Annotated in this window: 55 protein-coding genes and 1 rRNA gene (1 of these 56 running past the window's edge); 30 read left to right on the plus strand and 26 right to left on the minus strand. The window is 68.1% G+C overall.

Annotated elements, in window-relative coordinates; translation table 11 throughout:
* Together rrf and sugE are read left to right on the plus strand one after the other, a co-directional pair.
* Positions 1–94, plus strand: a 5S ribosomal RNA gene (gene rrf, locus QLQ85_RS04645); the annotation flags it as partial.
* Between the two features lie 133 nt (positions 95–227).
* The gene (gene sugE / locus QLQ85_RS04650) at positions 228–560 is read left to right on the plus strand and encodes a quaternary ammonium compound efflux SMR transporter SugE (RefSeq protein WP_456070151.1); all 333 of its coding nucleotides are present in this window, start codon (positions 228–230) and stop codon (positions 558–560) included.
* 121 nt (positions 561–681) lie between these two features.
* On the opposite strand, the gene gdhA is transcribed toward sugE, so the two are convergent.
* The gene (gdhA, locus tag QLQ85_RS04655; protein ID WP_282737928.1) at positions 682–2,034 is read right to left on the minus strand and encodes an NADP-specific glutamate dehydrogenase; all 1,353 of its coding nucleotides are present in this window, start codon (positions 2,032–2,034) and stop codon (positions 682–684) included.
* Between the two features lie 307 nt (positions 2,035–2,341).
* Between gdhA and rlmM the strand changes: the two genes are divergently transcribed.
* The gene (rlmM, locus tag QLQ85_RS04660) at positions 2,342–3,409 is read left to right on the plus strand and encodes a 23S rRNA (cytidine(2498)-2'-O)-methyltransferase RlmM (RefSeq protein WP_407650340.1); all 1,068 of its coding nucleotides are present in this window, start codon (positions 2,342–2,344) and stop codon (positions 3,407–3,409) included.
* Between the two features lie 28 nt (positions 3,410–3,437).
* On the opposite strand, the gene QLQ85_RS04665 is transcribed toward rlmM, so the two are convergent.
* The gene (locus tag QLQ85_RS04665; protein ID WP_102626448.1) at positions 3,438–3,725 is read right to left on the minus strand and encodes an antibiotic biosynthesis monooxygenase family protein; all 288 of its coding nucleotides are present in this window, start codon (positions 3,723–3,725) and stop codon (positions 3,438–3,440) included.
* Positions 3,726–3,767: 42 nt separating this feature from the next.
* On the opposite strand from QLQ85_RS04665, the gene tusA reads away from it, so the two are divergent.
* On the plus strand, positions 3,768–4,019 hold the full coding sequence (gene tusA / locus QLQ85_RS04670) for a sulfurtransferase TusA (RefSeq protein ID WP_282737930.1): 252 nt from the start codon (positions 3,768–3,770) through the stop codon (positions 4,017–4,019).
* A gap of 13 nt (positions 4,020–4,032) precedes the next feature.
* On the opposite strand, the gene QLQ85_RS04675 is transcribed toward tusA, so the two are convergent.
* The 3 genes from QLQ85_RS04675 to QLQ85_RS04685 all read right to left on the minus strand — a co-directional run bounded on the left by QLQ85_RS04675 (position 4,033) and on the right by QLQ85_RS04685 (position 7,346).
* Positions 4,033–4,749: a hypothetical protein gene (locus QLQ85_RS04675; protein WP_102626446.1), complete on the minus strand. Its 717-nt coding sequence runs from the start codon at positions 4,747–4,749 to the stop codon at positions 4,033–4,035.
* Between the two features lie 118 nt (positions 4,750–4,867).
* A complete protein-coding gene (locus QLQ85_RS04680) occupies positions 4,868–5,926 on the minus strand; it encodes a DUF3080 family protein (protein ID WP_282737931.1) in 1,059 nt (352 codons plus the stop codon).
* A complete protein-coding gene (locus QLQ85_RS04685; RefSeq protein WP_282737932.1) occupies positions 5,898–7,346 on the minus strand; it encodes an MATE family efflux transporter in 1,449 nt (482 codons plus the stop codon). The genes QLQ85_RS04680 and QLQ85_RS04685 overlap by 29 nt, the downstream gene beginning before the upstream one ends.
* Positions 7,347–7,501: 155 nt before the next feature.
* On the opposite strand from QLQ85_RS04685, the gene QLQ85_RS04690 reads away from it, so the two are divergent.
* Positions 7,502–8,080, plus strand: coding sequence for an elongation factor P hydroxylase (locus QLQ85_RS04690; RefSeq protein ID WP_282737933.1), 579 nt, complete (start codon positions 7,502–7,504; stop codon positions 8,078–8,080).
* Here the strand turns inward: QLQ85_RS04690 and QLQ85_RS04695 are convergent.
* The gene (locus QLQ85_RS04695; RefSeq protein ID WP_282737934.1) at positions 8,035–8,898 is read right to left on the minus strand and encodes a LysR family transcriptional regulator; all 864 of its coding nucleotides are present in this window, start codon (positions 8,896–8,898) and stop codon (positions 8,035–8,037) included. The genes QLQ85_RS04690 and QLQ85_RS04695 overlap by 46 nt on opposite strands.
* 101 nt (positions 8,899–8,999) lie before the next feature.
* Between QLQ85_RS04695 and QLQ85_RS04700 the strand changes: the two genes are divergently transcribed.
* Entirely contained in the window at positions 9,000–11,258 is a 2,259-nt protein-coding gene (locus tag QLQ85_RS04700) for a thiamine pyrophosphate-dependent enzyme (RefSeq protein WP_282737935.1), read from the plus strand.
* Positions 11,255–12,295, plus strand: a complete 1,041-nt coding sequence (locus QLQ85_RS04705) for an ACP S-malonyltransferase (RefSeq protein ID WP_282737936.1) — start codon at positions 11,255–11,257, stop codon at positions 12,293–12,295. The genes QLQ85_RS04700 and QLQ85_RS04705 overlap by 4 nt, the downstream gene beginning before the upstream one ends.
* Before the next feature lie 4 nt (positions 12,296–12,299).
* Here QLQ85_RS04705 and QLQ85_RS04710 read toward each other — a convergent pair whose 3' ends face one another.
* A complete protein-coding gene (locus tag QLQ85_RS04710) occupies positions 12,300–12,779 on the minus strand; it encodes a hypothetical protein (protein ID WP_102626439.1) in 480 nt (159 codons plus the stop codon).
* Position 12,780: 1 nt separating this feature from the next.
* Positions 12,781–13,668, minus strand: a complete 888-nt coding sequence (locus QLQ85_RS04715) for a TatD family hydrolase (protein ID WP_282737937.1) — start codon at positions 13,666–13,668, stop codon at positions 12,781–12,783.
* A gap of 127 nt (positions 13,669–13,795) precedes the next feature.
* Between QLQ85_RS04715 and QLQ85_RS04720 the strand changes: the two genes are divergently transcribed.
* Positions 13,796–15,727 carry an ATP-binding cassette domain-containing protein gene (locus tag QLQ85_RS04720; RefSeq protein ID WP_282737938.1) on the plus strand — a complete coding sequence of 644 codons (1,932 nt, stop codon included), beginning with the start codon at positions 13,796–13,798 and terminating at the stop codon, positions 15,725–15,727.
* A gap of 214 nt (positions 15,728–15,941) precedes the next feature.
* On the opposite strand, the gene QLQ85_RS04725 is transcribed toward QLQ85_RS04720, so the two are convergent.
* Complete coding sequence (locus tag QLQ85_RS04725) at positions 15,942–16,397, minus strand: universal stress protein (protein ID WP_102626436.1); 456 nt, start codon at positions 16,395–16,397, stop codon at positions 15,942–15,944.
* A 119-nt stretch (positions 16,398–16,516) separates the two neighbouring features.
* Between QLQ85_RS04725 and QLQ85_RS04730 the strand changes: the two genes are divergently transcribed.
* On the plus strand, positions 16,517–17,056 hold the full coding sequence (locus QLQ85_RS04730) for a preprotein translocase subunit YajC (protein ID WP_282737939.1): 540 nt from the start codon (positions 16,517–16,519) through the stop codon (positions 17,054–17,056).
* A gap of 6 nt (positions 17,057–17,062) precedes the next feature.
* On the opposite strand, the gene slyA is transcribed toward QLQ85_RS04730, so the two are convergent.
* Positions 17,063–17,506, minus strand: coding sequence for a transcriptional regulator SlyA (gene slyA, locus QLQ85_RS04735; RefSeq protein ID WP_282723391.1), 444 nt, complete (start codon positions 17,504–17,506; stop codon positions 17,063–17,065).
* Between the two features lie 65 nt (positions 17,507–17,571).
* Positions 17,572–18,909: a DUF5924 family protein gene (locus tag QLQ85_RS04740; RefSeq protein ID WP_282737940.1), complete on the minus strand. Its 1,338-nt coding sequence runs from the start codon at positions 18,907–18,909 to the stop codon at positions 17,572–17,574.
* Positions 18,910–19,088: 179 nt separating this feature from the next.
* On the opposite strand from QLQ85_RS04740, the gene fadB reads away from it, so the two are divergent.
* Positions 19,089–21,266 (plus strand): fatty acid oxidation complex subunit alpha FadB, encoded by a 2,178-nt coding sequence (gene fadB / locus QLQ85_RS04745; RefSeq protein ID WP_282737941.1) that lies wholly within the window; start codon positions 19,089–19,091, stop codon positions 21,264–21,266.
* A gap of 27 nt (positions 21,267–21,293) precedes the next feature.
* The gene (fadA, locus tag QLQ85_RS04750) at positions 21,294–22,472 is read left to right on the plus strand and encodes an acetyl-CoA C-acyltransferase FadA (RefSeq protein WP_282737942.1); all 1,179 of its coding nucleotides are present in this window, start codon (positions 21,294–21,296) and stop codon (positions 22,470–22,472) included.
* Positions 22,473–22,559: 87 nt separating this feature from the next.
* Here the strand turns inward: fadA and QLQ85_RS04755 are convergent, their stop codons facing one another.
* The gene (locus QLQ85_RS04755) at positions 22,560–23,654 is read right to left on the minus strand and encodes a TAXI family TRAP transporter solute-binding subunit (protein WP_282737943.1); all 1,095 of its coding nucleotides are present in this window, start codon (positions 23,652–23,654) and stop codon (positions 22,560–22,562) included.
* 162 nt (positions 23,655–23,816) lie between these two features.
* Positions 23,817–24,278, minus strand: a complete 462-nt coding sequence (locus QLQ85_RS04760) for a flavodoxin family protein (protein WP_282737944.1) — start codon at positions 24,276–24,278, stop codon at positions 23,817–23,819.
* A 91-nt stretch (positions 24,279–24,369) separates the two neighbouring features.
* Here QLQ85_RS04760 and QLQ85_RS04765 point away from each other — a divergent pair, with 91 nt between their 5' ends.
* Positions 24,370–24,846 (plus strand): YbhB/YbcL family Raf kinase inhibitor-like protein, encoded by a 477-nt coding sequence (locus QLQ85_RS04765; RefSeq protein ID WP_282737945.1) that lies wholly within the window; start codon positions 24,370–24,372, stop codon positions 24,844–24,846.
* 43 nt (positions 24,847–24,889) lie between these two features.
* On the opposite strand, the gene QLQ85_RS04770 is transcribed toward QLQ85_RS04765, so the two are convergent.
* Positions 24,890–25,822, minus strand: coding sequence for a 2-dehydropantoate 2-reductase (locus QLQ85_RS04770; RefSeq protein WP_282737946.1), 933 nt, complete (start codon positions 25,820–25,822; stop codon positions 24,890–24,892).
* A 146-nt stretch (positions 25,823–25,968) separates the two neighbouring features.
* Between QLQ85_RS04770 and QLQ85_RS04775 the strand changes: the two genes are divergently transcribed.
* From QLQ85_RS04775 to QLQ85_RS04785, 3 genes are all read left to right on the plus strand, one after another.
* Positions 25,969–26,310: a zinc ribbon domain-containing protein YjdM gene (locus QLQ85_RS04775; protein WP_282737947.1), complete on the plus strand. Its 342-nt coding sequence runs from the start codon at positions 25,969–25,971 to the stop codon at positions 26,308–26,310.
* A gap of 219 nt (positions 26,311–26,529) precedes the next feature.
* Positions 26,530–28,110: a thymidine phosphorylase family protein gene (locus QLQ85_RS04780; protein ID WP_282737948.1), complete on the plus strand. Its 1,581-nt coding sequence runs from the start codon at positions 26,530–26,532 to the stop codon at positions 28,108–28,110.
* The gene (locus tag QLQ85_RS04785; protein WP_282737949.1) at positions 28,110–29,015 is read left to right on the plus strand and encodes a ribose-phosphate diphosphokinase; all 906 of its coding nucleotides are present in this window, start codon (positions 28,110–28,112) and stop codon (positions 29,013–29,015) included. Before QLQ85_RS04780 ends, QLQ85_RS04785 begins: the two co-directional genes overlap by 1 nt.
* Before the next feature lie 146 nt (positions 29,016–29,161).
* Here the strand turns inward: QLQ85_RS04785 and QLQ85_RS04790 are convergent, their stop codons facing one another.
* Complete coding sequence (locus QLQ85_RS04790; protein ID WP_282737950.1) at positions 29,162–30,118, minus strand: zinc metalloprotease HtpX; 957 nt, start codon at positions 30,116–30,118, stop codon at positions 29,162–29,164.
* 170 nt (positions 30,119–30,288) lie between these two features.
* Here QLQ85_RS04790 and QLQ85_RS04795 point away from each other — a divergent pair, with 170 nt between their 5' ends.
* The 3 genes from QLQ85_RS04795 to QLQ85_RS04805 all read left to right on the plus strand — a co-directional run bounded on the left by QLQ85_RS04795 (position 30,289) and on the right by QLQ85_RS04805 (position 32,463).
* Positions 30,289–31,230, plus strand: a complete 942-nt coding sequence (locus QLQ85_RS04795; RefSeq protein WP_282737951.1) for a pirin family protein — start codon at positions 30,289–30,291, stop codon at positions 31,228–31,230.
* Positions 31,231–31,377: 147 nt separating this feature from the next.
* Complete coding sequence (locus tag QLQ85_RS04800) at positions 31,378–32,043, plus strand: cell division protein ZipA C-terminal FtsZ-binding domain-containing protein (RefSeq protein ID WP_282737952.1); 666 nt, start codon at positions 31,378–31,380, stop codon at positions 32,041–32,043.
* Between the two features lie 48 nt (positions 32,044–32,091).
* Complete coding sequence (locus QLQ85_RS04805; protein WP_282737953.1) at positions 32,092–32,463, plus strand: thiol-disulfide oxidoreductase DCC family protein; 372 nt, start codon at positions 32,092–32,094, stop codon at positions 32,461–32,463.
* A gap of 36 nt (positions 32,464–32,499) precedes the next feature.
* Here the strand turns inward: QLQ85_RS04805 and fabF are convergent, their stop codons facing one another.
* Positions 32,500–33,765: a beta-ketoacyl-ACP synthase II gene (gene fabF, locus QLQ85_RS04810; RefSeq protein WP_282737954.1), complete on the minus strand. Its 1,266-nt coding sequence runs from the start codon at positions 33,763–33,765 to the stop codon at positions 32,500–32,502.
* Positions 33,766–33,856: 91 nt separating this feature from the next.
* Here fabF and QLQ85_RS04815 point away from each other — a divergent pair, with 91 nt between their 5' ends.
* A complete protein-coding gene (locus QLQ85_RS04815; RefSeq protein ID WP_282737955.1) occupies positions 33,857–34,510 on the plus strand; it encodes a TetR/AcrR family transcriptional regulator in 654 nt (217 codons plus the stop codon).
* A gap of 113 nt (positions 34,511–34,623) precedes the next feature.
* On the opposite strand, the gene QLQ85_RS04820 is transcribed toward QLQ85_RS04815, so the two are convergent.
* The 3 genes from QLQ85_RS04820 to QLQ85_RS04830 are packed head-to-tail and all read right to left on the minus strand — an operon-like array spanning position 34,624 to position 37,529.
* Positions 34,624–35,073, minus strand: coding sequence for a GNAT family N-acetyltransferase (locus QLQ85_RS04820; RefSeq protein WP_282737956.1), 450 nt, complete (start codon positions 35,071–35,073; stop codon positions 34,624–34,626).
* Positions 35,074–35,131: 58 nt separating this feature from the next.
* Positions 35,132–36,877 (minus strand): M14 family metallopeptidase, encoded by a 1,746-nt coding sequence (locus QLQ85_RS04825; protein ID WP_282737957.1) that lies wholly within the window; start codon positions 36,875–36,877, stop codon positions 35,132–35,134.
* A 46-nt stretch (positions 36,878–36,923) separates the two neighbouring features.
* Positions 36,924–37,529 (minus strand): NADPH-dependent FMN reductase, encoded by a 606-nt coding sequence (locus tag QLQ85_RS04830; RefSeq protein ID WP_282737958.1) that lies wholly within the window; start codon positions 37,527–37,529, stop codon positions 36,924–36,926.
* 345 nt (positions 37,530–37,874) lie between these two features.
* On the opposite strand from QLQ85_RS04830, the gene QLQ85_RS04835 reads away from it, so the two are divergent.
* From QLQ85_RS04835 to gloA, 3 genes are all read left to right on the plus strand, one after another.
* Positions 37,875–38,813: a hypothetical protein gene (locus tag QLQ85_RS04835; RefSeq protein ID WP_282737959.1), complete on the plus strand. Its 939-nt coding sequence runs from the start codon at positions 37,875–37,877 to the stop codon at positions 38,811–38,813.
* Between the two features lie 15 nt (positions 38,814–38,828).
* On the plus strand, positions 38,829–39,953 hold the full coding sequence (locus QLQ85_RS04840; protein WP_282737960.1) for a CapA family protein: 1,125 nt from the start codon (positions 38,829–38,831) through the stop codon (positions 39,951–39,953).
* A gap of 207 nt (positions 39,954–40,160) precedes the next feature.
* Positions 40,161–40,694, plus strand: a complete 534-nt coding sequence (gene gloA / locus QLQ85_RS04845) for a lactoylglutathione lyase (protein WP_282737961.1) — start codon at positions 40,161–40,163, stop codon at positions 40,692–40,694.
* 91 nt (positions 40,695–40,785) lie between these two features.
* On the opposite strand, the gene QLQ85_RS04850 is transcribed toward gloA, so the two are convergent.
* The 3 genes from QLQ85_RS04850 to QLQ85_RS04860 form a co-directional block, all read right to left on the minus strand.
* Positions 40,786–41,892: a histone deacetylase family protein gene (locus QLQ85_RS04850; RefSeq protein WP_282737962.1), complete on the minus strand. Its 1,107-nt coding sequence runs from the start codon at positions 41,890–41,892 to the stop codon at positions 40,786–40,788.
* Positions 41,893–41,992: 100 nt separating this feature from the next.
* Complete coding sequence (locus tag QLQ85_RS04855; protein ID WP_282737963.1) at positions 41,993–42,895, minus strand: complex I NDUFA9 subunit family protein; 903 nt, start codon at positions 42,893–42,895, stop codon at positions 41,993–41,995.
* 16 nt (positions 42,896–42,911) lie between these two features.
* A complete protein-coding gene (locus QLQ85_RS04860; RefSeq protein WP_282737964.1) occupies positions 42,912–43,679 on the minus strand; it encodes a class I SAM-dependent methyltransferase in 768 nt (255 codons plus the stop codon).
* 274 nt (positions 43,680–43,953) lie between these two features.
* Here QLQ85_RS04860 and QLQ85_RS04865 point away from each other — a divergent pair, with 274 nt between their 5' ends.
* From QLQ85_RS04865 to QLQ85_RS04895, 7 genes are all read left to right on the plus strand, one after another.
* Complete coding sequence (locus tag QLQ85_RS04865) at positions 43,954–44,418, plus strand: SUF system Fe-S cluster assembly regulator (RefSeq protein WP_282737965.1); 465 nt, start codon at positions 43,954–43,956, stop codon at positions 44,416–44,418.
* A 72-nt stretch (positions 44,419–44,490) separates the two neighbouring features.
* On the plus strand, positions 44,491–45,933 hold the full coding sequence (sufB, locus tag QLQ85_RS04870) for a Fe-S cluster assembly protein SufB (protein WP_282723419.1): 1,443 nt from the start codon (positions 44,491–44,493) through the stop codon (positions 45,931–45,933).
* 68 nt (positions 45,934–46,001) lie between these two features.
* Complete coding sequence (gene sufC / locus QLQ85_RS04875) at positions 46,002–46,754, plus strand: Fe-S cluster assembly ATPase SufC (protein ID WP_282723420.1); 753 nt, start codon at positions 46,002–46,004, stop codon at positions 46,752–46,754.
* Positions 46,751–48,109, plus strand: coding sequence for a Fe-S cluster assembly protein SufD (gene sufD / locus QLQ85_RS04880; protein ID WP_282737966.1), 1,359 nt, complete (start codon positions 46,751–46,753; stop codon positions 48,107–48,109). The genes sufC and sufD overlap by 4 nt, the downstream gene beginning before the upstream one ends.
* A 15-nt stretch (positions 48,110–48,124) precedes the next feature.
* Positions 48,125–49,384, plus strand: a complete 1,260-nt coding sequence (locus QLQ85_RS04885) for a cysteine desulfurase (RefSeq protein WP_282737967.1) — start codon at positions 48,125–48,127, stop codon at positions 49,382–49,384.
* An 8-nt stretch (positions 49,385–49,392) separates the two neighbouring features.
* The gene (gene sufT, locus QLQ85_RS04890; protein ID WP_282737968.1) at positions 49,393–49,965 is read left to right on the plus strand and encodes a putative Fe-S cluster assembly protein SufT; all 573 of its coding nucleotides are present in this window, start codon (positions 49,393–49,395) and stop codon (positions 49,963–49,965) included.
* 32 nt (positions 49,966–49,997) lie between these two features.
* Positions 49,998–50,714 carry a SanA/YdcF family protein gene (locus QLQ85_RS04895; protein WP_282737969.1) on the plus strand — a complete coding sequence of 239 codons (717 nt, stop codon included), beginning with the start codon at positions 49,998–50,000 and terminating at the stop codon, positions 50,712–50,714.
* Positions 50,715–50,727: 13 nt separating this feature from the next.
* On the opposite strand, the gene QLQ85_RS04900 is transcribed toward QLQ85_RS04895, so the two are convergent.
* The 4 genes from QLQ85_RS04900 to QLQ85_RS04915 all read right to left on the minus strand — a co-directional run bounded on the left by QLQ85_RS04900 (position 50,728) and on the right by QLQ85_RS04915 (position 53,705).
* Positions 50,728–51,174 carry a hypothetical protein gene (locus QLQ85_RS04900; RefSeq protein WP_282737970.1) on the minus strand — a complete coding sequence of 149 codons (447 nt, stop codon included), beginning with the start codon at positions 51,172–51,174 and terminating at the stop codon, positions 50,728–50,730.
* 110 nt (positions 51,175–51,284) lie between these two features.
* Positions 51,285–52,193 carry a 30S ribosomal protein S6--L-glutamate ligase gene (rimK, locus tag QLQ85_RS04905; RefSeq protein ID WP_102626403.1) on the minus strand — a complete coding sequence of 303 codons (909 nt, stop codon included), beginning with the start codon at positions 52,191–52,193 and terminating at the stop codon, positions 51,285–51,287.
* A gap of 24 nt (positions 52,194–52,217) precedes the next feature.
* Positions 52,218–52,655 (minus strand): ATP-dependent zinc protease family protein, encoded by a 438-nt coding sequence (locus QLQ85_RS04910; protein ID WP_282737971.1) that lies wholly within the window; start codon positions 52,653–52,655, stop codon positions 52,218–52,220.
* A 24-nt stretch (positions 52,656–52,679) separates the two neighbouring features.
* Positions 52,680–53,705, minus strand: coding sequence for a DUF3549 family protein (locus tag QLQ85_RS04915; RefSeq protein ID WP_282737972.1), 1,026 nt, complete (start codon positions 53,703–53,705; stop codon positions 52,680–52,682).
* A gap of 327 nt (positions 53,706–54,032) precedes the next feature.
* On the opposite strand from QLQ85_RS04915, the gene QLQ85_RS04920 reads away from it, so the two are divergent.
* Positions 54,033–54,101, plus strand: partial view of an amino acid ABC transporter substrate-binding protein gene (locus QLQ85_RS04920; RefSeq protein ID WP_282723428.1) — the beginning only. 690 nt of this gene lie beyond the right edge of the window; only the first 69 of its 759 coding nucleotides appear in the window; its start codon is at positions 54,033–54,035; its stop codon lies off the right edge, out of view.

Below are 54,101 nucleotides of genomic sequence, written 5' to 3' on the forward strand. Positions count from 1 at the left end.
CACCACCTGATCCCATGCCGAACTCAGTAGTGAAACCGCTCAGCGCCGATGGTAGTGTGGGGTCTCCCCATGCGAGAGTAGGTCATCGTCAGGCACCTCTTCAGAAAACCCCGAGTTCGAAAGAGCTCGGGGTTTTTGCCGTTTAATTCATGTGCTTTCTTACTGAGAGCCAACCGTGACCGGGACGACCCGCTACACGTTCTTTCATCCGGGGACGACCTCGGCCAATGATGGAAGAAGTTCTCATGGCATGGTTCTTGTTAATCGTTGCTGGCCTTCTCGAGATTGCCTGGGCCTTGGGTCTGAAGGCGTCTGAAGGTTTCTCACGACCGCTTCCCAGCCTGTTCACGATCGTGGCCATGGTGGGCAGCTTTTACCTGCTGGCTCAGGCCATGAAGGTGCTGCCGGTAGGCACGGCCTATGCCATCTGGGTAGGGATTGGGGCAGTCGGTACCGTGCTGCTGGGCATTCTGATTCATGGCGATAGCGCATCATCGCTGCGCTTGATAAGCCTCGTGCTGATTCTCGCTGGGCTGGTGGGCCTGAAACTGGCCGCGTAGCAGGATTCAGTTGGCTTGGGGCAGGCCATATGCATTGCCAGCAAGAGCCCCAGCTCATGAGAGCTGGGGCTCTTGCATTCATGGTCGCTCATGGCGGCAGTGACGAGCCGACGAACGTTGGCTATACAACGCCCTGATCGATCATGGCATCGGCCACCTTGCGGAAGCCGGCGATGTTGGCGCCCAGCACCAGGTTGGTGGGGGCATCGAATTCAGCAGCGGTGCTGGCACATTGGTGGTGGATATCCGCCATGATGGCCTGCAGCTTGGTATCGACCTTGTCCAAGGTCCACTGCTGCATGCTGCTATTCTGTGCCATCTCGAGCTGGCTGGTGGCAACGCCGCCGGCATTGGCAGCCTTTCCGGGGCCGTATGCAATCCCTGCCTCAAGAAAGCGGTCAACGGCCTCGGCGGTGGAGGACATGTTCGAGCCCTCGCTGATGCAGTGGACGCCATTCTGAAGCAGCGCGATGGCGTCCGCCTCGGTCACTTCGTTCTGGGTGGCGCTGGGGAAGGCCACGTCACCCTTGATGCGCCACACGGCATGTCCATCGGCGGGGTAGTCCGCGGCATCGATGTAGTGAGCCTCCGGGTGGTGCTCGATGTACTCGCGCAACGAGGTGCGCTTGACCTCCTTGAGCCCCTTGAGCGTGTCGAGATCGATCCCTTCGGGGTGGTGGATCGTGCCGCGGGAGTCCGAGCAGGTCACGGGTAGGGCGCCCAGGTGATAGAGCTTCTCGACGGTATAGATCGCCACGTTACCGGCACCCGACACGAGGCAGGTCTTGCCCTCGATGGCCTCGCCGCGTGCCTCGAGCATGTTCTGGGCAAAATAGACGGCGCCGTAGCCGGTGGCTTCCTTGCGGCCGATGGAGCCACCCCAGCTGAGGCCCTTGCCGGTAAGGACGCCTTCATAGCGGGTTGTCAGGCGCTTGTGCTGGCCATAGAGGTAGCCGATCTCGCGAGCCCCCACGCCGATATCGCCGGCCGGCACGTCGATCGTCGGGCCGATATGGCGGTACAGTTCGCTCATGAACGACTGGCAGAAGCGCATGATCTCGCCGTCGGACTTGCCCTTGGGATCGAAGTCGGAGCCGCCCTTGCCGCCGCCGATGGGCAGGCCGGTCAGGGCATTCTTGAAGATCTGCTCGAAGCCCAGGAACTTGATGATGCCCGAGTTCACGCTGGGGTGAAAACGCAGGCCGCCCTTGTAGGGTCCTAGCGCGGAGTTGAACTGGACCCGATACCCCTTGTTGACCTGGACCCTGCCGGTGTCATCGGTCCAGCAGACGCGAAACATGATCTGGCGTTCCGGCTCGACGATCCGCTCGATGATGCTGTGCCCGTGATAGCGGGGGGTGCGATCGAGCAGGGGGCGCAGGCACTCCAGCACCTCTTCGGCGGCCTGATAGAACTCGAACTGAGCAGGGCTACTCTTCCTGAGGCGTTCCAGGGTGTCATGAACGTAGGGCATGGCGGCATCCTGTGAGGGTGGATATGTGAGGCCGAGGCGCTCTGAAGAGGCGCTGCCTGAAAATCGCTTCCAGCATCGAAACAATATAAAGCAATGCACCATTATGCAGCAAGAGCATGAGTCATGCCGAGATATGGCGTAGATATGCGCCGAAAATGCTTGTAAATACGAAGAACATCTGCACCAATAATAAGCATTAGAAAAAAATAAAAGATGATGGTTCAACGATGGGGATTGGCAAGACGAGTCGCTCGTCTCCGGGTGGGCTGTTATGATGCGCGCTCTGTTTCCCTCTAGGAGCCTGTTCGTGACCCCGCCGTGTGACCTGCTGCTCTACTGTCGTCCCGGGTTCGAGCCCGACCTCGCCGCCGAGATCGAGGACAAGGCCGCTGTGGCGGGCTGGCATGGCGAGAGCCGCTTCACCGCGAACTCGGGGTTCGTGCGCTTCACGGTGGCAGGGGAAGAGCCGGCGAATGCCCTTCACCGCGCGCTGCCACTGGCCTCGCTGGTATTCGCGCGGCAGAGTCTGGTGGCACTGCCGCCGCTGTCACTCGCCCGCGAGGACCGTCTGACCCCCATCGTCGAACAGGTCGTGGCCAGTGGCTGGAGCTTCGAGTCGCTGTGGCAGGAGACCCCCGATACCAATGACGGCAAGGCGCTTTCTGGCCTGATCAAGGCGCTGAGTCGCCCGCTGGAATCGGTGCTGAAGAAGCGCAAGGCGTTGCGTCGCAAGGCCGGTGGGCGGCGCCTGCACCTGTTGTGGAGCGCAGGTGATCGGGTACAGCTGGGCATGAGCTTTCCCGGGAATCGTAGTGAGGTGCCCGGCGGGATCCGCCGGCTGCGTTTCCCCCACGGTGCCCCGAGTCGCTCGACCCTGAAGCTCGAGGAGGCCTGGCATGAGTTCGTGCCCCGCGAGCAGTGGGACGCGCGGTTGGCCGAAGGCATGCAGGCCGCCGATCTGGGCGCCGCCCCCGGCGGCTGGACCTGGCAGCTGGTGAGGCGTGGGATGCACGTCTATGCCATCGACAACGGTCCCATGGACAGGGCCCTGATGGCCACGGGGCTGGTAGAGCACCTGCGCGAGGATGGCTTTGTCTGGGAACCGCCGTATCGCCTGGATTGGCTGGTCTGCGACATCGTCGACAAGCCGGCCCGGGTGGAGGCGATGATGGAGCGCTGGCTGGTGCGGCGCTGGTGCCGTGAGGCGGTCTTCAATCTCAAGCTGCCGATGCGGCGGCGCTGGCCCGAGGTGGCGTCCTGTCTCGAACGACTCGAGCAGGCGTTGGTGGGGGCGGGGATAGCGGCAGAGATCGGCTGCCGTCACCTCTATCACGATCGTGAGGAGGTGACGGTGCACGTGCGAATCAAGGACTGATCCGCACGTGAGGCGGATGCCGTCTCGATTACCGGGTGGGCTCGTAGATCCGGATGCGCTCGTCCTCGGTCAGCAGGGGCAGGAGGCGCTGCATCACCCGGCTACGCGCCTCACTGGTGTACCATTCCTTCCAGGCGCGCATGTCGCGCCACTTGGTGATCATCAGGCGTCGGTCGCTGTGCCCGAGCTCGACGAGGCTCTCGCCGCCCACGAAGCCGCGTGCGCCCAGGGAGTGGCGCATGGCTTCACGAGCGGCTTGCTCGTATTCCTCCTCGAGTCCGGGCATGATGCGACGTTCGATAATGATCTTGATCATCTAGTTGCTCCCTACTGATTGCTTCCCTCGAAGAGGTCATCGATGGTTGATTCCGCAGCGTCCCAGCCCGATTATCAAGCAGAACTCGATACCACCGGACTCTACTGCCCCGAGCCGATCATGCTGATGCACAACAAGGTGCGTGACATGCATGCCGGTGAGGTGCTCAAGGTGGTCGCCAGCGATCCCGCGACCACCCGTGACGTGCCCAAGTTCTGCAGCTTCCTCGGACACGAGCTGGTTCACCAGCAGGAGCTCGATGGCAGCTATCTCTACTTCATCCGATTGGGGTAAACGGCGGCCTCTGTCAGTCCAGCGCTCGATCGGTCTCGTCGTCGGGCATCACCATCAACGCCAGTGCCTCCAGGGTGACAGGGTCCTCGTGGCGAATGCGGTTGGCGATCTGGCGCTGGAAGAAGTAGACCACCCGGTGACGACTGTGGCCGGGGTAGAGGCAGGCATCGCCGGGGAGAATCGGCGTCGATTCCACCAGCCGCTCGTCGGCCAGCAACGCTTCCACCGAACCGTCGTTGTAAAGCCGCCAGCCGAATACCTGCTTGAGTTGCCAGGGGGCATCACCCTCGTCCATGCACAGCGCATGGGTGCCCTGGGTCTCGGGGAGCTGCTGGATGAGGGTGGTCTCGCTGGTATCTTCGTAGTCGAAGTAGGCCGCGGCATGTTCGAGTTCGAGTACCTTGTGCTCGGGCGCCGATTCGAAGAGCTCTTCGGTCTCCGGATCGCGATATCCGACGAAGCTGCCGTGGTCGGGATCGTCCAGGCGGTGGCAGGGGGTCAGTGCTTCCATCCACGGCACCAGCCCGACCACCTCGCCGTCTTCGCGGAGCCCCCAGGCAAGCAGTGGCATGCCATAGAGGGTGTCGGGATTGGAAGCGAGCCGATAGACCATCTCCAGGCTATCGAGCTCGGGAGCCAGGCGGATCAGGCGACGCCTGGCGCGCTGACGCTGGCGCATGAGCTCCAGGTCGATGACCCGGGCCGGGCGGGGTGACAGCGGGATACCCATGATGTCCCTCCACGTGCTGCGTGTTCACGGCATCGGCCTCGCGGCCGGACGGTAGCGCACTGCGTCACTCGTTGCACAACCAATAGCACAGTCACCCTCGGAGGTTAAGCCCCACGGGTCAACGACAGTCTCGGGCCAGGGTCTCCCTGAGTACCGCGTGCCTTCCGCGGGCCGCGTCGAACGCCGGCAGAGGGGCCTCCGGCGCTTCCAGCGAGAGCCAGCGTCGGCGATAGTCGGTGACCGCCTCGGGGCCTTCGACTTGTGCCTCGAGCAGCGCGTCGATGGCATCGAACCACTCCCCGGCGGTCTCCTCGAGCCGCGTGAGCCAGGCTTCCAGCCGCTGATGCTCGGGCGCCTGATGAAGCTCATCGATGAATCCGGTCACGCGGGAACAGCTGCGTTCCAGGGCCTGCTCGAGCAGATCGCTGGCTTCCTCCAGGCGCTGTTCGGCCAGCAACAGGGTCCGCAGCAGCTCGGCGGAAAAGGGCCGAGCCTGCAGTGTCTTGAGGTGTCCTTCCAGGGTCGCCGAATCGGGTTGCCAGTCGGGGTCGAACTGGTGGAGGGTGGCATCGCGCAGGTAGGCCAGGGCCGCGAGCTGGCCGTCTTGGGGGCGGGTCTCCTCCGGCGAGAGTGGCGAACTGGCCCGGGAGAAGCTGCCGGCCCACTCACTGGAGTCGAACAGGGCGTTCCAGCTGACCCGGGGCAACTGCTCGGCCTTGGTCTCGATGAGGCGTGCCAGACGCTCGCGGTCGCTCTCGGCGAGGGCTGCGGGCACCTCGCTGTTCCAGCAGGCGTCGAGGCGGCGCCACAGCTCCAGCTCGTAGAGCCAGCGCTGGCTGGCGGGCGCCACCCGGCCCAGTTGATTGTTGCGTTCGGCCACCAGGTTGGTGATATGACATTCGCGCAGGGCATAGACATTGAGCAGGCCGCCACGGGTCTCGGGGATCTCGAGCAGGCGTTCGCGCCTGTCGGGGAAGCTGCCGATGTTGTCGGGGGCGCCGGGGGTCGGAGCCTCGAGCCCGAGGCTGGCGGCGAGGCGCTGCTGGTAATCGGTCAACAGGTCATCGCTCTCGCCGCCGTCGCTACCACCGCAGCCGGCCAGCAGGACGGCGACCAGCGACAGTGCCCGCCAGCGACGGGGGCGTCGCTCAATCCCGGGGGAGTTCCAGTCGCCCATCTGTCACCGCCTTGCCGATTCGCCGCAGGCGTTCGCCCAGCAGCAGGGCCGCCACGGTCAATCCGGCGATCAGGCCGATCCAGTAACCGTGTACCCCGAGCGGCTCGGCCCAGCCGAACGGACCCCGGATGCCCAGCCAGTGCCCACCTCCCAGGCCCACCAGCCAGTAGGCCACCAGGGTGATCAGCATGATCACGCGGGTGTCCTTGTAGCCACGCAGGGCACCGGCCAGGTTGACCTGCAGCGAATCCGACACCTGGAAGATCATGGCCAGTATGACCAGCGAAAGCGCCAGGCGTTGCACCGCCGTGTCGTGGGTGTAGAGCGCGATCACCGGTTCGGCGGTGAGCCACAGCAGCAGGCTGTTGAGTCCCGCCACCAGCAGCGCGATGACGATGCCGTTCCAGGCCACCAGGCGGGCGAACTCGGGTCGGCCCTGGCCCAGGGTGTTACCCACGCGAACGGTCAGCGCCATGCTCAGCGACAGCGGCAGCATGAACAGGATCGAGGTGTAGTTCAGCGCCACCTGGTGAGCCGCCACCGTGACCTCGCCGAGGCTGGCGATGAACAGGGCGATCAGCGTGAACAGCGTCACCTCGACGAAGATCGCCACGCCGATCGGCACCCCCACGTAGAGCAGCTCGCCGATCAGGCGCCAGCGCGGCGGCGTCGGCGTGCGCCAGAGGTCGATGTCGCCATAGACGGGACTCTTGTGCGTATAGGCGCTCATCGCCAGGCCCATCACCCACATGGAGAGCGCCGTGGCGATGCCGCAGCCCAGGGCGCCGAGCGCCGGCAGTGACTGTATCCAGCCTGGCAGCCAGGTGCCCAACAACCCGCTGAGGCCGGCTCCGCCATGGATCAGCACGAAGTTGCTGGGGATGTTCACGCCGAGCCCGATCAGGCTGATCCACAGCGCCGGCCGGGTATGGTTGACGCCGTCGGAGAAGGCGCGCAGCGCCTGGAACAGTGCCACCCCCGGCATGCCGAAGGCCACTGCCGAGAGGTAGGCGGCCGCGCCACTGGCGACCTCGCCGGGAACGCCCATCAGGCGAAAGATCGGCATCACCGAGTACCACAGCAGCCCCGCAGCGGCGATACCGAGCCCCAGCGCCACCCACAGCGCCTGATGGACGTTGGGGCGGATGCCGGCGAGGCGTCCGCCGCCGAGCAGTTGGGCGACGGTGGGGGTGAGCCCCATCAGGGTGCCGGTCATGAACAGCATCAGCGGCAACCACAGGCTGGAGCCCACGGACACCGCGGCCAGGTCGGTGGCGCTCAACCGGCCGGTCATCATCACGTCGACGACGCTCATGCCGGCCTGGGCGAGCTGAGCGCCACAGATGGGCAGGGCGAGGTGGATCAGAGGGCGCGTTTCCTTGCGACTGGCGGCCAGAAGGTGGGAGGCAAACTGGGCCAAGGGGAAGTGCTCCATGCTTGAGTCGAGAGACGGCCCCGACGACGACCGTGGGGCGAACCGAGTAGTCTATCAGCCGTTGCCGATTTTCGCCTCGTCCGCCGCGCCTCTATAATGGCCCGCTTTCCATGGCCCGTTTCCACCTGCAGGGAGCTTGCGTGACCCATCGACTCGAGGATGTCATCGCGCTGTTCGACGGCCTCTTTCAGGGCCCCTTCGGCACCCGGCTGGTGCGCGGCGGCGACGAACCCCTCTACCTGCCGGCCGATGACGCCTGCCGCTGGCATCGGGTGATCTTCGCCCGCGGCTTCTTCGCCAGTGCGCTCCACGAGGTCAGTCATTGGTGCATCGCCGGAGCCCGGCGGCGCGGGCTGGAGGACTACGGCTACTGGTACCTGCCCGACGGCCGCGACGCCGCCGAGCAACAGGACTTCGAGGCCGTCGAGGTGGCGCCCCAGGCCCTGGAGCTGCTCTTCTCGCGTGCCTGTGAGCTGCGCTTCCACGTCAGCGTCGACAACCTGGGCGGTGAGGTGGACGTCGACCACGATGCTTTCCGCGTCCGGGTCGAGGCGCGGGCGGCCCGCTACGAGCGCGAGGGCCTGCCGGCCCGGGCGGCGGCCTTCCGCACGGCGCTCGAGGGCTACTATCGCGACGGGCTCGATCTGGCGGGGGCAGTCGCGGCGGGGTGCCGTCACCTGACGCTGCCGCCCCGATCCTTTGCCTCCCAGGCCTGCTGACCCAACGCCAGCAGTGGCGCCAGGGCCGGCGTGGCGCCGCGGGTCGGGTAGGCCACGCCGATGGTCTGATGAATGTCCAGGCCCTCCAGGGGCCGGCACTGGACGTCGTGACGGGCGAGGATCTCCGGCCAGGTCGGCACCAGGGAGGCACCGATGCCGGCGGCCACCAACCCCAGAGTGTACTCGATGGTGCGCAGTCGCGCCCTGACCTGGCAGCGCACGCCGGCCTGGTTGAGGGCGTCGGCCAGCTGTTCCATGGCGGCGCAGGGGTGGCGCCAGATGAAGGGCAGCCCCTCGAGGTCGTCGAGCGTTATCCGACCCTTCAGCAGTAGCGGGTGTCCGCCGGGCAGGGCCAGCCGGTAGCTGTCGTACCAGATCGGCTGAAACGCCTCCTGCGTGGCCAGCTCCTGCTCGCCGATGATGCGGGCGTCGCATGGCTCTTCCGGGTTGACCAGGGTCAGCGCCAGGTTGTCTCCCTGGCCGATGTACTCCTTGAGCAGCGTCGTCATGCGGTTCGCGCCCAGCGAGCGCATCAGTCCGAGGCGTACCGGCATGACCGGTGAGGGCCGGCGGAACAGTCGCGTGATCGTCTGCAGGTCCTCGCTGACCTTCTGCGCCAGCGGATAGAGACGCTGTCCCTCCTCGGTGGGCGTGATGCCACGGCGATGCCGCTCGAACAGCGGCGTGCCGAGTTGTTCCTCGAGTTGGCTCAGCGCCGCCGAGATCGACGGTTGGGCCACGTGGCAGCGCCGGGCAGCGGCGCTGATCGAGCCGCCCTCGAAGGCGGCGATGAAGTAGCGCAGGCTGCGCACATCCATAGTCAATTCCTGTAGCTGATGCAGGATATCGATATTATTCCTTTGCCAGGCTCGCGCGCTAGGCTAAGGGCAATACACCACGCCGACGGGAGTCTTCTATCGTGGCCGCCCCCTTGCCCCCTCACAGCCCGCCCCGCGACCGCCTGCCCCAGGAGGAGCGCTTCTACACCGCCCTGCACGGCGGCGACTGGCCCCGGCCCGATCGGGCCTGGCGGCTGGACGACGTCGGCCTGAGCGCGGCCGGCCTGGCCGAACTGTTCGAGTCGCAGCTCATGAGTCGCCACCTGGACCTGCATGCCCGGCGGCTGCAGGCCCGGGGCGAGGCCTTCTACACCATCGGCAGCGCCGGCCACGAGGGCAACGCCGCCATCGCCCGGGCCTTCCGCACCACCGATCCCGCCTTCCTGCACTATCGCGACGCCGCCTTCCTGATCCAGCGCAGCCGTGCCGTGCCGGGACAGACGCCGCTGTGGGACCTGCTGCTGAGTTTCGCCGCCTCGGCCGACGACCCCATTTCGGGCGGCCGGCACAAGGTGCTGGGCTCGAAGGCGCTCAACGTGCCGCCCCAGACCAGCACCATCGCCTCGCACCTGCCCAAGGCGGTGGGCGCGGCCTATGGTCTCGGCCTGTGGCGACGCCTGGGCGGCGGTGGCGAGTGGCCGGCCGACAGCGTGGTGCTGTGCAGCTTCGGTGACGCCTCCTTCAACCACTCCACCGCCCAGGGCGCTCTCAACGCCGCCGGCTGGGCGGCCTACCAGGGCACGCCCGTGCCGCTGGTGATGATCTGCGAAGACAACGGCATCGGCATCTCGACCGCCACCCCCCAGGGCTGGATCGAGGCCAGCATGCGCGGCCGCCCGGGCTTCCACTACCTGAGCTGCGACGGCCTCGACCTGCTCGACACCTGGCGTGCCGCCCGCGAGGCGGAGCGCATCGCCCGGGTCCGCAAGCAGCCGGTGTTCCTGCACATGCGCTGCGTGCGCCTGTTCGGTCACGCCGGCTCGGATGCCCAGCAGGCGTACATGACGCCGCAGCGCATCAAGGCCGACGAGGCCCGCGACCCGCTGTTGATCAGCGCCGGCCTGCTGCAGCAGCACGGCGTGCTCGACACCGATGGCATCGCGGCGCTCTACCGGTCGGTGGGCGGGCGCGTGGCCCAGGTGGCCGAGCAGGCGATCCGCCGTCCACGACTGGAGACGGCCGAACAGGTCATGGCCAGCATCGTGCCGCCCGCGCGGCCGGGCCGACGGCGCCCCTGGCGGGGCGAGGTCGACGCCACGCCCGCGCCCATGGCCAAGCTGCTCAACCAGGCGCTGCAGCGCCTGATGGCCAGCCACCCGCACCTGGTGATGGCCGGCGAGGACATCGGCCGCAAGGGCGGCGTCTACGGCGTCACCCAGCGGCTGCAGGCGCAGTTCGGCCCCCACCGGGTGATCGATACCCTGCTCGACGAGCAGAGCATCCTGGGGCTCGGCATCGGCCTTGGCCACAACGGCCTGGTGCCGATCCTCGAGATCCAGTTCCTCGCCTACCTGCACAACGCCGAGGACCAGCTGCGCGGCGAAGCCGCGACCCTCAGCTTCTTCTCCAATGGCCAGTACACCAACCCCATGGTGGTGCGCATCGCCGGGCTCGGCTACCAGAAGGGCTTCGGCGGCCACTTCCACAACGACAACGCCATCGCCGTGCTGCGCGACATCCCCGGGCTGCTGGTGGCGTGCCCGTCGACCGCCGCCGACGCCGTGGGCCTGCTGCAGGAGGCGGTGCGCCTGGCCGACGAGGAGCAGCGCGTGGTGGTCATGCTCGAGCCCATCGCCCTCTACCACAGCCGTGACCTGCTGGAGGAGGGCGACCAGCGGTGGTGCTTCGCCGACCCGGGGCCGGATCACCGCCTGCCGGTGGGCGAGCTCGGCTGTTGGGGCGAGGGGCGCGAGCTCGCCATCGTCACCTACGGCAACGGGGTCTACCTCTCCCGCCAGGCCGCCGCGCGGCTCGAGGCCGAGGGCATCGGCCTGCGCATCGTCGACCTGCGCTGGCTCACCGCCATCGACCACGATGCCGTGCATCGCCGGGTGAGCGACTGCGCGCAGGTGCTGGTGGTGGACGAGTGCCGCCGTAGCGGCGCCGTCAGCGAGGAACTGATCGCCGCGCTGGTCGAGCGCGGGGTCGAGAGCCACCGCCTGCACCGCCTGACCGCCGAGGACAGCTTCATACCGCTGGGCCGGGCCGCCACGGCGACCCTGCCGTCGAGCGAGGCGATCATCGACAGGGCGCGACGCCTGGTGAGCTCGGGCGACAGGGGAGCAACGGTTGCCGTCGAGGCGGCGCAGGGAACGTTGGCAGGGAGCGATGAGCCATGAGCGAGGCACGAGAACGGCTGCTGGTCGTCTGTCCGGGACGCGGCACCTACAGCGCCAGTGAGTGGGGCACCCTGACCCGGCACGCCGCCGGCAGCGACTGGCTGGCGCGCTTCGACGCCCGGCGGCGCGAGGCGGGGCAGCCGACCCTGAGCGAGCTGGACGGCGAGATGCCCTTCCGCCAGAGCCTGCATGGGCGTGGCGAGCACGCCGCACCGCTGATCCACGCCTGCGCCCTGGCCGATCTGCTGGCCATCGACCCCGGGCGCTACGAGATCGTCGCGGTCACCGGCAACTCCATGGGCTGGTACATCGCCCTGGGGGCGGGGGGCGCCCTGGCGCATGACGACGCCTTCCACCTGATCGGCAGCATGGGCCAGATGATGCAGGACGCCCTGATCGGTGGTCAGCTGCTCTACCCCTGGGTGGACGAGCAGTGGCGGCCGCAATGGGCGCAGCGCCGCGACCTGCTGGCGCTGATCGAGCGGCTGCATGGAGAGCAGGGCAGGGAACTCTACCTGTCGATCGAGCTGGGCGGCATGCTGGTATTCGGCGGCAACGAAGCGGGGCTGGCCGCACTGAGCGAGGCGCTGCCGCCACGGGAGCGTTTTCCCCTGCGGTTGCATCAGCACGCCGCCTTCCATACGCCCTTGCAGCGGGCGGTGAGGGACGCCGCCCGTGAGCGACTCACCGCTGCTCCCTTCCGGGCACCGCGGGTGCCGTTGATCGACGGCCGCGGTCATGTCTGGACGCCCTGGAGCTGCGACCCCCAGGCGCTCTGGGACTACACCCTCGGTGAACAGCTGGTGGCGCCCTATGACTTCACCGCGGCGCTGCGCGTCGGGGTGCGCGAGTTCGCGCCGGACCGCATCGTGATTCCCGGCCCCGGGGCCTCCCTGGGCGGTGCCACGGCCCAGGCGCTGATCCAGTTCGGCTGGCAGGGGCTGGACAGCAAGGCGGACTTCCAGGCCCGCCAGGACGAGACCCCGCTGCTGATCTGCATGGGCATCGAGGCGCAGCGGACCCTGGTGGTCGGCTAGGCGCCTAGTCGGGAAGCCCCAGGCGCCGGTGGAGTAGCAGCATCACTTCGACCTCGTGCTCCGGCCGCAGCGGCTCCAGCCCGAGTTCGCCGAACAGCTCGCCCCGGGCCCTCGACCAGTCGCCGGGATCCAGGGCGGCATAGAGGGTCTCCGCCGGGGCCAGTTCGACGAAGGGGTCCAGGCCATAGGTGTCGAAGAGCCGCGAGAGGGCGGCCTCGTCGTCACCGATACCGGCGGTGTAGAGCGTCTCGCTGAAGTGGTCGCTCTCCAGTTCGCGAATCACGTCCAGCGGGCTCACGCCGATGCTGTTGAGCTCCTCGAGACTGTATCCGCCCAGCGAGATCAGTTCCTCGTCCAGCCAGGTGTCGTCTGGCTGGATCAGGGTGTGCTTGATGCGTCCATCACGCAGCGTCCAGGCGACGGCCAGCGGCAGGCCTCCGTCGTCGCCGGTTTCCACGGCGATGAAGCCGGGCACCTCATCCATGTCATTGCTCCTCGGGTTGAGCGTCATGTTGCGTCTGGTCGGCCGGCAGGCGGAAGAAGGCCCGCGCGGTGGTCGTGGTGGCGCGGGCCAGCTCGAGTTCCGCGATGCCTCGCCAGTGGGCGATCTCCCGCACGATCCACGGCAACAGTGCCGGCTCGTGGCGTCTACCCTTGAGTTTGGCAGGTAAATGGCGCGGCAGCAGGTAGGGGCAGTCGGTTTCCACCATCAAGCGGTCAAGCGGGATCTCGCCGACCAGCTCGCGCAGGTGATGGCCACGGCGCTCGTCGCAGAGCCAGCCGGTCAGGCCGATGTGCAGGTCGAGATCGAGGTAGCCGTGGAGGGTGGCGCGGTCCGCCGTGAAGCAGTGCACCACGGCATCGGCGAGGTCGTCGCGCCAGGCGTGCAGCATCTCGCGCATGCGTCGGCCGGCATCCCGCTCATGGAGGAACAGCGGCTTGCCGTTCTGCGCCGCCAGGCCCAGCTGGGCCTCGAAGGCACGCTCCTGCTCGTCGGGGGTGGAAAAGTTGCGATTGAAATCCAGGCCGCACTCGCCCACCGCCACCACCTCGGGCTGGCGATGCAGCTCGCCCATGGCCCGCTCGAGCGCGGCATCCCAGCGGCTGGCGTCGTGGGGGTGGACCCCCGCGGTGGCGTACAGGCCGGGAAGGCGGCGGGCGAGGTCCACCGCCTGCTCGGCATGCTCCCGGTCGGTGCCGGTGAGGATCAGGGTGGTGACGTTGGCCGCCCGGGCGCGGGACAGCACCGCCTCGAGGTCGCGGGCGAAGCTGGCGTGGGTCAGGTTGGCGCCGATGTCCACCAGCGGCGCCGGCGAGCGCCGCCGCAGCGCCTCGGGCAGGAAATCGTCGAAGGTCTCGATCGGATCAACCAAGGTGGAACTCCTCTGGACTTGAAGGCCGGGGCGTCGGGGCGCGCCGCATTGTACTCGGGAGACCGGGACCACGGCGAGCCGGCCATGCGTTACACTAGCCGCCTTCGGTATGCGATGAGGTGAGCGAGTGACCCTGCTACGTCTGGAACGGCTGCAACTGGCCTATGGTACCCATGTGCTGCTCGACGGCGCCGACCTGGTGCTGGAGAAGGGCGAGCGTCTGGCGCTGGTGGGGCGCAACGGTACCGGCAAGTCGACCCTGCTCAAGCTGGTCGCCGGCGAGACCCTGCCCGACGGGGGCAGCATCTGGCGCGCGCCGGGGCTGAAGATCGGCGTGCTCGCCCAGGATCTGCCCGAGGCCACCGGGCAGACCATCTTCGACGTGGTCGCCGAGGGCCTGCCCGAGGCCGGCAAGCTGCTCTCCGAGTATCACCACCTGATTCATGAAGACGCCCCGGACATGCGTCGCATGGAGCAGCTGCAGACCCGGCTCGAGGCCATCGATGGCTGGACTTTCCACCAGCGCATCGACGTGGTGCTGACCCGTCTCGGCCTGCCGGCCGACGCCGAGATGGCCGCGCTCTCCGGTGGCTGGCGCCGCCGGGTGGCCCTGGCCCGGGCGCTGGTCGCCGAGCCCGACCTGCTGCTGCTCGACGAGCCGACCAACCACCTGGACCTCGACACCATCGCCTGGCTGGAAGAACAGCTCGCCAGCTTCAACGGGGCGGTGCTGTTCATCACCCACGACCGGACCTTCCTGTCGAAGCTGGCCACGGCGATCCTAGAGCTCGACCGCGGGCGGCTGGGGCGCTATCCCGGCGACTACGCCGAGTACCAGGCGCGCAAGGCCCACGAACTCGAGGTCGAGGCGCGGGAGAACGCCGAGTTCGACAAGAAGCTGGCCCAGGAGGAGGCGTGGATCCGCCAGGGCATCAAGGCGCGGCGCACCCGCAACGAGGGCCGCGTGCGGGCACTGGAGCAACTGCGCCGCGAACGCGGCGAGCGTCGCGAACGCCAGGGCCGGGCAAACCTCTCCGTCGACAGCGGCGAGCGTACCGGCAAGCGGGTGGTCGAGCTGAAGGGCGTCTCCCGGTATTTCGGCGACGAGGCGGTGATCCGCGACCTGAGCCTGGAGATCCAGCGTGGCGATCGCATCGGCTTCATCGGCCGCAACGGCGCCGGCAAGACCACGCTGTTGAAGATCCTGCTCGGCGAGCTCGAGCCCAGCGACGGGACGGTGCGCCTCGGTACCAACCTCAAGGTGGCCTACTTCGACCAGTTGCGTGCCGGGCTCGAGCCCGAGAAGAGCGTCTACGACAACGTGGCCCAGGGCAGCGACCGGGTCACCGTGGCGGGGCGCGACCGCCACGTGATGAGCTACCTGCAGGACTTCCTGTTCACCCCGGAGCGGGTGCGCCAGCCGGTCAAGGCGCTCTCCGGTGGTGAGTCCAACCGCCTGCTGCTGGCCAAGCTGTTCACCCAGCCGGCCAACGTCCTGGTGCTCGACGAGCCGACCAATGACCTCGACGTCGAGACCCTGGAACTGCTCGAGGAGCTGCTGCTCGACTTCGACGGCACCCTGTTGCTGGTCTCCCACGACCGCGCCTTCATGGACAACGTGGTGACCAGCGTGCTGGCCTTCGAGGGCCAGGGGCGGGTACGCGAGTACGTGGGCGGCTACAGCGACTGGGTGCGTCAGGGCGGCAAGCTGCCGCCGGCCCCCTGGGAGGGCGCGGCGCGCCAGGGAGCCGAGCCGGCCCGTACTCACGAGGAGATGGCCGAGTCGGCGCGGCCGGCCCCGAAGGCGTCGGCGGCGACGAAGAAGCCGGCGAAGCTCTCCTACAAGCTGCAGCGCGAGCTCGACGGCCTGCCGGCCGAGATCGAACGGCTCGAGGCCGAGGTGGCCGAGTTCGAGGCGAAGGTAGGCGATCCGGCCTTCTACCAGCAGGATGCCGACAGCGTCACCGCGATCCTGGCGGCGCTGAGTGACCGGCAGGCCGAGCTGGATGCCGCCATGGAGCGGTGGATGGAGCTGGAGGCGATGGCCGCCGGCGAGTGAGAGGGGTGTAGATTCAGATCAAGGAAACGCTGATTGACGTGGCGAGCGAAGAGAGGCTGGTCGCCGCCGGAGCGCAGCTACCGGAGTTGACTGGTGCTCAATGAGGATTGCGAGCACCGCCGGCGACCAGGATGGCTAGGTTCGTTCCCGACGAACCAACGCACTTCCCACATCCAAGTGGGTCGTCGAGCGCAGCAGGCAATCAGTGTTTCCGCTATTCGGCGCTCTCTTCGCCCTTCTTGCCCACGCGCACGGCGAGCACGTCGCACTGGGCGCCGTGCAGCACGCCGGTGGAGGTGGAGCCCAGCAGCAGGGCGAAGCCATGGCGGCCGTGGGAGCCGACCACGATCAGGTCGACACCCTGTTCCTCGGCGAAACGGTGGATCTCGGTGTCGGGCATGCCCACCAGGACGTGCTGGTCCTGTCTGGCGACGTGAGGGTCGGCGATCTCGGCCAGGCGTTGCTTGGCGTGTTCGTCGAGCTGGTCCTGGATGCTGGTGAGATCCATCGGGATGTCGCCGCCATAGGCGAAGCCCAGCGGCTCCAGGGTGTGCATGATCGACAGCTTGGCCTGGTTGCGCTCGGCGATCTGTACGGCGCGTTCCAGTACCTTGTGGGAGTCCTTGGTCAGGTCGACGGCGACCAGGACGTGGCGATACTCGTTGCTCATGGTGTGGCTCTCCGGGCAGGCGTCCAGCGACTGATGATGTTTCCACTCTAGGACGCCTGGCGAACCACGACAACGACTTGCATCAAGATTTGCGCATCAAGTGCCATTCGGGAGAAAGCATGACCTGGCTGATCATACTGTTCGTTCTGATGCTGGTAATCTCGCCGGTGATGTGGCTCAGGCCGAGCCCACGTCAGCGACGGGTCGCCGGCCTGCGCAGCGAGGCCATGAAGACCGGTCTCTCGGTCAAGCTGGAGACGCCGCCGCTGCACGACACCCGAACCGCCATGCCGGCCTACCGCTGGCACTACCCCCTGGGCCGCCCCGGGCCGGACTTCGTGCTGGTGCGCGACAGCGAGTCCGGCGCTTCGCTCAGGCCCTTCGCCCACGGCTGGCGCTGGCGACGGGAGCCGCTGAGGCCGTTGCCCGAGGCCCTCGAGACGCGCTTCAAGGGGCTGCTGTCGCGTCTGCCTCAGGATGCCCTGGTGATCGAGTCGAGTCGCCAGGCCCTGACCCTCTGGTGGTGGGAGTCTCAGGACTTCGCGCGCTTCTCCACCTACCTGGAGGACTTCACGGCCCTGCGCGACGGCCTGGCCGGACGTCCCGATGTCCCCGAGGCGGCCGATGTGACCGATCTCCTCGGCAGCCGTCGCGAGTGAAGGGGGTCAGTCGTCCGCCTCACGAGCCTGAATGGCCAGGCCATTGTCCTCGATGCGCGAAAGCAGGCTGGCGAGCTGCGCCACGTCCTCGTCGTCGAGGCCGGCCAGCATCTCGGAGCGGGCCTGGGTCACCACGGCATCGATGCGCTCGAGCAGTGGCGTGGCGGCGGGGGTGAGAAAGACACGCTTGGTGCGGCGATCCTGGTCGCAGGGACAGCGCTCGATCAGCCCCTGCTCGGAAAGCTGGTCCAGGGTGCGCACCAGGGAGGGGGCTTCGACACCGATGGACCGGGCCAGGTCGCACTGGGGCTGGCCATCGCCGAGCCGCCACAGCGTATAGAGGGTGATCCAGCGAGTCTGGGTCAACCCCAGGGGCGCCAGGCGGTGGTCGATGACGGCGCGCCACAGACGCGGTACTCGGGTCAGCTGCAGGCCGATGTTCTGATGCATGGGACTCTGGGTTCCGGTTGGCTTCGCTGGATTGTCCGTAGACCCAGCGTGTAATGCAAGCACGCTTACCGTTCGTCGGTTGCCGGGTCGTCCTCCCCGGTCGACCTGGCCACGCTGTCTTGCTCGCTGGCCCGACTCTCGACAGCCTCTTCGGGGCCTTCCCCCCGGGGGGTGTCCCCATCGGTCTCGTCGTGCGTTGACTCCGTGGAGCTGCGCCCTTCCTTCGGGGCGTCGTCGGTCGCCGAAGCCGCCTGTCCCTGGCCCGGAATCAACCGGCGCCAGTCGAGCCCGGGCAGCCCGGGCGGCGACTGGATTCGCCCATCGGCCAGGGTCCCGTTCTCCTCGCTCACCGTGAAGCGCAGCACGCCGATGCGCTGGCCGCTGTCGGTCATCACGTCGATGCGCCAGCGTCCCTCCACGCGCTCGGGGAAGTTCTGCTTGTGACTCCAGGCCCGGTAGCCCTGGTCGCGCCCGCCCTCGATCACCAGCGGAATGCGATCGATCGCCTCGCCCTCGTGTCGCCAGACGTGGAAGATCTCTTCACGCAGCCCGCGCGGTGCGCGGATCGCGGTATAGGCATAGAGGCCGGACGCCTGAAGCGGCCCGGGCGTCAGGCGCAGGGTATCGCGTGGCTCGCGGGCCTCGGTATCGAAGCCGGGCGACAGCGCCGTGGCGGTGATCCACAGATTGGCGGGCGGCACCCAGACTCGGCCGACCCAGGCCAGCGCGGCGAGCATGCCCACGAGGGCGAGCAGCGCCAGCCAGCCACGCAGCCGGCGGGGACGGATCAGGTGCAGCAGGCTCGGCAGGCTGAAGAGTACCATGGCGGCCAGGGCCAGCTTGAGGCTCTGGCCGGTGGTCAGGTGCAGCAGGGTCGGCAGGGTCACCAACACCACCAGGAAGACACACTGGGCGTGGAAGGCGAAGTAGAGCCAGCGCTGTCGATCGGCCAGCTTGTAATAGAGGGGGTCGAGGATCGAGAGCACCGCCATGGCCAGCAACAGCAGGGTGAACAGGGCCTGGCCGCTGGTCCACACCGTGGTGGCCAACAGGAACGGCAGACAGAAGAACAGGGTCTCCTGGTGGATCAACTGGGCGATGAAGGTGGTGACCCCGCGGGGCAGGGTGGGATAGCCGCGGCTGGCCATGAGGCGGCCGATCAGGCTCTCCGAGAGCAGCAGCAGCCAGGCCAGCAGCATCCCCAGGGCGAGCAGCCCCCCCAGCCACTGCTGACGGTCGACGAGGAAGAAGCTGCCGAGTCCGGCGGCAAAGGCGATCGGCGGCCACAGCCAGCTCCAGGGATGGACGCGCTCGATCAATCGCTCGATGCGTGCGTGCAGTCGATGCAGCCGGGGTGAGGCGCGGCCGGCCGGGGCTGGAGTGAGACCGGAAGGAGGGGGCATGGACGTGTCGACTACCCTGATCAGGACCAGACTCGGATCCTACCAGCTTGGTCCGGGCGGTGGGGATATGCCATATCGCCATCGCTCGCGGGGCCACCCGATCGGGGCTTGACGTCGTCGCCGGAGTGGATCAAGCTGTAGCCATTCAAACGGCCGTATGAAATCGTGGAGATTCGCGGATGATCTATCAAGGCAATGCCATCACGGTGGCACGCAGCGGCGACGCTATCGCCACGCTCACCTTCGACCTGAAGGGCGAGTCCATCAACAAGCTCTCCAGTGCGGTGGTCACCGAGCTGGAGGCCGCGGTCAAGGCGCTCCAGGTCGAGAACGATCTCAAGGGGCTGGTGATCGGCAGTGCCAAGGACGTCTTCATCGTCGGTGCCGACATCACCGAATTCCACGGCATCTTCGAGAAGGGCGAGGAGTACCTGGTCGAGATGAACCTGAGGGTTCACGACATCTTCAACGCCATCGAGGACCTGCCGTTCCCCACCGTCACCGCCATCAACGGCCTGGCGCTGGGGGGCGGCTGCGAGGTGACCCTGGCCACCGACTTCCGCGTGATGGCCGAGGGCGCCAGGATCGGCCTGCCGGAGACCAAGCTGGGCATCCTGCCGGGCTGGGGCGGCTGCGTGCGCCTGCCGCGCCTGATCGGCGCCGACAACGCCATCGAGTGGATCGCCGGCGGCGGCGAGAACAAGGCGGCCGAGGCCCTGAAGATGGGCGCCGTGGACGCCGTGGTGCCGGGCGAGGCACTCGAGGCGGCGGCGCAGGACATCCTGGCCCGCGCCAATCGGGGTGAGCTCGACTACCGGGCCCGCCGCGACGAGAAGACCGGCCCACTGAAGCTGGGGCCCATCGAGCAGATGATGGCCTTCGAGACCGCCAAGGGCTACGTGGCCGGCAAGGCCGGGCCGCACTATCCGGCGCCCATCGAGGCGATCAAGGTGATCCAGAAGGGGGCCGGCGAGGAGCGAGCCCGCGCCCAGGCCATCGAGGCCAAGGCCTTCGCCAAGCTGGCGCTGACCGATGTCTGCTACAACCTGGTGGGATTGTTCCTCAACGACCAGGTGGTCAAGAAGAAGGCCGGCCAGTACGAGAAGCAGGCCCGATCCGTCAAGCAGGCCGCGGTACTCGGGGCCGGCATCATGGGGGGCGGCATCGCCTACCAGAGCGCCTCCAGGGGCACGCCGATCCTGATGAAGGACATCAAGGAGGATGCCATCGAGCTCGGCCTCAAGGAGTCTCGCAAGCTGTTCGCCAAGCAGGTCGAACGAGGCAAGCTGACCACCGAGCAGATGGCCGAGAAGCTCACCAACATCCGCCCGACACTCTCCTACGGCGACTTCGGCAATGTCGACCTGGTGGTCGAGGCGGTGGTCGAGAACCCCGGGGTCAAGGATGCGGTGCTGACCGAAGTGGAAGGCCTGGTCGGCGAGGAGACCATCCTCACCTCCAACACCTCGACCATCTCGATCACTCGCCTGGCACAGAACCTGTCGCGTCCCGAGAACTTCTGCGGCATGCACTTCTTCAACCCGGTGCATCGCATGCCGCTGGTCGAGGTGATCCGCGGCGAGAAGACCGGTGACGCCGCCGTGGCGGCCACCGTGGCCTACGCCCGCGCCATGGGAAAGACGCCCATCGTGGTCAATGATTGCCCGGGGTTCCTGGTCAACCGCGTGCTCTTCCCCTACTTCGGCGGCTTCAGCCAGCTGGTCGAGCAGGGGGCCGACTTCCAGCGGGTCGACAAGGTGATGGAGAAGTTCGGCTGGCCCATGGGACCCGCCTATCTGCTCGACGTGGTGGGCATGGACACCGCCGTGCACGCCGGCGAAGTGATGGCCGAAGGCTTCCCGGAGCGCATGGCCAGCATGGCGGGCGGGAATGGCAAGAGCGCCATCCAGCTGATGGTCGAGAACGAGCGGCTGGGGCAGAAGAACGACAAGGGCTTCTACGCCTACGAGGAAGACAGGAAGGGCAAGCCGAAGAAGGTCAGCGACGAGGCGGCCATCGAGCTGGTCAAGAGCGTGGCGAAGGAGCGCCGCGAGTTCGGCGACGAGGAGATCATCGCCCGCATGATGGTGCCGCTGTGCCTGGAGACCGTGCGCTGCCTCGAGGATGGCATCGTGGGCAGCGCCGCAGAAGCCGATATGGCGCTGATCTACGGCATCGGCTTCCCGCCGTTCCGCGGTGGCGCGCTGCGTTATATCGACGCCATGGGCGTGGCGGCATTCGTCGAGCTGGCCGAGGGCCTGGCCGAGGAACTGGGGCCGCTCTATGCCCCCACCGACAGGCTGCGCGAGATGGCCCGGTCCGACGAGCGTTTCTATTCCAGCCAGGCCCAGGGCTGAACCCACCACGAACAGGAGTAGCGAGCAATGAGTTTGAATCCGAGAGACATCGTGGTGGTCGACGCCGTGCGTACCGCCATGGCCAAGGCCAAGAATGGCGCCTTCCGCCACGTGCGTGCCGAGAACCTCTCTGCCACGGTGATGCAGGCGCTGTTCGAGCGCAACCCGGGGCTCGACCCGGCCGAGGTCGACGACGTCATCTGGGGCTGTGTCAACCAGACCCTAGAGCAGTCGATGAACATCGCCCGCAACGCGGCGATCATGACCGGCATCCCGCGCAGCGTGCCGGCCCAGACGGTCAACCGCCTGTGCGGCTCGTCGATGACCGCGCTGCATATCGCCGCGGCCAACATCAAGGCCGGCATGGGCGACTTCTATGTCATCGGTGGCGTCGAGCACATGGAGCATGTGCCCATGACGCACGGCGTCGACGTCAACCCGGCCGCCAGCAAGTATGCCGCCAAGGCCGCCATGATGATGGGCCTGACAGCCGAACTGCTGGGCAAGATGCATGGCGTCTCCCGCGAGGAGCAGGACGCCTTCGGCGTGCGCTCCCACCAGCGCGCCCAGGCCGCCATGGAGAAGGGGTACTTCGACAACGAGGTCGTCGGCGTGGAGGGACACGACCAGCGTGGCTTCAAGGTGCGGGTCGACCGCGACGAGGTGATCCGTGCCGACGCCAGCCTCGAGAAGATGGCCGAGCTCAAGCCGGTCTTCGACCCGCGGGGCGGCACCGTCACCGCCGGGACTTCCTCGGCGCTCTCCGTGGGTGCCGCCGGCATGGCGGTGATGAGCTACGAACGCGCCCAGGCCCTGGGCCTCGCGCCGATCGCCCGGGTGCTCTCCACCGGCGTGGCCGGCTGCGACGCCTCGATCATGGGCTACGGCCCGGTGCCGGCCTCGCAGAAGGCGCTCAAGGCGGCGGGTCTGACCAGCGACGACATCCAGACGGTGGAGCTCAACGAGGCCTTCGCCGCCCAGGGGATCCCGGTGCTCAAGGATCTCGGGTTCCTCGACGCCCTGGACGACAAGGTCAACCTCAACGGCGGTGCCATCGCCCTGGGTCACCCGCTGGGCTGCTCCGGGGCGCGTATCTGCACCACCCTGCTCAACGTCATGCAGCAGCGCGACACCACCCTGGGCCTGGCCACCATGTGCATCGGCATGGGCCAGGGCGTAGCCACCGTCTTCGAGCGCCTCAAGTAGCGTGGCCGGCCGACGACGAGCGGCCGGGCCACCAGACGCCGACGGCACCCCGCGGGGTGCCGTCGGCATTCGTGGCAGCGACGATGGTCAGGTGTCTTCGTTCATGTCATCCGGCTCGTCAGGGGCTGCACTTTCCGCGGCCTCCTCGTGTTCGTCATCCCTCTCGTCCGACGTTTCCTCTTCCGTGGCGTTCTCGTCCTCGATCCAGCCTCGCTCCCGGTAGTAACGCAGGGCGCCCTCGTGCAGCGGGGCCGAGAGGCCCTCGTGGATCATCGACTCGACCGTCAGTTCGCCATAGGCCGGATGGTAGGACTTGAAGCGGTCGAGATCGTCGAAGACCGCCGCGACGATGGTATGGACGATCTCCGGGGCGGTGGCCGCCGATGCGACCAGGGTGGCGCGCACGCCGAAGGTCTCGACGGCCGGCTGGTCGGGGGCGTAGATGCCGGCGGGAATCGTGGCCCGGGTGAAGTAGGGAGTCTCCTCCACCAGCCGGTCGATCGCCTCGCCCCCGACGTCGATGATGGCGGCATCGCAGAGCCGGATCGCCTGCTCGATCGAATCATTGGGGTGGCCCACCGTATAGACCATGGCATCGACATTGCCATGGCACAGGTCCAGCGACTGCTGGTCGGCGGGCAGGTCGTTGGCCAGGCTGAAGTCATCGAGGGTCCAGCCCTTGGCCTCGAGCAGCGTCATCATGGTGCCGCGCTGGCCCGAGCCGGGGTTGCCGACGTTGACGGCGCGCTGGCGCAGGTCGTCGAACTCCCGGATCCCGCTATCGCGGCGGACCACCAGGGTGAAGGGTTCGCCATGCACCGAGAAGAGCGACCGCAGTGAGTCGTCGGGCCCGACATCGCTGAATCCTTCGATGCCCGACACGGCATAATGCTGGAGGTCCGACTGTGCCAGGGCGATGGTCACCTCGCCCTGGCGTACCGCCTGGAGGTTGGCGGCGGAACCGTCGCTGGTCTGGGCGGTGCAGGGCGCCTCCAGCAGCCGGCAGAGGGTACGCCCGGTGACGTGGTAGACGCCGGCCGGGCTCGCCGTGCCGATGATGATGCGCGCCTCGTCGGCGAAGAGGCTTCCCGGGATCGGCAGCCCGGCCAGCAGGCCTGCCAGGAAGATGGCCCGGGCGAGACGAGCAGGCGCGCACGGAGGTGCTGTTCTGTCGGGGTGCATGGCGTCCCTCCGTTGAGATCCTTGGCCCGCTGGGCAGCGTGTGGCGTGCCGTCAGTGAAGGTGCGCGAAGCCGAATGGCCTCGCTCAAGGAAAGCATAGCCGCCTGCCCCGAACGGTGCCGTTCTCCAGCCGTGTGGGGTACCAGCGACTCGACTGCGGGGCTCACAGGATCCCGCTGTCGAGCCCGGCGGCAAGGTAGAGGCCGAGCTCCTCCACCTGGTCGACGAAATCGTCCCGCCATTCGCCGCGCAGGGTGAGCGGTTCCTGTGCCCATCGCCAGCGCAGCCCGGTGACGATGCTCTCCACCGCCCGGCGGGTGCCGGTGCCGTCTCGGCCGGCGCGGATGTAGAGCGCGCAGGGCAGCCCCTGCTTCTCCTCCAGCACCGGGTAGTAGCTGCGGTCGAAGAAGTCCTTCAGGGCGCCGCTCATGTAGCCGAGGTTCTCGGTGGTGCCGAGCAGGATGGCGTCGCAGGTGCGCACGTCGTCGGGGCCCGCCTCGAGCGGTGGCTTGACCACCACCTCGACGGCCTCGATGTCCGGATGGCGGGCGCCGCGCTCGGCGGCGTCGCGTAGCCTGAGCGTATTGGGGGAGGGCGCATGGGCCACGATCAGCAGGCGTTTCATGATTGACAGTCTACCCTCTTTCTCCGACGCTGAGGCGGCACTGTCCCGCCCACGTAATCCGCCAACTCAACGAGCAAGGAGGTTGATCGTCATGGCCTTTGCACTCTCGACCATGCAGCTGGAAAGCCCCGCCTTCAAGGCCCAGGGCGCGATCCCGGTGAAGCACACCGGCGAGGGCGAGGATGTCTCGCCGGCATTGGCCTGGCGCGATGCACCGGAGGGCACCCAGGGGTTCGCGGTGATCTGCCATGACCCGGATGCCCCCCTGGTGCAGAACGGCAGCTACGGCTTCGTGCACTGGGTGCTCTACAACCTGCCGGCAGCGACCACCTCGCTGGAGGAGGGCACCACGGCGGGTACCGGTGGCCTGAACGACTTCGGCAAGTCCCGTTACGGTGGCCCCATGCCCCCGGAGGGTCACGGCGTGCACCAGTACTACTTCTGGGTGCTGGCGCTGGACAAGGCCATCGACCTGCCGGAAGGGCTGTCGCTGGCCGAACTGCTCAAGCACATCGAGCCCCACCTGCTGGGCATGAACCGGTTGGTGGGAACCTACCAGCGCGGCTAGGACGCTGGTCGCCGTGACGCGGCCCGCCCGTCACGCCGGAGCGTCATGCGTTCTCTCGGGCCTTTCTCTCCTGAGGCAGCAGGGCGGCGTGGATCACTGCGTTGACCGGGGTGGCCACGCCGTACTGCCGCCCGAGCCGCACCACGGCGCCATTCTGGGACTCCAGCTCGGAGGGGCGCCCGGCCATGATGTCACGCTGCATGGAGGCGGTACTCTCGGGAGGCAGGGCGTCGATGAACTTCATCGCCCGGGACACGGCGTCGCCGGGCAGTGCCACCCCTCGGGCCCGGGCCACGGCCTCGATCTCGGCCAGTATCCGTTCGATCAGGGCGCGGGTCTCGGGCAGGGCGCGGGTCTCACCGATGGGCGCCCGGGTGATGCTGCCGATACCGCTCATGGCGCAGATGAACAGGAACTTGCTCCACACCCCCGCCTGGATATCGTCGGGAACCTCGGCACTCACCCCCTCGGCCCTGTCGAAGGCGGCCTTGAGCCGGGCGGTGCGTTCGCTCGCCCGGTTGTCGCGCTCGCCGAAGCGCACGAAGGGATCGACGCCGGCATGGCGGATATGCCCGGGCCCCTCGCGCCAGGCGAGAATGCCGCACAGGCCGTCGAGCACCGGTTCCTTGCCCAGCACCCCGGCCAGGGTGTCGGCCGCCTCGACGCCGTTCTCCAGCGGTACCACCACGGTCTCGGGGCCGACCATGGGTTGGATGGCCTCGGCGGCCGCATGTACCTGCCACGCCTTCACCGCCACCAACACGCAGTCCACCACGCCCACGGCGGCGGGGTCGTCGGTGGCACTGGCCGGGGCGATGGTGACGTCGCCCTGGATGCTCGAGACCCTCAGGCCGTCGCGGCGAATGGCCGCCAGGTGCGCGCCCCGGGCGATGAAGGTGACCTCCTCGCCGGCCGCGGCGAGGCGTGAGCCGAAGTAGCCGCCTACACCACCACTGCCCATGATCGCGAATCTCATGTTCCGTCCTTCCGGGTTGCATTGTCGTTCAGGGAGCCTAACGCCAAACGCGGCGTCTCGCATCGGGGCCCCCGGCTGGTGCCGCCCCGCCCGGCGGTGTAGGCTTGCCGGCTTTCCTCCGATCCTTTCGCAATCAGGACTCCTCCATGAGCGATCTGCCCCACTGCCCGGCCTGTGGCTCCGAATTCACCTACGACGACGGCATCCAGTTCGTCTGCCCGGAATGCGGTCATGAGTGGTCGAAGGCGGCCGGCGGCGACTCGGCCGAGGACGAGAAGGTGGTGCGCGATGCCAACGGCAACGTCCTGACCGATGGCGACACCGTCACCGTGATCAAGGACCTCAAGGTCAAGGGTTCCTCCTCGGTGGTCAAGGTCGGCACCAAGGTGAAGAACATCCGCCTGATCGAGGGCGACCACGACATCGACTGCAAGGTCGACGGCATCGGCCCCATGAAGCTGAAGTCCGAGTTCGTCAAGAAGGCCTGAACACAGCCCGGATCGTGTCGGTCGGCATCTGTCGATGGGTGCACCCTGCTGGGCCGCGTGGCCTGAGACGACCCGCCTTCGCCTCGGCAGGGAACGAGACTTGCGCTCTTGCGTCCGATCAAATGACGCCTTGTCGGGGCGCTGCTAGGATGGGGCCATCCGTCACGCCCGTGACAGGGTGCCGGCCGTCGTGCCGGCTCCCGCTGCCTGGAAGGCGCCATGAAGAAGATCCGACCCGATGTCGATGCGCTGGACGACACCCTCTCGCCGCTCAAGCTGAAACGCGTGGGCATCGACACCTATCGCGAGAACGTCGCCTACCTGCACCGTGACTGCGCGCTGTATCGCGCCGAGGGCTTCCAGGCGCTCTCCAAGGTCGAAGTGCGTGCCAACGGCCAGCGCATCCTGGCGAGCCTCAACGTGGTCGACGACACCGCTATCGTCGGCTGCGGCCAGCTCGGCCTCTCGGAGGACGCCTACGCCTCGTTGGGGGTGGCGGAGGGCCAACCGGTGAGTGTCGCCCAGGCCGAGCCGCCGGCCTCGATTCCCGCCCTGCATCGCAAGCTCGCCGGTGAGCGGCTCTCCCGGGATGACTTCCGCGACATCATCCGCGACATCGCCGAGCTGCGGTATTCCAAGATCGAACTGACTGCCTTCGTGGTCGCCTGTGACCGCGGCGAACTCGACCGCGAGGAGGTGTTCTACCTCAGCGACGCCATGAGCCGGGTCGGGCGTCGGCTCGACTGGCACGAGCACCCGGTGGTCGACAAGCACTGCATCGGCGGCATCCCCGGCAACCGTACCTCCATGCTGGTGGTGCCCATCGTCGCCGCCCACGGCCTGCTCTGCCCCAAGACCTCGTCGCGGGCGATCACCTCGCCTTCGGGCACCGCCGACACCATGGAGGTGCTGGCCAACGTCGACCTGCCCTTCGATGAGCTGGGCGACATCGTGCGCACCCATCGGGGCTGCCTGGCCTGGGGCGGCACCAGCCAGCTCTCGCCCGCCGACGATGTGCTGATCTCGGTGGAGCGGCCGCTGGCCATCGACTCGCCCGGCCAGATGGTCGCCTCGATCCTCTCCAAGAAGGCCGCCGCCGGCTCCAGCCATCTGCTGCTCGACATCCCCGTGGGGCCCCACGCCAAGGTGCGCTCGATGCCCGAAGCCCGGCAGCTGCGCCGGCTGTTCGAGTTCGTCGCCAAGTGCATGGGACTGACCCTGGACGTGGTGATCACCGACGGCAGTCAGCCGATCGGCCGTGGCATCGGCCCGGTGCTCGAGGCCCGCGACGTGATGCGCGTGCTCGCCAACCACCCCGAGGCGCCCATGGATCTGCGCCAGAAGTCGCTGCGCCTGGCGGGGCGGATGCTGGAGTTCGACCCCGACGTGCGCGGCGGTGACGGTTTCGGCATCGCCCGGGACATCCTCGATTCCGGCCGGGCACTGGAGAAGATGCAGGCGATCATCCGCGCCCAGGGCGAGAAGCCCTTCGACCCCGACGACCCGCCGCTGGCGCCCCAGAGCTACGAGGTCGTGGCGCCCGCGGCCGGCGTGGTCATCGCCATCGACAACCTCAAGCTGGCGCGCATCGCCCACCTGGCCGGTGCCCCCATGGCCGCCGGTGCCGGGATCGATGCGTTCGTGCGCATCGGCGATACGGTAGGGACCGGCCAGCCGCTCTACCGCGTCTATGCCGCCTACCGCAATGAGCTTGCCTTCGCCCACCGCTCCAGCGAGCGCGACAGCGGCATCACCCTCGGCCGCGCCGACGAGATCACCCGCTTGAACGTGGAGTTCTGATGACCACCGTACTGCTCCATTTCCCCGACCAGGCGGTCCCCGCCTCCCGCCTGGCCGAGGCGGCGGGCCTTCCCGCCCACGCCGTCGACCGCCACCGCTTCCCCGACGAGGAGCTCAAGCTCACTCTGCCCTTCGCCGAGGCCGGCACCTTTCCCGACACCCTGGTGATCTACCGCAGCCTCGACCGCCCCAACGACAAGCTGATCGAGCTGTTGCTGCTCGCCCGCCATGCCCGCCGCCAGGGCGTGCGCCGCCTGGTGCTGGTGGCGCCGTACCTGGCCTACATGCGCCAGGACATCGCCTTTCACCCCGGCGAAATCGTCAGCCAGACCATCGTCGGCGGCTTTCTCGCCGAGCTGTTCGATGCCGTGATCACCGTGGACCCGCACCTGCACCGCATCGACCGTCTCGACCAGGCGATCCCCATCGAGCATGCCATCGCGCTTTCCGGCGCACCGCGCCTGGCCGAGCTGGTCGCCAGCAAACGCCACGAGGCGCTGCTGATCGGCCCCGACGAAGAGGCGCTGCAGTGGGTGCAGGGGGCCGCCGAGGTCACCGGCTTCGACTACGACGTATGCCGCAAGGTGCGCCACGGCGACCGGGAGGTGGAGATCCAGCTCCCCGACCTGGCGCTTACCGATCGCCAGGTGGTGCTGATGGACGACGTCGCCAGTTCCGGCCACACCCTCGCCCGTGCCGCCGAGCAAGTGCTCGCCGCCGGCGCCGCCTCGGTCGACGTGGCCATCACCCACGCGCTGTTCGCCGGCGATGCGCTGGCGGTAATCGATGCCGCCGGCGTGGGGGAGGTCTGGAGCACCGACTGCATCGCCCACGAGAGCAATGCCATCGCCATGGCGCCGGTGCTGGCGGAGGCGTTGGATCGGGTGTTGGGGCCGGCGGGATAAAGCCACCATCATGCCGCACCGCCCCTCTTGGACGAGGCGATCACCTGCCTGTCACGCACCATCTACAGGGAGGCCAAGGGAGGGCACGCCGGTTGCTTCCGTATCGGCTTCACCCCATCGCCCCGGCGTTGCCATCCCAGGTCGCATCACCGTCGCCATATCCAGTAGCGCCCACCCATCGGGCCGGGGCGCTCGTTGATGATCGGCTGTTCATCGGCGGGAAGCCGGATGATCGGATGGGGCCGGCGCGGGTGCTCCCCGATTTCCAGCAGCCGGCGGATGCGCTCGCTGGTCGGCGGGTGGGTGCGTAGCCAGTCGAGCCAGGCGGGGTTGTTGTGGCCGTAAATCGCCGTCAGCCAACTGCCGTGGTAGCGCTCCAGGATGTCCAGGGCCGAGGCGAGGCCGTGAGGGTCGCCGGTGAGGGCGGCAGCTTCCAGGTCGGCGGTGTATTCGCGGTTGCGCGAGAGCGCGAGCTGGAGCAGGGTGCTGAGGGTCGGGGCCAGCGCCACCAGCAGCAGCGGCCGCCAGGGGAAGGCCAGCTCCCCCGCCATGACCAGCGGCAGCATCAGCAGCAGGCTGACCTGCACCACGGTCGTGATCCAGAGGGTGAGCCGGGTCATGGCGGCCGCCAGCGACATCACCCGGGTGTCGTCGTGTTGCAGATGGCTCACCTCGTGGGCGAGCACGCCGGCCAGCTGGCGCAGGTCGAGCGTCCTGAGCAGGCCGTCGGTGATGGCGATGCCGCCGTCGCGGCGGGTGCCGACGGCGAAGGCGTTGAGGTCGCGCGTCGGGGAGTAGTAGAGCTGGGGCGCCATCTCCAGTCCGGCGCGCCGATAGAGAACATCGAGAACCCGGTAGAGTTGCGGGGCATGGTGACGGCGCAGCAGGCCGGCGTTGGAGCTGGCCAGGATCATCCGGGCCGGCATCCAGCTGCTGAGATATACGGCCACCATCACCGCCACGAAGCCCATGATCACGCCGGCGGCACCGGAGAGGAAGTAGCCCGGCACGGACATGACCAGCGCCAGGCTGGCCATGATCAGCAGGGTCTGCAGGCCATTCTTGAGGCGGCTGCGCCAGAGCTTGTGCGGTCTGAGTGACATGGTGACCCTCGTTTCCGGCCGAGGTGGACATCGATTCGTGCTCGACTACCCCACGATATCCGTATTTCGGGGCGGCGGAACAGCTCGGGCAGATCGGCGGGCCGGCGTCGCCGACCTCGGCTACGCTCAAGGCGTGCCCCACCCCTGACCCACCGCAGAAGGAGTGCCTCATGAGCACCCTCATCAACGAGCGCGACCTGGCCTCCTCCCGGGACTGCCCGGTCATCGATGGCCAGCGCCAGGTGCAGCATGTCGCGCCGCGTTCCGCCGATGTCGGCGGCATTCCCGTCAACCGGGTGCTGCCCTCGCGACAGCGCCGCCTGGTGGGCGCCTGGTGCTTCCTCGATCATGCCGGGCCCGCGGTCTTCAAGGGCGGTGCCGCGGGGCTGCGCGTTGGGCCGCATCCCCATATCGGCCTGCAGACCTTCACCTGGATGATCGAGGGGGAGGTGCTGCATCGCGACAGCCTCGGCCACGAGCAGGTGATCCGCCCCGGCCAGGTCAACCTGATGACCGCAGGGCGGGGCATCAGCCATACCGAGGAGTCGGTACCCGGCGAGACCCACCTGCATGCGGCCCAGCTGTGGATCGCCTTGCCCGCGGCCGACCGTCATACCGACCCGCGCTTCGACCACTACCCGGAGCTGCCCCACTGGCGGCAGGCGAGCGTCGAGCTGACTCTACTCACCGGCGAGTTCGCCGGCCATCGGGCGCCGACGCTTGCCTTCTCGCCGCTGGTGGGGCTGGACCTGACCAGCCGGGACGCGGCCACCCTACGGCTGCCGCTGCGTCACGAGTTCGAGTATGGCCTGCTGCCCCTGGAGGGCGGGCTCGAGATCGAGGGCGACACCTTCGTGCCCAACGAGCTGGCCTACCTGGGGCGTGGTCGCGATGACGTCACACTGGGCCTGCCGGCGGGTGGGCGGGCCATCCTGGTCGGCGGCGAACCGCTCGGCGAGGAGGTGCTGATCTGGTGGAACTTCGTCGGCCACAGCAAGGCGGAGATCGCCGAGGCCCAGCGCGACTGGGAGGCCGGCAGCGAGCGCTTCGGCAGCATTCCGCGGTTCGACGGCGAGCGACTCATGCCGCCGCCGCTGCCCTGGAAGGTCTAGCCGGGGAGCCGCCCGGGGCATGGCCGCGCCGGGGCAAGAGGCGGGAGGTAAGCCCCGTTGCCCCGGGTTTTCTAAAGTATGGTGTCGGCTGGACGATATCCTTGTGGACGCCCCCGAACAGGGGGATTGGCAAGGAGGCAAGTTCAGATGAATCTCACCATCGGGGTGGTGTTGCTCGCCGGCCTGGCGCTGTTTCTCGCCCTGGCATGCGTGGCGCTGCTCTATGTCATGGGTAGACCCGCCGGCACCCAGGAGAAGGAGACGGTGCTCCGGGAGCGCCCGGTCGCGAAGGCGGTGTCCGGGGACGCGGGGCGGTCGGTAATCGAGGCACCGACCGTTCAGCCGCCGTCAAGACCTGCCGTTCAGCCGCCATCCAGGCCGGCCGGGCGCGCGCTCCGGCTCCAGGCAACGCCCGACCGGGGCGTGCAGCAGTGCCTGTTCGTGGTGCTTGACAGGCCGGGGGAGGCGACCAACCGCGGGCTCGCCGGGCTGCTGCAGGATGCCGGTGCCCAGTACGACCCGACGCTGGGGGTCTACCAGGTTCCGGCGACGCGGACCGGCTACCAGCTCACCATCGCCAGCTCCTCGCCGCCCGGTACACTGCCGCCGCTGCACGAAGGGGGCGAGCAACCCGTCGTCGGCGGCGTGTCGATACTGGTCAAGTTCATCAACAAGCGCCGCGTGGCCCGCAATCCGGAGGCCCTGATCCGGTTCACGCAGTCGGTCGCCGATCTGGGCGGGCAGATACTGGATGCCGACCGCCGGGTGGTCACGCCCGATGCCATCGAGCGGCTTCGCCATGGTACGCTCTGAGGGGTAGACGTCGACATCGACCGAGGATCCCCGGCGAGCGGAGTTCCCATGCGCGACTGGCCCCGCCTCAAGGTCTACTACGACGCCGTCTGCCCCATCTGCCGACGGGAGCGGGCGCGCTATGAGCGTTGGGCCGGTGACGCGGCGAGTTCGGTGGAGTGGGTCGACGTCACCGCCAACGAGGACACCCTGCGTGCCGCAGGGGGCGATCCCGACGAGGCGCTGCTGTCGCTCCACGTGGAGGACCACCGGGGGCGAATCGTGCATGGCATCGATGCCTACATCCTGCTGATGCGACGGGTGCCACGGCTCGAGCCGCTTGCCTGGTTGCTTGGCCTGCCGGGCCTCAAGCCGATTCTGGAGTGGGCCTACCGCCGCTGGGTGCGGCGGCGGCTCGCCCTGGAAGGGCGGCTCCCGTGACCCGGGGCCGCTGCGCCGTCTTCCCCGGATGCGGCCCTATACTTTGCTGACGATCAGGGCGGCGTTCACCCCGCCGAAGCCAAAGCCGTTGCACAGGACGTGCCGGGTGACCTGGTCACGCGCCGCCCCGGGCACGAAGTCCAGGTCCCGCATGTCGGCGTCGGGGGTCTCCAGGTTCAGGGTCGGGGGGAGCCGGTCGTGCATCACCGCCAGGCCGGAGAAGATGCTTTCGATCCCGCCGGCGGCGCCCAGCAGGTGGCCGGTGGCCGACTTGGTGGAGGAGATCGGGATGCCCGCGAGCCGATCTCCGAACACGCTCCTGAGCGAGGCGATCTCGGCACGGTCGCCCACGGGCGTCGAGGTGGCGTGGGCGTTGATGTAGCCGATCTCCTCGGGCGATAGCTGCGCCATGCGCAGGGCGGCGCGGATGGCCGCGGCGGCGCCGGCTCCGTCTTCCGGTCCGGCGGTGATGTGGTAGGCGTCGGCGCTGGTGCCGTACCCGCTGAGGATCGCAAGCGGCGTGGCACCACGCGCCTCGGCGTGCGCCAGGGTCTCGATCACCAGCAGACCCGCTCCCTCGCCGATCACGAAGCCGTTGCGTGCCTGGTCGAAGGGCCGCGAGGCGCGGGTGGGCTCATCCCGTTCGGTGGAGAGCGCCTTCAGCGCGTGGAAGCCGGCCAGCGAGAGCGGGTCGACACAGGCCTCGGCGCCGCCGACCAGGGCGACATCGGCCTCGCCGCTGCGCAACAGGCGCATGCCGTCGCCGATGGCCTGGAGGCCCGCCGCGCACGCCGTCACCGGGCAACCCAGCGGCCCCCGGAAACCGTACCGGATGGAGAGGTTGCCCGCCGCCATGTTGGCCAGGAAGGCCGGCACGGTGAAGGGGGAGAGGCGCCGGTAGCCGCGCTGCACCAGGGTGTCCTGCGCCTGGGTGATGGTGGGAAGGCCGCCGATTCCCGTGCCCACGATGGTTGCGGTGGCCCGCTGTTCGGCCTCGTCCTCGGGGAACCAGCCGGCCTGGGTCAGCGCCTGCTGGGCGGCGGCCAGGGCGTAGAGGCTGAACAGCTCCAGCTTGCGGCGCTCCTTGCTGTCGGCGACCCGGTCGAGGTCGAAGCCGGCCTCGGTGTCGTCGCCGATCGTGGGGACCAGCCCCGCGATCTTGATCGGCAGATCGCCGGTGTCGAAGCGGGTGATCGGGCCGATGCCCGAACGCCCCTCGAGCAGGCGGCGCCATGCTGCCTTGACGCCGCATCCGAGGGGACTGATCATGCCCATGCCCGTGATGACGATCGGTGATTCCATGGTGTCTCCTGAAGGTCTAGGGTCGCGGCCAACCTAGCATCGGGCTAGATATGATCAAGATAATATTCAGTCTCGTGACGGCGAGGTGGTCATGCCATATTCAGCAGCGCACAAGGCGAGATCCCGGGAGCGCATCCTGACGTCCGCCACCGAGTTGTTCTGTCGCTATGGCTTCGACAAGGTCTCCATCGGGCAGATCATGAAGCTGGCGAAGATGACCCATGGCGCCTTCTATGCCCACTTCGCATCGAAGGAGGCCCTCTACAATGCCTCCATCCATGAAACCCTGGAGGGCAGCCGCGCAGCGCGACTGGTCAAGGGGCCCTTGTCAGTGAAGCACCTGACGGCCCTGGTGGCCAACTACTGGAACCTCCAGGAACTGGAGCGCAAGCACAAGCCGGGGCCGGAAACGGTGCTGTTCAATGAGATAGGCAATGAGAACGCCGAAATCAGGACCCTGTTCGAGGCCTCCTACCAGCGCATGAGGAAGATGCTGGAAACCCGGCTCATCGCCTTGAGCCGCCTGAAGAAACTGCCCTTCGAGCCCGACCGCCAGGTCATCGCCGAGAAGTCCCGTGCCATCCTCGCCTCCCTGGTGGGCGCCGTCGCCATCGCCAAGAGCCTGCCCGAGGAAGAGGAGCGGCGGAACATCCTCGAGGCCGCCCAACGGCAGATCCTGCTGATGCTCGGCGTCAAGGAGAGCGAGCTGGATGGCATGCTCACTGCCGTTGGCCAAGGCGACTGAGGTCGGCGCGTGCCCGGGGCGGCGACGGGGGAGCCTCGACCGGGCCTCCGGTGACCCGCGCCGCTGCCAGGCGGCGTCCCCCGGGATCGCGATCGTGCAGGAGGCGCCCCTCGTCACCCCCGGATCTCGGCGATGACCTCGCCGGTCTCCTCGCTCAGCCCCGTCTCCTGAAAGCCGAGGCTGGCGTAGAAGTCCCGGGCGATCTGGTTGGTGGGCACATAGCAGATCGCGATCCGCTCGAAGGGGCCCTGTGCCCTGATCTCATCCAGCACGCACTGCATGGCCCTGTGCCCGATGCCTCTTCCCTGATGGTGTCGGTCGACCATGAGACGGAAGATGTTGTAGGCAGGCGGCAGGTCGTCGTGGTCGAAGGATTCGTACATGAGAAAGCCGACCACTTCCCCGTCGCAATAGATGGCGCGAGGCTGATAGGTCGGATGGAAGCTCGATTCGGCAATGGAGTACAGGTTGTCAGCGACATAGTCACGCTGCGATGTCGCTACCTCCAGTGCAATGACGGCCTCGAAGTTCTCGCGGGTGACGTCCTTCAGTGCTATGTCCATCGTATGCTCCTCCTTTTGGGGGCATCACCCGCCGCATGGGCAGAGGCGTCGCGGCCGCTCAGCGGGGGCCCGGTGCACCGGACTCCCCGGGGATCGCGATCGTCTGGTGCACCTCCCCCAGCCGCGGGCTGTAGACCCTCACTCGTACCTCTCCCTCGCCCTGTATCACCCAGCGTGCCCGCGCCTGGTGGCTGCTGCCGCGTGAGCGCTGGAACCAGGGCATATGGGCGGTGTCGCCCAGCCCGCGGCCCCAGCCGTCCAGGTGACCCAGCACCTGGCGGGCCTGGCCGGGGGCGTGCAGCCGGCAGCCCACGGCGCTGGCCGTGGCCTCCACGCCGCTGTTCCAGGGCCGTTCGCGGGCGGCCTGCACCCCGTGACTAGGCAGGTAGCCGTGATTGGCGACCGTCACCTCCAGCTCCCGGTAGCCGTCACCCAGCGGCGTGCAGTGCACCGCCTCGATCACCAGCCGCGGCATGAGGGAGGCGACCTGCAGCCAGTAGGCGGTGAGGCCGTCGCAGATCGCCGGCAGGATCTCCGGTGGCGGATTCCAGATGCCGATGCTCGGGTCCAGCCCGCCGACCTCGACCGCCCCCAGTTGCGGATGGTCCAGGGGTTGCCAGGGGTGGAACAGGCGCTGCCGATTGTTGATGAGGTCCCACTGTGCCAGTCGCCCCATCTCCTCGCGGCCGAGGGCCGTGTAGTGGTCGATGAAGCGCTCGGGCCGGGGGCGGCCGAGCCGGTGGAAGAGGTCCCAGAGCTCGCAGACTTGGGCCACGCAGCCCCGCTGGTGGTAGGCGAAGTCGGTGAGGTCGCCATGCAGTGGGGTGTCCGGCTCGTAGGTGAACTCCTCGAAGCCGCTGACGGTGGGGTAGCCGACCAGCGACTGCCCCCAGGCGGCCAGTTGCCGGTAGAGCGCGAGGTCGTGCTGGTCCATGCAATTGTCATGGGCATCGGCGAGTGGACGGATGAACACGCCGCCGAAGGTATGCAGGTTCAGCCAGGCAAAGAGGTTGGGGTGGGCGAGGGCGAAATCGATGACGGCACGGGGCTCGGGTTCGGCGCCGGGGCAGTGGCCGGCGCCGAGCTGGTCGGGCTCCGGCCGCCAGCCCCAGGGGAAGTGGCGGTTGAAGTCCGGCGTATCGCGCAGCGCGTCGGGCTCGGGAATCGTCACGCCGTCCCAGTGTTCGATCACGCCCTCGGGGTAGAGTCGCCAGTAGGGCGGCGGGTCCTCCACCCGGCGCGGCAGCATCAGGCCGGGGTGGTCGGGCGACTCGACGAAGTCGCCGGCCTCGTCGTGCCGGCGCAGGTAGCGGCAGTGGCCGTCGCCATCCAGGTCTCGGGCGAGCCAGTGGGGCCTGGCGGGGCTGTCCGGGGTGCGCCGCGGGGCGGAGCGCACGAAACCGCCCTGCCGGAGCACCTGCTCGGCACCGTCCGGCGAGATGCGCGGACAGACGTAGAACAGTACCTCGCGCAGGAAGCGGCACTGGTGCTCCGGCCAGCCGCCGGGCAGGGCCTCGGGAGCGAGGTGCAAGGCCAGGGCCGCCTCGGCCACGGCCAGGGCGACGCTGGAGCCGGCCAGCTCGGTACCGTGCATGTTGCCGTCCACCCAGACCCCGGGACGTCGGCGCTCCGGCTCGGGGCCGATGGTCAGTACCCAGATGTCGCGCCCCTGCGGGGTGGTGGCGATGCTCTGCAGGCGTGCCAGCTGCGGGAAGGCCTGGGCCCACTCCTCGAGCTGTCGCGTCAGCGCCTCGTGGGTCAGGTAGAGATGACGAAAAGGGCCATCGAGTGCGTCCAGCGCCATGCCGTGCCTCCGTCGCTGTCAGTCGGGTTCCCCCGCGGGATGCCCCTCACGCTCGCGGGCCTCGGTCGCCGAGCCGGTCCAGCGTGTCGATCAGCCGCCCGCAGATGGCGTCCAGCTTCTGCTGCTGGCCGTCGCTTGCCAGGCTGCCGTCGTCATCGAAGGCTTCCTTGGCCCTGGCGACGGCGAGCTGATCCGGCAGCACCGTCACGCCGATATTGCCCAGCAACTGGCGGATCAGCGCCAGGCTGCGGATGCCGCCGAGCCCGCCGGGGGAGGCGGAGACCACCGCGGCGATTCGGCCCTGAAACAGCTTGAGCCCGCTGTCGCCTTCATGGGGGCGAGTGAGCCAGTCGATGGTGTTCTTGAGCAGCGGGGTGATGAAGCCGTTGTATTCCGGCGAGGCGATCAGCAGCCCCTGGTGCTCGGCCAGCAGCCTGCGCAGCGCCAGGGCGTTCTCGGGCAGGCCGCTCTCGGCCTCCAGGTCGCCGTCGTAGAGCGGCATCGGGTAGTCGCGCAGGTCGATGAAGGTGGGCTCGCCGCCCAGCGCCTCGATGCGGTCGGCGGCCAAGCGGGCCAACTGCTTGTTGAAGGAGTCTTCCCGGGCACTGCCGGCGAAGACCAGGATGCGGGGCAGAGTCGTGCGGTCGGTCATGTCCTCGGGCTCCATGGGCAGGTGTCTCCATCTTGACGGGCTTCCCTAGCAAGAGTGGCCGTCATGGGCCGTCTGCGCCAGGCGGGTCGCGGCCTGGCAAGAGGGGGCAGGGCGACGTACTCTACTCGCACGGTCCTGCCTCAGGAGTCTCACGAATGGACATGTACATGCAGGCAGCCCTCGAGGAGGCCCGCCAGGGGCTCGCCGAAGGGGGAATTCCCATCGGCTCGGTGCTGGTACACCGGGGGGGATCATCGGCCGGCGGGTGCAGCTGGGCAGCGCGGTGCTGCAGTCGCCCGAGTGCATCGCGTTGATGGAGGGCTTCATCCGGGAGTCGCCGGCGCTATGGAACGAGGATATCGACGAATAACCCCGGTCCGGGCGGATCTCGTTGCCTGGCCGGTGTGGCTGGTGCTCTGGGCGTGGCTGGCCTGGCTACTGCCGGGACCCGCCATGGCCCAGGACGACTGGCTACGCGATAGCTGGCGCGAAGTGATCGCTGGCTCCCCCTTCGACGAGCCCCTGCAGGTCGACTCGCAGGCGCGCAGCCATTCGGTCAGCGGCAGCGTCCACGCCCGGGTCCATCAGCCCTTCGAGCGTCTCGTCGACGAACTCTCATCGCCCGCGGCCTGGTGCGAGATCCTCTTCCTGCATCTCAACGTCAAGGGCTGCCTTCACGGGCCGGGAGGGAGTACCGAGGGCACCGCCCTGGCGCTCTTCGTGGGGCGCCAGGACCAGGTCGACCCGGCGCATGCCGAGCGCCTCGATCTGCGGTGGCGGATCGTGACACGGCAGCCGCGTTACCTGGACGTGGCACTGGAGGGGGACGAAGGGCCTTACGGCACTCGCGCCTTTCGCCTGCAGTTGCGGGTGGTACCCGATGACGAGGACCACAGCCTGGTCCAGCTGCGCTACTCCCTGGTCTTCGGTATGGCGGCTCGCCTCGCCCTGCGTGGCTATTTCACCTTCGGCGGGCGCGATCGTGTGGGCTTCACCCTGGAAGGCACGGGAGCGGGCGGTCAGCCGATCCATGTGGGCGGCACCCGGGGCATGATCGAGCGCAACGTCATGCGTTTCTACCTGGCGCTGGAAGCGCATCTGGATACCCGCACGCTGCCCGAGACCGAACGCCTTGAGGCCAGCCTGGATCGCTGGTTCACCCTGACGATGCGCTACCCCCGCCAGCTCTTCGAGATCGACCGGGCCTCCTACCTCGACCAGAAGCGGCGCGAGTACGAGCACCAGCAGGCCCTGGCCGGGGAAGAGGCGCAGGGGGGCCGATAACGGAGGCCTGCACCGATGGCTTTCCCACGTCGCGACGCGACCGATACGACCCTGTGGCTGACCGGGGATGTGATGACCGGGCGCGGCATCGACCAGATACTGCCCCACCCCGGCGATCCCCGACTCTTCGAGTCGTACATGACGTCGGCCATCGGCTATGTGTCGCTGGCCGAACGCGCGACCGGCCCCATCCCCCGGCCCCGGGACTTCTCCTACATCTGGGGCGAGGCCCTGGAGGAACTCGACCGCCTGGCGCCGGACCTGCGGCTGGTCAACCTGGAGACGGCGGTCACCACCAGCGACGACGCCGAGCCCAAGGGTATCAACTACCGCATGCACCCGGCCAACCTGCCCGTGCTGAGTGCCGCCGGGGTGGAGGGCTGCGTCTTGGCCAACAACCATGTGCTCGACTGGGGGCCGGATGGCCTCGTCGAGACCCTGGAGGTGCTCGAAGGTGCCGGCTTGCGCACCGTGGGGGCCGGGCGCCGCCGTGCAGAGGCGCTGGCGCCGGTGCCCTTCGGCGTGCCGGGGGGCCGGGTGTGGCTGCTGGCCCTGGGGGCCCCCAGCAGCGGCATCCCCGGGGCCTGGGCGGCCACCGATGAGCGGCCCGGCATCCACCTGTTGCCCGAGCTCACGGCCGAGGCCGTGGGTGCCATTGCGGCCGAGATCGCCAGGTGTCGGGAGCCGGGGGACCTCGCCGTGGTCTCGCTGCACTGGGGCGTCAACTGGGGCTACGAGATTCCTCGCGCGCATCGGCGCTTCGCCCATCGGCTCGTCGACGAGGCCGGCGTCGATCTCGTCTGGGGACACTCCTCGCACCATCCGCTGGGCATCGAGGTGCACCGCGGCAAGCTGATCCTCTACGGCTGCGGCGACCTGATCAACGACTATGAAGGCATCTCCGGGCACGAGGACTTCCGCAGTGATCTGGTGCTGCTCTACTTGCCGACGCTGGGGCTGGCCGATGGCCGCCTGGCGCGGCTGGTCCTGGTGCCCATGCGGCTACGTCACTTTCGCCTGAACCGGGCCACACCCGACGAGGCGCAGTGGCTCGGCCGGATGCTGAACCGGGAAGGGCGGCGGTTCGGCACCGGGGTTCGACTCGACAGGCACGGGCGGCTGGTCCTCGAGTGGCGTTGATGGTCCGGTGGCGAGGCGGAGGCCCTGGCGCCGGCCCCGCCGTTCGTGGCAGCCTGTCTCGACCCCGTGCCCGGGAGCCCTTCACCGGGGCCCTGGGCCAGCACGGCCCCCTGGCCGGCATGTGGCGGGTAGACGAGGTCCGAATCCGATGGCGGGCACCCGGCCTGGTCGGGTGCCCATGCGTCCTGCAGTGAAATGGAGATCAAGATGAGCTTTCAGGGTGAGCAGTATCCCGGCGTGCAGTCGCCGACCGCGGAGTCCGACGGCTTTCGCCTCAACCACACCATGCTGCGGATCAAGGAGCCGGAGAGGGCGCTGGCCTTCTATACCCGGGTGTTCGGCCTGCGTGTGCTGCGCCGGCTGGATTTCGAGGAGATGCAGTTCTCGCTCTATTTCCTGGCTCGGCCGGAGGCCGGCGAGCGCGTGCCCGAAGCGACCGGCGAGCGCACCGTGTGGACCTTCGGCCAGCGCGGCGTGCTGGAGCTGACCCACAACTGGGGCACCGAGGAGCAGGTGGACTTCGCTTACCACGACGGCAATGCCGAGCCCCAGGGCTTCGGCCATATCTGCTTCTCGGTGCCCGACCTCGAGGCGGCCGAGGCCTGGTTCGACGCCAACGACGTCGAGTTCGTCAAGCGCTCGGACCAGGGCAAGATGAAGAACGTGGTCTTCGTCAAGGACCGCGATGGTTACTGGATCGAGGTGGTCCAGGCCGACCGGCTTGCCGCCCTGGGCGACTGACGCCGTCTGCCCGAGCCCGGCGTCGTGATCCGAGAAGTCGCTTGCGTGCCACCTGCTGGGGTGGCCGGCCCCGTTCCCTGCGTTCGCCGGGTCAGTCCGGGGGTGGCCCGACGAAGGCGCCGCGGTGAAAGCCCGCCGCGGCCTCGACCTCGGCGATGCCACGCTGGCCGGGTTCCGGCGGTTCGTCGCCGGCCAGCACCCGCAGCACCGACCTGACGCCGCGTGACAGCGAGATCAGGTTGTAGCCGCCCTCCAGCACGAAGACCAGGCGTCCCTGGCAGTGCCGGCGGGCCAGGGTCTTGAGGATGCCGGTCATGGCGGCGAAGCCGTCATAGGAGACCTCCATGGCCAGGTCATGGCTGTGCGGATCGAAACCGGTCGAGACCAGGATCAGGTCGGGCTGGAACCACTCGGTCGCCGGTACCAGGATCTCGCGAAAGGCCTTGAGGTAGGCGGCGTCGCCTGCGTCGGCGGGGAGGGGGATATTGACGTTGGTGCCATCCCCCAGGCCCATGCCGATCTCCTCGAGGCTCCCCGTGCCGGGATAGAAGGGGGCGGCGCGGTGCAGGTCGCAGAACAGCACATGCGGGTCGGCCCAGAAGATATCCTGGGTGCCGTTGCCGTGATGGGCATCCCAGTCGACGATCATCACTCGACTGCAGTCCAGTGCTGCGCGGGCATGAGCGGCGGCCACCGCCACGTTGTTGAACAGGCAGAAGCCGCGGGCGCGCACCGGCTCGGCGTGGTGACCGGGGGGTCTCACCAGCGCGAAACTGCTCGCGGCCCTTCCCTCGACGACGGCCTCGACGGCGGCAATCGCCGTGCCGGCGGCCACCTCGGCGGCGTCGACGCTACCTGGCGACACGGCCGTGGTGTCCACATCCAGCCAGGCGCTCTGGCCGCGAAGCTCGAAGATATGGTCCAGGTAGGAACTGGTGTGCACGCGGCCCAGCTGCTCCCGCGTCGCCGCCTTGCCCGGCTCGAAGGTCACGCCGGGAACCGGCTCGAGTTCCAGAAGATGCCGGATGGCGGTGAGTCTGGCGGGGTGTTCTGGATACTTCCAGGGGACCCCCAGCCCCGACAACAGTGAGCGAATACGCTTGTCCATGCGACCCGGCAGGAAAGGCGCCTCGATATCCGGCTCATGGGCCAGCATCCGCTCGTCATAGAAGGCGATCACGCTGTTCTCGTCGGTCACGATGCAAGCTCCATGGGTGTGCAGCGAAAAGGCGATTCAGGCAACTGCCTGGCTACAGCATAGACGGGGCAGGGTAGTGGGGGAACGGGTGTCGTCGAACTCACTCGGTGGCCAGGCACTCCGGCAGGCTGTCGCGCAGGGCACGAGGCGTGATGCCCAGGTCGTCGAAGGTGCCGGTGCCGTCGTCGACGATGTTGTCCCGCTGCATCAGGATCACCTGGTCGCGGGTCAGGGGAGGGTTGGGCAGGACCGAGGCCAGCGCCGCCAGCGTCCGCCAGGCGACGAAGGGCACCGGCAGCAGCCGTCGGTCGCGTTTCCGGTGGGCCAGTACCAGCTCGAGGATCTCGCGGTAGCGCATCACGTCCGGCCCGCCCAGCTCGAACAGGCGCCGCTCGGTGAGCGGCTCGCCGAGCAGCCGGATCAGGGCCCGGGCGACGTCCACCACATGCACCGGTTGCAGCCGGGTCTCGCCCTGGCCGAACAGCGGGATCAGCGGCAGGCGGGTGAGCCCGGCGAGGGTGGAGAGGAAGGCGTCGCCCGGGCCGAACAGCACGCTGGGGCGCACGATGATCGCCCTGGGCAGGGCGTCGAGCACCGCGGCTTCGCCGCGGGCGCGGGCGCGCACGTAGGCCGAATCCGAGTGCGGGGAGGCGCCGATGCCGGAGATCTGCACCAGGCGTTCGATATCGGCCCGTCTGGCCAGGCGTGCCAGGCGGCTCGCGCCGTCCACATGGATGGCCTCGAAACTCGCCTGGCGGGTCGGCACGTACAGGCTCACCGCATTGACTGCGGCACTGGCCCCGGCGAGGGCGGCGGCGGTACTGGCTTCGTCACGGATATCGGCGCTGGCGAGTTCGAGTCGGTCGCCGTCCTCGGCCCAGTCGGGCAGGGCCGGGTGGCGGGCGGCGATGCGTACCGTCTGGCCGGCATCCACCAGCTCGCGGACGATGGCGCGGCCCAGGAAACCGGTACCACCGAAGACCGTGATCGGGCCCCGGGTCATGGCGATGCCTCCTGCATCAGCAGTGTGCCTTGAGCCTCAGCCGCACATAGTCGGCCGTCCAGTTGCCGTGGCTGTCGCACAGGCTGGGGGCCAGCCAGGCGAGGGCATCTTCCAGCACCGCCTCGCGAACGTCGTCGTCCAGGCCATGCAGAAAGGGGTTGGCGAAGGTGGCGAGCCAGCCGGCCATGCCGGTGGGCAGTGGCGTGGGGCGTGGAAGCAGTTCGATGGTCTCGACCGTGAAGCCGGCGGCCTCCAGGCAGGAGCGATACTCTTCGGTGGTGGGAAAGTACCAGGGGAAGCGGGCCTTGCCGCTGATGCCGCGGGTATGCAGCGCCGCGAGCAGAGCAGTGCAGATGGCGGCGACATTGCCGTGGCCGCCGAACTCGGCGACGAAGCGCCCCCCCGGCTTCAGCGCCCGCCTCACGCCGGCGACCACGGCCTCATGGTTGAGCATCCAGTGCAGGGCGGCGTTGCTGAAGACGGCATCGAACTCGTGGTCGAAGGGCAGGTGGTGGGCATCCACCAGCCGGGCATCCAGTCCGCGAGCCCGGGCGGCATCGACCATGTCGGCCGCGCCGTCGACCCCGACGAGGGTGGCGCCGGACTCGGCCAGGGCTTCGGTCAGGGTGCCGTCACCACAACCCAGGTCGAGGATACACTCGCCGGGGCGTGGCGCCAGCAGTTCGGCCACGGCGCTCCCCAGCGCCGGCACGAAGTCGGCGTGTTGGGCATAGCCGCGGGCATTCCAGTTCTGGCCGGGGGCATTGTGCGGGATATCGGTCATGGGCGGCTCCGTGACGGGGGCAGGTTTCGTGCCTTGCTGGTCTCAGGTTAACCCATTACCGGTCGCCGGCCATCAGCTCGCGGATCAGCGGCGGGGTCTCGATAGTGAATGAGAATGATTGGCGTTCTTGATGGGATCGGCGCTGATCATGCCGGCATCCTGCCACTTGCGCGCGAGAAGTGGCCGGGGGGCTTCACATCGAAATCATACAGGACTAAAATGGTCCCCAATCGATCGCGGGAGCGTCCAGGCCCGCGCCCCTGAGGAGTCACGCATGCTCAAGCTCTCACGGCTGACCGATTATGCCGCGGTGGTGATGGCCCAGATCGCCCGGCATCCCGAGCAGTCGCATGCGGCGGCGGAGCTCGCCGAGGCGGTGCAGCTGCCGCATCCCACGGTCAGCAAGACCCTGAAGATGCTGGTCAAGGCGGGGCTGCTGGAGTCGCACCGCGGCGCCCAGGGGGGGTACTCCCTGGCGCGACCGGCTTCCCGGATCACCGCCATCGACATCATCACCGCCATCGAGGGGCCGGTGGCGATGACCGAATGCAGCCACGCCGAGGGCGACTGTGATCTCGCCGCCACCTGCGGGGTCGCCGACAACTGGCAGCGCGTCTCACTGGGGGTGCGCACCCTGCTCGACAGCGTGACGCTGGCCCACCTGGCCGATACCACGCCGATCAAGCTGCCGGTGCAGCTACCCATACAGAGCGTGAGCCTGGCCGCCGACACGGCCTGAGCCCACCGAACCGGATTCATTACCCGAGGCGAGCACGGCTCGCCGACCCAACCGCCCGGGAGGGGAAGCATCATGGCAAGTCAGGAAATGGAACAGCTCGTCCGTCGCGACTACAAGGAAGGGTTCGTGACCGACATCGAGAGCGATACGGTTCCGCCCGGTCTCGACGAGAGCACCATCGCCTTCATCTCGAACAAGAAGGGCGAGCCGGAGTGGATGCTCGAGTGGCGCCTCAAGGCCTACCATCAGTGGCTGAAGATGACGCCGCCGTCCTGGGCGCACCTGGACTATCCGCCCATCGACTACCAGGCGATCTCCTACTACAGCGCACCGAAGCGCCCGGAGGACCGCCCCCAGAGCCTCGACGAGGTCGACCCCAAGCTGCTCGAGACCTACGAGAAACTGGGCATTCCGCTGCACGAGCGGGCGGCGCTCGCCGGGGTGGCGGTGGATGCGGTGTTCGACTCCGTCTCGGTGGCCACCACCTTCAAGGAGAAGCTCCACGAGGCGGGGGTGATCTTCTGCTCGATCTCCGAGGCGATCCGCGAGTACCCGGAGCTGGTCAAGCAGTACCTGGGCACGGTGGTGCCCCAGGGCGACAACTATTTCGCGGCGCTCAATTCGGCGGTGTTCACCGACGGTTCCTTCGTGTTCGTGCCCGAGGGGGTGACCTGCCCGATGGAGCTCTCGACCTACTTCCGCATCAACGCCGCCAACACCGGCCAGTTCGAGCGCACCCTGATCATCTGCGAGAGCCGCGCCCAGGTGTCGTACCTGGAGGGCTGCACCGCGCCGATGCGCGACGAGAACCAGCTGCATGCCGCGGTGGTCGAGCTGGTGGCCCTGGAGGATGCCTACATCAAGTACTCCACGGTGCAGAACTGGTACCCCGGCGACGAGGACGGCAAGGGCGGCATCTACAATTTCGTCACCAAGCGTGGCGATTGCCGCGGCGACCGCTCGCGGATCAGCTGGACCCAGGTAGAGACGGGCTCCGCGATCACCTGGAAGTATCCCTCCTGCGTGCTGCGCGGGAAGGACAGCATCGGCGAGTTCTACTCCGTGGCGGTGACCAATGGCCGCCAGCAGGCCGATACCGGCACCAAGATGATCCATATCGGCGAGGGCACCCGCTCCTACATCGTCTCCAAGGGTATCTCCGCCGGGCGCGCCAATCAGTCCTATCGCGGGCTGGTCAAGGTGGGGCCGCGGGCGAAGAATGCGCGCAACTTCACCCAGTGCGACTCCCTGCTGATCGGTGACAAGTGTGGCGCCCACACCTTTCCCTACCAGGAGATCGGCAACAGCAGCGCCACCGTCGAACACGAGGCGACCACCTCGAAGATCGGCGAGGACCAGCTGTTCTACTGCCAGAGCCGCGGCATCTCCGAGGAGGATGCGGTCAGCATGATCGTCAACGGCTTCTGCAAGGACGTCTTTCAGGAATTGCCCATGGAGTTCGCCGTCGAGGCCGAGGCGCTGCTGAACGTGACCCTCGAGGGGGCCGTCGGCTAGGCCGCCGCGGACACCATCGCACCTATCGCGTCGCGCGGGCGGCGCAAACCGGATCAAAGGTAATCAACATGCTCGAAGTCAAGGATCTGCACGTCACGGTCGAGGGTTCCGAAATCCTCAAGGGCCTCAATCTGACCGTCAAGGCCGGGGAAGTTCACGCCATCATGGGCCCCAACGGGGCCGGCAAGTCGACCCTGTCCGCGGTGATCGCCGGCAAGGATGGCTACGAGGTGACCGCCGGCTCCATCACCTTCGAAGGCCGGGACGTCCTGGAGATGGAGATCGAGGAGCGGGCCCAGGCCGGGCTGCTGCTGGGCTTCCAGTACCCGGTGGAGATCCCCGGGGTCAAGAACATCTACCTGCTCAAGGCGGCACTCAACGCCCAGCGTGCGGCCCGCGGCGAGGGGGAGATCCCGGCGCCGGAGTTCATGAAGCTTATCAAGGAGAAGATCGCCTTCATGAAGATGGACACCAGCTTCCTGCAGCGCGCCGTCAACGAGGGGTTCTCCGGCGGCGAGAAGAAGCGCAACGAGATCCTGCAGATGCTGGTGCTCCAGCCGCGGCTGGCGATGCTCGACGAGATCGATTCCGGCCTCGATATCGACGCCATGCGCGTGGTCGCCGACGGCGTCAACAGCCTGCGTGCCGAGGATCGCGGGATTCTGCTGGTGACCCACTACCAGCGCCTGCTGGACTTCGTGGTGCCCGACAAGGTCCACGTGCTGGTCGACGGCCGCATCGTCAAGAGCGGGGACGCCGAGCTGGCCCGTGAGCTCGAGGCCCGCGGCTACGAGTGGCTGCTGGAGGAAACTGCCGCATGAGCGATGTTCAGAACGATGTGACGCGCTTCCTCGACCGTCTGGCCGAGCGCGCCGCTGCACGAGGGCCCGAACCGACCTGGATCGCCGCCCGCCGTCAGGCCGGCGCCGCCCGCTTCGAGGCCATGGGCTTTCCCCATCGCCGCGTCGAGCAGTGGAAGTACACCGACGTGCGTGCCATCGCCCGGGGCGACTTCGCCCTGGCCGCCGACGGCGAGTTTTCCCAGGCCTCGGCGGCGGCCCTGACGCTGCCCATCGAGGCGCACCGCCTGACCTTCGTCGACGGGATCTTCTCCGCGGCGCTCTCCCGCCTCGACGACCTGCCCACCGGCGTGCGGCTGCTGCCGCTGTCACAGGCGCTGGCCGAGAATCACGAGGCCGTGGGCGGTCCGCTGGGGAGGCTCACCGGGGTCGAGTTCTCGCCCTTCTCGGCGCTCAACACCGCCTTCATGGAGGAGGGTGCCGTATTGCGCCTGGCGCCGGGCACCGTGGTCGAGAAGCCGATCATCCTGCAGTTCCTCTCCCGGGCCGGCGAGGCGCCGGTGATGAGCCACCCGCGCATCCTGGTCGAGGCGGGCGGGCGCAGCCAGGCCACGGTGATTGAGCACCACGTGGGCGAGGAGGCCGCGGCCAACTTCACCAACCTGGTGGAGGAGATCATGCTGGATCGCGGCGCCATCCTGACCCACTACAAGCTGCAGGAGGCGCCGCTCGGTGACCTGCACGTGGCCAGCATCCAGGTGGAGCAGGCCCGCGACAGCCGCTTCACCTCGTTCAACCTGAACCTCGGTGGTGGCCTGGTGCGCACCGACCTGGTGGCGGACCTCAACGGCCAGGGGGCCGAGACCCATTTCAACGGCCTCTTCTACGGCCAGGGGCGCCAGCACGTGGACAATCACACCCTGGTCAACCACAACGCACCCCACACCTTCTCCAACGAGAACTACAAGGGCATTCTCGACGACCGCGCCCATGGCGTGTTCAACGGCAAGGTGATCGTCAAGCGCGACAGCCAGCAGATCGAGGCCTACCAGAACAACGCCAACCTGCTGCTCTCCGACCGCGCCGAGATCGACACCAAGCCCGAACTCGAGATCTATGCCGACGACGTCAAGTGCTCCCACGGCGCCACCACCGGCCAGCTCGACGAGGAGGCGATCTACGCCCTGCGCACCCGCGGCATCGACGAGCAGACCGCCCGTGGCCTGCTGACCCTGGCCTTTGCCGGGGAGGTGATGGAGCAGGTGGACCTCGATGCCGTGTCCGAACGGGTCGAGCTGGCCGTGGCCGGCAAGCTGCCCGAGCGCTTCAACCTGGCCGGCCTGGTGGAAACCGCCGTGGCATTCGGCGAGGAATGAGGAGAGGAATCAGCCATGACTGACCTGGCCACCAGCACCACACTCGATGCCCCGTCCCTGGACGTGGCCGCGATCCGCGCGGACTTCCCGATCCTGGCGCGCCAGGTACACGGCAGACCGCTGGTCTATCTCGACAACGCCGCCACCAGCCAGACCCCGCGGCAGGTGATCGAGGTATTCGACGACTACTACGGCCGTTACAACGCCAATATCCACCGCGGGTTGCACACCCTCGCCGACGAGGCCACCGCCGCCTTCGAGGGCACCCGCGAGACGGTGCGGGCCTTTCTCAACGCCGCCGAGAGCCGCGAGATCATCTTCACCCGCGGCACCACCGAGGCGATCAACCTGGTGGCGGGCGCCTGGGGCCGGGCCAACCTGAAGCCGGGCGACGAGGTGCTGGTGTCGCTGCTCGAGCACCACTCCAACATCGTGCCCTGGCAGCTGCTGGCCAGCGAGCTCGGCATCGTGATCAAGGTGATCCCGGTGGACGAGCGGGGCGTGCTGGACCTCGATGCCTACCGTCGGCTGTTCACCGCGCGCACCCGGCTGGTGGCAGTGAACCACGTCTCCAACGCCTTCGGCACCGTCAACCCGGTGCGCGAGATGGCCAAGGTCGCCCACGACGAAGGGGCCCTGATCCTGGTCGACGGCGCCCAGGCGGCCCCCCACCAGAAGATCGACGTGCGCGACATCGATGCCGACTTCTATGCCTTCTCGGGCCACAAGGTCTACGGGCCCACCGGTGCCGGGGTGCTCTATGGCAAGGCCGCGCTGCTCGAGGCGATGCCGCCCTGGCAGGGGGGCGGCGAGATGATCCGCACCGTCTCCTTCGAGACGCCCACCACCTTCGCTGCGATTCCGCACAAGTTCGAGGCCGGCACTCCGGCCATCGCCGAAGTGATCGCCCTGGGCGCGGCGCTGAAGTGGGTCGACGCCCTGGGCCTCGAGGCCATCGGTGCCTGGGAGCAGCGCCTGCTGGCGCACGCCACCGCGCGTGTCTCGCGCATCGACGGCCTGCGCATCCTCGGCACCGCGCCGGGCAAGGCCGGCGTACTGTCGTTCGTGGTCGACGGGGCTCACTCCCAGGACATCGGCCTGCTGATCGACCAGCTCGGCGTGGCGATCCGTACCGGCCACCACTGTGCCCAGCCGCTGCTGACGCACTTCGGCGTCGATGCCACCTGCCGGGCTTCGTTCGCTGCCTATAACACCCTGGAAGAAGTCGATGTCTTCGCCGAGGCCCTCGAGCGGGTCATCGGCATGGTGCGCTAAGGAGCCCCATGAGCACTATCGAGCAGATTGTCGGCCTCGAGAAGGGCCAGACGCTGCCGCTGCAGCGCGACGTGGAGGCGATCTCCATTCCCTTCGGCAAGACCGTGACCCTGGTCGAGGACAGCCTCGTCAGCGTGATGCAGGCCAAGGGCAGCTCGGTCAGCGTCGGCTTCGAGGGGCGGCTCTACCTGATCGAGGGCGCCAACCTGGATGCCCTCGGGCTCGAGGCCTTGCCGCGCCCGACGCTGCCCGAGACGGCCTCCGACGACGAGATCGAGGAGTTCGTCTGGGACCAGCTGCGCACCTGCTTCGATCCGGAGATCCCGGTCAACATCGTCGACCTGGGCCTGGTCTACGGCTGTCGCATCGAGCGGCTGATCACCGGCGAGCGCATCGTCACCATCCGCATGACCCTGACCGCGCCGGGCTGCGGGATGGGCGACGTGATCGCCGCCGATGCCCGCAACAAGATCCTCGGCGCCCCGCAGATCAGCAAGGTGCACACCGAGATCGTCTTCGATCCACCCTGGAGCCGTGAGATGATGAGCGACGAGGCCAAGCTGGAGCTGGGGATGTTCTGACGCCCTTCGGCTTCTTCCCGTCGGGGGGATGGATGCACGCGCTGCTGTGGAAGCTCTTCAAGGTGTTGCTGATGTTGCTGGGGGCGCTGCTGCTGCTGGCGACCCTGCTGTTCGTGGTCGGCAACCTCTGGGTCCTGGGCCAGACCCAGGCCCGCATCGAGCGCGATCTGCCGCTGTGCGGCGCGCAGCGGGTCGGCATCGTCTTCGGCACCTCCCACTGGACGCGCAGCGGCGTCCGCAACCCCCACTTCGATGCCCGCATGAGCGCCTCCGCGCGCCTGATCCGCCTCGGGCGGGTCGACCACTTGCTGCTCTCGGGCGACAACCGTACCCGCTTCTACAACGAACCCGTGACCATGTGGCGGGACCTGCGTGGGCGCCACATCCGCGACGAGGACATGACCCTGGACTATGCGGGTTTCAGTACCTTCGACACCCTGACCCGGGCGCGCGACGTGTTCGGCGTGGAGAGTGCGCTGCTGATCACCCAGGCGTGGCATCTGCCGCGGGCGCTCTACATCGCCGATAGTCTGGGGCTCGAGGTAACCGGCTGTGCGGTGCCGTCGCGACCGGTGAGGGGGGTATGGCGGCTGCAGGCACGCGAGTGGATCGCCCGGGTGGCGACCCTGGGCGACCTCTACCTGTGGGGGCGCGAGCCCTACTTCCTGGGCCCCCTGGAGCCGCTGGAGATTGCGCCACGCAGCTGGGAGGCATGGATGCTGGACGGCGGGGCCTCCATCGACGAGTAGCTGGCCGGCCGGTTCAGCGGCGCTGGCGCTGCTTCTGCAGGGCGTAGAGCTCGCGGATCAGCGCCCGGCAGCCCTTCCAGCACTCCTCGATCACCGGCTCGACGGCCGCGGGCAGGGGGTGGGTGAAGAGAGTGGAGAGTGCCTGCATCAGGACCCGCTCCTGTTCGAGCAGCTCACCGATCAGTACCTGGCTATCGTTGCCGACGAAGCTCTTCAGCCGGCTCCACAGCCACAGGTAGTCGTCTCGCTCGACATCGGCGTCCCGGGGCAGCAGGTCGAGGTGCTTGCGGGCCAGTTCCTGCAACTCGCGCATCGACTTCGTCCTGGCCTCGTAGTGCGGCTTGAGGGCGTCGCGCAGGGACGGACGCAGGCGTTCCAGATTGTCCTGAAAATAGTCGATGCTGTCGGCCAGCGCCTCGAGAACGCTGTCCATCGCCACTTGGCGATTGTCGAGAAACATGAGCGGTCACCTCCTCCGGTGACAGCGATTGTGGCGGGGGAAACACTGTTTTGCTACCCCCGGGAGCGATTAATTTCCCCTTTTTACAAGTTCGGGCACTTTTCCCGCAATTAACCCTTGGGTTTAGGGGGGGGCTTGCGCGGCGTGGCGGCATTCTTTTCGATATGCTCGATGATCAGGCCGGCGATATCCTTGCCGGTGGCGCTCTCGATGCCCTGCAGGCCGGGCGAGGAGTTCACTTCCATGATCACCGGGCCGTGGTTGGAACGCAGCAGGTCGACGCCCGCCACTCGCAGCCCCATGGCCTTGGCGGCACGGATCGCCGTGGAGCGCTCCTCCGGGGTGATGCGGATCACGCTGGCGGTGCCGCCGCGGTGCAGGTTGGAGCGGAACTCGCCATCGGCCGCCTGGCGCTTCATCGAGGCGACCACCTTGTCGCCGATCACGAGGCAGCGGATGTCGGCTCCTCTGGCCTCCTTGATGTACTCCTGGACCATGATGTTGGCCTTCATGCCCATGAAGGCCTGGACCACGCTCTCGGCCGCCTGGTTGGTCTCGGCCAGCACCACGCCGATGCCCTGGGTGCCTTCCAGCAGCTTGATCACCAGCGGGGCCCCCTTGACCATGGTGATCAGGTCGGGAATGTCGTCAGGAGAGTGGGCGAAGCCGGTGATCGGCAGGCCCAGCCCCTTGCGCGAGAGCAGCTGCAGCGACCGCAGCTTGTCACGGGAGCGGGTGATGGAGACCGAGTCGTTGAGCACATAGGTGCCCATCATCTCGAACTGGCGCAGCACCGCGCAGCCGTAGAAGGTCACCGAGGAGCCGATGCGCGGGATCACCGCGTCGAACGGTTCGATCTCCTGGCCCTTGTAGTGCATCGAGGGGCGATGCGAGGCGATGTTCATGTAGCAGCGCAGGGTGTCCACGACCCGGGCGGTATGGCCCCGTTGCTCGGCCGCCTCCACCAGCCGGCGGGTGGAGTAGAGATTGCGATTGCGTGACAGCAGCGCGATATGCATGCAGGACTCCGTGTTGCCGGGGGATCAGGGTTCGCCGTGGAGGAAGGCGACGCCGGGCGCCACCAGGAGGCGGCGCAGGGCGCGGCGTCCCAGCAGCATGGGGTGGCGCATGTTGCGCCGGTCGCTCAGGGTCAGTTCCACCGTGTACTCGAGCTCGCCCAGACGCATCGGTGTGCGTATCACGTAGCGCCACTCGGCCTGGCCGTTGGAGCTGGTCACGCGGCGCTGGTCATGCAGGTGAAGGCGGTGGACGTGCGCCGGGGTGCCGGGGCCGCCGCTGCGGGTCGTGAAGCTGACCCAGAGGTGGCCCTCCTCTTCAAAGGACTCGATGTCCTCGGCGTGCAGTGCCGACGTACGGGCCCCGGTGTCGGCCTTGGCACACAGGGTCAGGTGCAGTTCCGGCAGGGTAACCATCTCGCGCCGGCCGATCACCGCCTTGGGCGTGTAGGGTAGTTCTTTCATCGTCTCGCTCCCAGCTCTCTGCGCTCAGCGTGACAGCCCGGCCACCCGGCGCCCGATGGCGCTGTCTGACCCGGCTTCGCGCAGCGTCATCAGCACCGGAACGCGCAACCGTGGCACCAGCGCCAGGTCGCGCACCAGGGCAGTGAACTCGACGCCTGGCTGTTCCGCGAGGCGCGTGAGGAAGCGCCGCAGGCGCTCGCCGTGCTCGAGGTGTGTCCAGCCGCGGGCGGCAATGGCCGCGAGCAGGTCGGGTCCACAGGCGCCCGGGTCGTCGAGCAGCGTATCGAACCAGCGGCCGGCGATCTCCGTCGAGGCACCACCCATGGCGCGCACGCAGGCGCAGAACCCCTCGATGTCACCGGCGGCGGCGGCCGCTTCTCCTCGTTGGCACAGGGCGCGGGCGAGGTCGTCGCCGATGGCCACATGCTCGAGACAGTAGCACAGCGAGGTGAGCACTTCGTCGGGCAGTTCGGGGAGACGCGAGGCCAGGGCACGACCCGCCTCGTCGTCCATGCGCACGGCGAAGTCGGCCAGGCCCTGCAGGCCGAGGGCCTGCCAGTCGACCGGTTGCTGGCCGCTGAGGTAGGCCTCCACCGGCTCCAGGTGCTGGCTGGCCGGCAGTCCCAGGTCGAGGCTGGCGCGGGCGTGCAGCATGGCCTGGAAGGGCAGGGAGGGCGTGAAGGCCAGCGGGTTGTCCTTCATCAGGTTATCCGTCGCGGCGCCATCCTCTCGGCCCGCGGCCGAGACGCTGCGGCCCAGGGTCTCGAGCAGGCGCTGGACGAAGGCGTCCCGAGGCGCCGGCACCAGCTGGCCCTGTTCGTCGAGGGGCAGGGCCAGGAACCAGATCAGCGGGTCGCGCACGTCGCCCAGGCGGAACACCAGGCCAAGGCGCGCCTCGCCCCGCCACGGGGCCGGCCAGGGGAGTTCGCCGGCCTCGAAGCCGGCCAGGGTGGCCAGGGGGCAGGGCTCCACCCGGCGCCCCAGGTGGTAGAGGTGCACCTCGGCGCCACTGCGCGCGAAGAAATCGTGAAGGCTGTGAATCGGTTGCATGCTCCCTCCTCTCGGACCGTGCACTCTACCGTGGCACTTGCCTCCTGTCAGCTCGCAGCGAGCAGGAAGGTGAGCCTGGCTGGTCAATATCTGACCAGCGGCGCTGAAGGCCCGGATGACCGGGGGGTGACACACCTGTCCAATGATTATCCACAGGGACGTTCAGGGATTCTGTGCATGAACGTCCTGCACCGCTAGCCTATGGCAGGCATAATCAACGGCTATTGGCTGCCGTCGGGGATTTCCCCTATGGTATGTGCAAATATGGAATATAATGAAGTGGTTTTTATTCCAAAACTGGCTTTTCCAACCACGGGAGGCATACCCATGCTGCGTTCCTTTACCCTGGCGATGCTCGCCGCTGGCGCCATCGCCTTCTCCGGCACCGCACTGGCC

This window comes from Halomonas kalidii (genome assembly GCF_030010475.1).
Lineage (GTDB): Bacteria > Pseudomonadota > Gammaproteobacteria > Pseudomonadales > Halomonadaceae > Halomonas > Halomonas heilongjiangensis.

Excerpts from the sequence above, each read along its gene's own strand:
- QLQ85_RS04885 (WP_282737967.1), top strand. The coding sequence starts at position 48,125 with ATGACTGACCTGGCCACCAGCACCACACTCGATGCCCCGTCCCTGGAC.
- sugE (WP_456070151.1), top strand. The coding sequence starts at position 228 with ATGATGGAAGAAGTTCTCATGGCATGGTTCTTGTTAATCGTTGCTGGC.
- QLQ85_RS04755 (WP_282737943.1), bottom strand. The coding sequence starts at position 23,654 with ATGCACCCCGACAGAACAGCACCTCCGTGCGCGCCTGCTCGTCTCGCC.
- sufT (WP_282737968.1), top strand. The coding sequence starts at position 49,393 with ATGAGCACTATCGAGCAGATTGTCGGCCTCGAGAAGGGCCAGACGCTG.
- QLQ85_RS04730 (WP_282737939.1), top strand. The coding sequence starts at position 16,517 with ATGACCTGGCTGATCATACTGTTCGTTCTGATGCTGGTAATCTCGCCG.
- QLQ85_RS04785 (WP_282737949.1), top strand. The coding sequence starts at position 28,110 with ATGACCACCGTACTGCTCCATTTCCCCGACCAGGCGGTCCCCGCCTCC.
- QLQ85_RS04680 (WP_282737931.1), bottom strand. The coding sequence starts at position 5,926 with ATGGGCGACTGGAACTCCCCCGGGATTGAGCGACGCCCCCGTCGCTGG.
- QLQ85_RS04800 (WP_282737952.1), top strand. The coding sequence starts at position 31,378 with ATGAATCTCACCATCGGGGTGGTGTTGCTCGCCGGCCTGGCGCTGTTT.
- QLQ85_RS04840 (WP_282737960.1), top strand. The coding sequence starts at position 38,829 with ATGGCTTTCCCACGTCGCGACGCGACCGATACGACCCTGTGGCTGACC.
- QLQ85_RS04805 (WP_282737953.1), top strand. The coding sequence starts at position 32,092 with ATGCGCGACTGGCCCCGCCTCAAGGTCTACTACGACGCCGTCTGCCCC.
- fabF (WP_282737954.1), bottom strand. The coding sequence starts at position 33,765 with ATGGAATCACCGATCGTCATCACGGGCATGGGCATGATCAGTCCCCTC.
- QLQ85_RS04695 (WP_282737934.1), bottom strand. The coding sequence starts at position 8,898 with ATGGATGTGCGCAGCCTGCGCTACTTCATCGCCGCCTTCGAGGGCGGC.
- QLQ85_RS04815 (WP_282737955.1), top strand. The coding sequence starts at position 33,857 with ATGCCATATTCAGCAGCGCACAAGGCGAGATCCCGGGAGCGCATCCTG.
- rimK (WP_102626403.1), bottom strand. The coding sequence starts at position 52,193 with ATGCATATCGCGCTGCTGTCACGCAATCGCAATCTCTACTCCACCCGC.
- QLQ85_RS04760 (WP_282737944.1), bottom strand. The coding sequence starts at position 24,278 with ATGAAACGCCTGCTGATCGTGGCCCATGCGCCCTCCCCCAATACGCTC.
- QLQ85_RS04665 (WP_102626448.1), bottom strand. The coding sequence starts at position 3,725 with ATGATCAAGATCATTATCGAACGTCGCATCATGCCCGGACTCGAGGAG.
- fadA (WP_282737942.1), top strand. The coding sequence starts at position 21,294 with ATGAGTTTGAATCCGAGAGACATCGTGGTGGTCGACGCCGTGCGTACC.
- QLQ85_RS04710 (WP_102626439.1), bottom strand. The coding sequence starts at position 12,779 with ATGGATGAGGTGCCCGGCTTCATCGCCGTGGAAACCGGCGACGACGGA.
- slyA (WP_282723391.1), bottom strand. The coding sequence starts at position 17,506 with ATGCATCAGAACATCGGCCTGCAGCTGACCCGAGTACCGCGTCTGTGG.
- QLQ85_RS04790 (WP_282737950.1), bottom strand. The coding sequence starts at position 30,118 with ATGTCACTCAGACCGCACAAGCTCTGGCGCAGCCGCCTCAAGAATGGC.
- tusA (WP_282737930.1), top strand. The coding sequence starts at position 3,768 with ATGGTTGATTCCGCAGCGTCCCAGCCCGATTATCAAGCAGAACTCGAT.
- sufD (WP_282737966.1), top strand. The coding sequence starts at position 46,751 with ATGAGCGATGTTCAGAACGATGTGACGCGCTTCCTCGACCGTCTGGCC.
- QLQ85_RS04900 (WP_282737970.1), bottom strand. The coding sequence starts at position 51,174 with ATGTTTCTCGACAATCGCCAAGTGGCGATGGACAGCGTTCTCGAGGCG.
- QLQ85_RS04915 (WP_282737972.1), bottom strand. The coding sequence starts at position 53,705 with ATGCAACCGATTCACAGCCTTCACGATTTCTTCGCGCGCAGTGGCGCC.
- QLQ85_RS04725 (WP_102626436.1), bottom strand. The coding sequence starts at position 16,397 with ATGAGCAACGAGTATCGCCACGTCCTGGTCGCCGTCGACCTGACCAAG.
- QLQ85_RS04895 (WP_282737969.1), top strand. The coding sequence starts at position 49,998 with ATGCACGCGCTGCTGTGGAAGCTCTTCAAGGTGTTGCTGATGTTGCTG.
- QLQ85_RS04865 (WP_282737965.1), top strand. The coding sequence starts at position 43,954 with ATGCTCAAGCTCTCACGGCTGACCGATTATGCCGCGGTGGTGATGGCC.
- QLQ85_RS04740 (WP_282737940.1), bottom strand. The coding sequence starts at position 18,909 with ATGCCCCCTCCTTCCGGTCTCACTCCAGCCCCGGCCGGCCGCGCCTCA.
- QLQ85_RS04825 (WP_282737957.1), bottom strand. The coding sequence starts at position 36,877 with ATGGCGCTGGACGCACTCGATGGCCCTTTTCGTCATCTCTACCTGACC.
- QLQ85_RS04860 (WP_282737964.1), bottom strand. The coding sequence starts at position 43,679 with ATGACCGATATCCCGCACAATGCCCCCGGCCAGAACTGGAATGCCCGC.
- QLQ85_RS04675 (WP_102626446.1), bottom strand. The coding sequence starts at position 4,749 with ATGGGTATCCCGCTGTCACCCCGCCCGGCCCGGGTCATCGACCTGGAG.
- QLQ85_RS04910 (WP_282737971.1), bottom strand. The coding sequence starts at position 52,655 with ATGAAAGAACTACCCTACACGCCCAAGGCGGTGATCGGCCGGCGCGAG.
- gloA (WP_282737961.1), top strand. The coding sequence starts at position 40,161 with ATGAGCTTTCAGGGTGAGCAGTATCCCGGCGTGCAGTCGCCGACCGCG.
- QLQ85_RS04775 (WP_282737947.1), top strand. The coding sequence starts at position 25,969 with ATGAGCGATCTGCCCCACTGCCCGGCCTGTGGCTCCGAATTCACCTAC.
- gdhA (WP_282737928.1), bottom strand. The coding sequence starts at position 2,034 with ATGCCCTACGTTCATGACACCCTGGAACGCCTCAGGAAGAGTAGCCCT.
- QLQ85_RS04820 (WP_282737956.1), bottom strand. The coding sequence starts at position 35,073 with ATGGACATAGCACTGAAGGACGTCACCCGCGAGAACTTCGAGGCCGTC.
- QLQ85_RS04835 (WP_282737959.1), top strand. The coding sequence starts at position 37,875 with ATGGAACGAGGATATCGACGAATAACCCCGGTCCGGGCGGATCTCGTT.
- sufC (WP_282723420.1), top strand. The coding sequence starts at position 46,002 with ATGCTCGAAGTCAAGGATCTGCACGTCACGGTCGAGGGTTCCGAAATC.
- fadB (WP_282737941.1), top strand. The coding sequence starts at position 19,089 with ATGATCTATCAAGGCAATGCCATCACGGTGGCACGCAGCGGCGACGCT.
- QLQ85_RS04795 (WP_282737951.1), top strand. The coding sequence starts at position 30,289 with ATGAGCACCCTCATCAACGAGCGCGACCTGGCCTCCTCCCGGGACTGC.
- QLQ85_RS04765 (WP_282737945.1), top strand. The coding sequence starts at position 24,370 with ATGGCCTTTGCACTCTCGACCATGCAGCTGGAAAGCCCCGCCTTCAAG.
- QLQ85_RS04780 (WP_282737948.1), top strand. The coding sequence starts at position 26,530 with ATGAAGAAGATCCGACCCGATGTCGATGCGCTGGACGACACCCTCTCG.
- sufB (WP_282723419.1), top strand. The coding sequence starts at position 44,491 with ATGGCAAGTCAGGAAATGGAACAGCTCGTCCGTCGCGACTACAAGGAA.
- QLQ85_RS04705 (WP_282737936.1), top strand. The coding sequence starts at position 11,255 with ATGAGCGAGGCACGAGAACGGCTGCTGGTCGTCTGTCCGGGACGCGGC.
- QLQ85_RS04855 (WP_282737963.1), bottom strand. The coding sequence starts at position 42,895 with ATGACCCGGGGCCCGATCACGGTCTTCGGTGGTACCGGTTTCCTGGGC.
- QLQ85_RS04770 (WP_282737946.1), bottom strand. The coding sequence starts at position 25,822 with ATGAGATTCGCGATCATGGGCAGTGGTGGTGTAGGCGGCTACTTCGGC.
- QLQ85_RS04830 (WP_282737958.1), bottom strand. The coding sequence starts at position 37,529 with ATGACCGACCGCACGACTCTGCCCCGCATCCTGGTCTTCGCCGGCAGT.